Raw genomic sequence first — 41,525 nt, forward strand, 5'->3', positions numbered from 1 at the left:
AGCAGACCAGGGTGTCGGTCGGGCGGATCGCCGAGCTGATGCGGCTGGAGACGCTGACCCCGCCGTCGGCCGAGCCGCTCGCCGCCGGCCGGCTGCGCGGCGAGCTGGTGCTCGACGACGTCCGGTTCGCCTACCCCACCGGCCCGGTGTCCGCCGCGTCGGCGTCGGTCGCGGCCGGGCTCGCCGCCTCCCGCGGTCGCGGCAGTGACCGTGGCTGGGCCGAGGCCCGGATCACCGTCGCGGGGAAGGATCCGCGGACGATGGCGGCCGCGGCGGCGGCGCGGGCGGCGAAGCCGCCGGAGGCGTTGCGCGGGGTCGACCTGCGGGTGCGCGCCGGGGAGACGGTCGCGCTCGTCGGGGAGACCGGCGCCGGCAAGTCGACGGTGATGAAGCTGCTGGCCCGGTTCTACGACCCGGACGCCGGCGCGGTCCGTGTCGACGGCCAGGACCTGCGTGCCTTCGACCTGACGGGGTTCCGCCAGCAGCTCGGCTACGTGCCGCAGGAGGCGTTCCTGTTCACCGGCACCATCCGGGACAACATCGCCTACGGCCGTCCCGGCGCGACGGACGCCGAGGTGGAGGCGGCGGCGCGGGCCGTCGGCGCGCACGACTTCGTCGCCGCCCTGCCCGGCGGCTACCTGCACGAGGTGGCCGAACGCGGCCGGTCGCTGTCCGCCGGACAGCGTCAGCTCATCGCCCTGGCCCGCGCCGAGCTGGTCGACCCGGCCGTCCTCCTGCTCGACGAGGCGACGTCCAACCTCGACCTGGCGACGGAGGCCCGGGTGGCGGCGGCGATGCAGCGAATCTCCCGGGCGCGCACGACGATCCTCATCGCCCACCGCCTGCAGACGGCCCGCGGCGCCGACCGCATCGTCGTCCTCGACCGCGGCCGGATCGCCGAGACCGGCACCCACGACGAGCTCCTCGCCGCCGGCGGCCGCTACGCCGCCATGTGGCGCACCTTCGAGCTGGTCACCACGCCGGCCACCGCCACCTCGACGGCGGCGGCGGCCGACTGAGCGGTGAGCTCTGCCTTTCAACCGCGGTCGGTGGTGCCGCGGTTCAGATATCGGCGCAGACCGCCTGCGCGATGACCGACCAGGCAGGTCCGACCCCGGCCGAACCTCTGAGGTTGCTCGCGCCGAACTCGGAAACCCGCTGGTTGGCCAGCGGCGCGACCTTGGTCAACAAGACCCGACGGTCGCCGCCGACGATCGAGCCAAAGGAACCGAGTACCTGCTTGCCCGGCGAGCAGCCCACGGCGTTGGTGGCGGAGGCGTTGGCGGACCCGGCGGGGACCTCGAGCGGCGCCGCCGTGCGCAGCTCGAGGCCAGGGGGCGCGTCGGCGCACAGGGCGTACGCGGAGAGGTGCCACTGGAGGTTATATCCCAGCGGGCCCGAGCTCGCGTGCGCCGTCACACTGGTGAGGCCTGGGTCCGGCGTGATCTGATCGATGATCACCACTGACCAGCTGATGTCGATCGAGGCACCGCCGCCGACGACCCTCTGCCCGGGCGGACACGTCGCGGTGACGGACTTGTCTTCGAAGTGGCTGTCATTGACATTCTCGACCAGGTGGAGGTTCGGCAGCGGGTCCGCGCAGATCGCGTACGCGGTCACCGACCACTGGGCGGTCTTGCTGCCGTCCCTGGGCGTCGCGCTGGTGGTTGCACCCAAGCCCGAGGGCAGGGGTTTGATCTCCTCGAGGAGGACCTGCCCGGGCGCGCCCTTGGCCTCTGCCCCCGCGCCGAGCACCTGCTTGCCCGGAGGGCAGTTCGCGGTCGCGTGAATGTCCCTGTGTTCACGGTTGGCATCGGCGAGGGTGTCGACCGCGGTGACGTGGACCAGGCCGGGAACGGCCGAGGCGGAGTCGGCGAGTATCCCGGCGAGCATTGCGGGTATGGCCAGCACCACGATCGCCCTGGCCAGAATTCCCTTGCGCGGCCTGCGCGGCCTGCGCGGCTCTGCGGTAGCCGTCGGATTTGGTTCCATGTCGGGTCTCCTCGGTGGACGAATACCTGGATGCGGACCGCCGGCGCGCGGCGTGTCGCCGGTCGGTTTCATCTGCCTCACCGGCGGTCCGTCGACGTCCATGCTGTGGACCGGCCGTCGAATGCCGCTGAGTAGCGACTACTCAGATCCGTCTGACGGCTGCCTGACCAGCCGTGTTCGGTCGCACCGGGTCGGAGGCCGCTACGGTGGACGGGTCGACGCCGCGCCGGTGAAGGGACCGCCATGACCCCCGAGCAGGTCACGCTGGTCGAGGAGTCCTGGACGTTCGTCGCACCCGGGCTGGACGGCGTCGCCGCGGGGTTCTACCGGCGCCTGTTCGCCGCGGACCCGACCCTCGTCGGAATGTTCGGCACCGATCTGGCGGCACAGCGGGCCAGGTTCGTCACGGAGCTCGAGCAGATCATCTTCTCGATCCGGCGGCACGACGTCTTTCTGGGGCGCGCTCGACCGCTCGGTGTGCGGCACAAAGGGTACGGGGTGCGCCCGGTGCACTATCGCATCGCCGGGACGGCGCTGTTGGGCACGCTCGCCGAGGCGCTGGGAGAGCGGTGGAACAGTGAGCTCGAAAAGGCCTGGCGGCTGGCCTACGACGTCACCGCGGAGGCGCTGTTGATGGGCGCCGCCGACGCGGTGCGGACGCAGTGACCGGCGGACCGGCAACGAAGCCTGCCGCGGAACCGGCTATGGAACCGGCCGACGAAATCACCGCCGGCGGCTGACCGTCGTCCGCACCGGGGTTTCCCGCCGTTCGGCCCAGCTCCGCCGCGAGTTCGCGTCGGCCGGCAATTCCGAGTTTGCCGTAGACGTTCCGCAGATGATTGTCGACGGTGCGCGTGGAAACGAACAGGTGGCCGGCGATCTGACGGCTGCTCTGTCCGCGCGAGGCGAGCATGGCGATCTCCCGCTCCCGTGGCGTCAGCGGTTCGACCGCCAGCGTGGCCACCAGACCCGGGGTACGAGCGCCTTCGCACCTGCCAGCGAGCAGGGCCGCGCGGGCGCGGTTCGCGACGGCGGCACGTGGCTCGCCGAGGCGCAGGTAGGCATGAGAGGCGGCGGTAGCGGCCTCGGCGGCGTAAAGGAGCGCGCCGATCGCCTCGAACCGGTCGGCCGCCTCGGTCAGCAGTGCCGGGTCGTGGGTCGCGGCGCCGCGGGCGTGGACGGCGTAGGCGGGGCCGAACGCCCCCTCGCCGCCGTCGGCCAGTTCCCGCAGCCGGCCGTGCACCCGGGCCGCGTCCCCGAGCCGGGCCGCGTCGTGCAGCAGCCAGGCCTCGGAGGTGTGGTGACCAGTGCCGGCCGCCCGGTCCGCCGCGGCCAGCAGCACCCGGCGCGCCTGCGCGAGGTCGCCGCGGGCCACCGCGGCCCACGCGCGGCCGATCTCCTGGTCCACAGCCAGGTGGCCGGCGAACTCCAGGGCATCGAGGTCGTCGACGGCAGCCCGGGCGGCCGGTTCGTCGCCGAGCCAGGCCGCCGCGACCGCCGCTCCGGCCAGCACCAGCCGGCGTGGGCCGACGAACGGATGGTCGCAGCACAGCGCGTCGGCCTCGGCGAACCACCGCCAGGCGGTCGCGGCGCCCCCCGCGAGCAGGGCGCACCGGCCCCGGTTCAGGGCGAACCAGATCCGGCCGATCGGCGATCGGTCCCGGGTGGCCAGCTCGTAGCCGGTGCGGGCCACCTCGGTCGCCTCGGCGAGCCGGCCCGATTCCGCCAACGCGTACACCTGGCAGACCAGGTGCGTTCCCGGATGCGGAATGGCGACGTCGTCGCCGAGCTCGGCGTGGTCGGCGAAGCCGCGCCCGGCGACGGCGACGGCCTGCTCGCACCGACCCGTCATGGCCAGTGCCGGTGCCTCGGCGAGTGCCCGCAGGACCCGGGTGCGCGGCTCGGCGTCGCCCGCGAGCAGCTCCACCACGCGCAACGCCTCGCCGGGTCGACCGGCCGTCACCAGGGCTCGGGCCTCACCGGCGAGCAGCTCGGCGCGTCCGGCGGCGTCGCGCAGGCCGCACCTGGCGGCCCGGTTGACCTCGATCGCCACGGCTGGTCGCAGCAGGCCCGTGAGCAGGTTCTGGGTCCTTGCCGCGACGACGCGCACCACGTCCCGTTCAGCCACCACGCCCGACTGGGCGGCGGCCAGCACCGTTTCCGCCTCGGCCGCGGATCCCAGCTCACTCAGCGCCTCGCCGAGCAACAGATACGCCTGCGCCTGCGCCTCGATCGGTCCGACCCGTTCGCCGTGCTCGAGCAGTGCCGCCCGGGCGAGACGTTCCGCCTGCCGGAAGTCATGACCGAAACGGGCCAGCCTCGCCCCCGCGACGAGCAGCTCCGGATCCGCGGTGCCGTCGGCGTCGAGCCGCCAGGACGCGATCCGGAGCGGATCCTGCCCGCGGCGTGCGCCGTACCGCTCCACCCGTTCCGCGTGGCGGCGCAGCAGGCGCCGCCGGGTCAGCCGAGGCATGCGGTCGCGCAGCACCTCGCCGTACAGCGGATGAGCGAGCACGGCCTCGTGCCGTCGGCCGTCGACCCGCACCACCAGCAGCCCGGTCCGCTCCAGCGCCTCCACGTCCGCCGCCCCGGCCTCCTCCTCGAGATCGCTCACCCCGACCGGTTCCGCCAACGCGAGCAGTTCCAACGCCGTCACCGCGGATCCGGCCACCCCGTCCAGCCGGCTCCCGATCAGCTCCGCCAGCCGCGTCGTGCTCGTCAGCGGCCCGGTCAACCGCCACACCCCACCGTGCTGTACCAGGGTTCCCGACGCCTGCGCGCCGAGCACCAGCTCGCGGGAGAACAGCATGTTCCCGAGCGCCACCGACCAGATGTCGGCGGCGGTGCTCGCATCCACCGGCCCGCCGAGAACCATGTGCAGCAGGGTGTCCATGGCGTCCCGAGAAAAGTCGGTGAGGTCGACGCGCAGCACCTGCTCGCTGCTCCACAGCCCCGCGAGCACGTCGGCCAGCGGTCTGTCCGACCGCACCGTCCCGATCAGGAACACCGCATTGGCTTCGACGAGCTGTGCGAGCAGGATCGCGGACGCGGCATCCAGGAAATGCAGGTCGTCAACCAACAACACCGGCCGCTCGTCATTGCCGCGGGAGCGGAAGGCTTCCACCGCCGAGGCCCAGCCGGCGGGCGGGTCGAGCTGGCGTCGGCCGTCGGCCACCCCTGTCGGAAGCAGATGCGCCAGAGCGCCGAGTGGCACGGCGCTGGCGGTCGCGCTGCCTTTCGCCCGGATCGTCACCCGTCCTGCCGCCTCGGCGGCCGCCGTGCACTCGTCGGCCAACCGGGTCTTGCCCACACCCGCCGGGCCACAGACGAGCATTCCGCGCCAGCCGGCCCCGGTGAGCGCGGCGGTGAAGAGTTCACGTTCGTCATGACGGCCCACGAACGGCCAACGATCGGCGGCCCGATCGGTCCTGTCTTCCGTACCGGGAAATGACCGACCGCCGATGCTTCCGATCACCTGGCTCACGGTAGTGAGCAGCCGTAGGCGGAGCAATGACAAGCCCCCGACAGGTCCGGCCGACGAAACTCATCCAACCCGGCATCCGGACGATCGGATTCGCGTCGAACAACCGCGAAGATTGTCGCCTCGTCGCACCGGGGAAATTCCCGGCGGGCGGTTGGCCGATTGGTTGTTCGGAGGGCTCAGCGGGCCCAGAGGCGGGAGAGGAACTGGCGGGTGCGGGGCTCGGTCGGGTCGTCGAGGACCTGGGCGGGGGTGCCGCGTTCGGCGACGGCGCCGGCGTCCAGGAAGAGGACCTCGTCGGCGATCTCGCGGGCGAAGGCCATCTCGTGGGTGGCGATCACCATCGGGACACCGTCGCGTTTCAGCTCGCCGACGAGGCCGAGGACCTCGCCGACCAGCTCGGGGTCGAGCGCGGAGGTGATCTCGTCGAGCAGCAGCAGCGTGGGGTCGGTGGCCAGCGCGCGGACGATCGCGAGGCGCTGCTGCTGGCCGCCGGAGAGCCGGTCCGGGTAGACGTCGAGCTTGTCGGCCAGCCCGATGCGGGTGAGCAGCTCGCGGGCGCGTTCGCGCGCCTGCGCCCGAGGCCGGCGGTGGACCTGGACCGGGGCGAGGGTGACGTTGTCCAGCACGGTCATGTGCGGGAACAGGTTGTACGCCTGGAAGACGACGCCGATCCGGCGGCGCACTCGGTCGACGTTGGCCCGCGGGTCCGTGATCTCCTCGCCGGTCAGGTGGATGTCGCCGTCGTCGACGGTCTCCAGCAGGTTCAGGCAGCGCAGCAGCGTGGACTTGCCCGAGCCGCTGCCGCCGATCAGCACGACCGCCTGGCCGGGGAACAGGTCGAAGCTGATGTCGCGCAGCACGACCGTCGCGCCGTAGGCCTTGCGCAGCCCGCGTACGGACAGCACCGGTGTGTCAGGGGCCGCGCCGGGGCTCGGCTTCTCGGGCGGCTTCGTGGTCGGTCCGGCCGTCGGCTCAGCCACGGTGGTCGGCTCCTCGGCGGCGGGCGGAGCGGGCCGCCAGGTGGTCGGTGACGCGGGTCAGCGGAATCGTGACCGCGAGGAACAGCAGGCCGGCGAGGACATAGGGCGAGTAGTTGAAATGGGTGGAGGTGGCGATCTGCGCCGCCCGCACCGCGTCCACCACGCCGAGGACGGACACCAGGCCGGAGTCCTTCTGCAGGCTGATCGCGTCGTTGAGCAGCGGCGGCACGACCCGGCGCAGCGCCTGCGGCAGCACGACGAACCGCATCGTCTTCGCGTAGGTCAGCCCGAGCGACCGGCCGGCGGCGACCTGGCTGGGATGCACCGACTCGATGCCCGCCCGGATCACCTCGGCGACATACGCGGAGTAGGTGAGCACCAGCGCTATCCCGCCGAGCACCACCGGGTCGCGGGGCATTCCCTTCAGCCGCAGCGCGGGCAGGCCGAAGCCGACCAGATACAGCACGAGGATCACCGGCAGCCCGCGGAAGAGGTCGGTGTAGGCGGCGACGAGAAACCGTACGGGAAAGAACACCGGACCGGAAAGGGTGCGCAGCAGCGCCAGCAACAGTCCGCACACTCCGGCGGCCGCCGCGCACAGCACGAACAGCTTCAGGTTGACGAGCAGGCCGTGGGCGACCGCCGGCCAGGCGTCGGCCATCTCCGAGGCGGAGAAGAACCGCTGCCGGACCAGCGGCCAGCCCGAGCTGCCGCCGACGGCGACGACGGCCACCGCCGCCACCGCGAGCGTGCTGACCGCGGCGACCAGCACGGACCTGCGCCGCGCCCGCCGCCGGTACCGCTCGCGGGCCAGCTGTCGGTCACTCACGACCCAGCCGCCCGCCGCCGGCGAGGCGGACCTCGACAGGTTGCCGCGCCCGCGTCGCCCGGCCCCGGGCCCCCGGCGTGGGGGCTCCGGGTCCGGGCCGGGGCGTGATTCGACGACGCTCACCGAAAAACAGCTATCCGATCGCCGTTACTCGTCGTCGTTACTTCAGGACCGGCGCGCCGGCCGCGGCCAGGTACTGGTCGGCGAGCTTGGCCAGCTCGCCGCCGGAGGACAGCTTCGCCAGCGCCGCGTTGACGTCCTTGACCAGCGGGTTGCCCTTCTCGAACAGCAGGCCGAACTGCTCGGGCGCACCAGTCGACGGGAACTGGCCGACGATGACCGAGTTCTCGATCTCCGCCGCGGTCAGGTAGAAGCCGGTCGGCAGGTCGACGACGATGCCGTCGATCTGGCCGTTCTCCAATGCGCTCTTCGCGTCGTTGACGGTGTTGAAGACGGCCGCCGGCGACGACGGCTTCACGAGCTGGTTGATGGCGTCGAGGCTCGTCGTACCGACGGGGGCGCCGAGCTTGGCGTCCTTGAGGTCGGCGAGGGACTTCGCTCCGGCGATCTTGCTGGACTTCAGCGAGACGATCGCCTGCGCGACGGTGTAGTAGCCGTCGCTGAAGTCGACGGCCTGCTTGCGCTCGTCGGTGATGGAGATCTGGTTGATGTCGAAGTCGAAGTCCTTCGCGCCGGGCGCGAACGACTTGTCGAACGGCTCGGTGACCCACTTCACCTGATCCTTGGTGAAGCCCAGCTGCCCGGCGACCGCGTAGGCGACCGCGCTCTCGAAGCCCAGGCCGTTCTTCGGGTCGTTGTTCGAGAACCAGGGGTCGTAGGCGGGGGAGTCGGTGCCGATCGTCAGCTGCCCGGGCGTCACGAGGTGCAGCGCGGCGATGCCGGTCGCGCCCGGCGACGGCGAGGCCGCCGCGTCCGAGCTGTCATCGGACGCGCAGGCGGACAGCGTGAGCGCGGCGGCAGCCGTGGCCGCGACGGCGAGCGTGGCGAGCCGGCGAGGGCGCGTCATCCAAGGGCGGTGCATGCAACTGCCTTCCGAGCGGAGAACGGAATCGAGACATCGCGCGAGACGACCGAGAGATCGCGCGAGACGACGCTGTCCCGCCTTGGCGTCACGGATGGGGGAATGGGCGGTCCGCCGGCACGGCGGACGGCCTACTCGGGTGGTCGGGCGCGCTCTAACAGAGACAGGACGCGGTCAGCGCGACATCCACGTGCCACCGCCGCGTCAGCGCCCACCCCGCCACCATGCCGCCAGACTAGCGCCACCTCGGACAGAACATGCCCAGTCGTCGCAACCACGACCGGCAGACTGTTCGGCTGATCGGGCCGCCGAGGCGGCGACGCGAGCCAGGGCATCCCGCCGAGTCGGCCGCGCCGCCTGGACACGCGCCGCCGGAATGTCCCGTTGGCCCTTTCTCGATCAGTCCGGTACTGTCGGGTCAGTCACTGACTGACCCGACAGGGATGAGCGAGCTATGCCGAGTGGTGAGCACGAATCGGCGGTGGCGGCCTTCGCCGCCTTTCCGGACGCGACGGCGGCGTTGCTGGACCGAACGTTCCACATCGGCCTGCCGAGGCACGATGACGCCCACCGGGGCCCCGCGACGTTCCAGAAGCTCGCACCGACCAGCTACCACGCTGACAACACCCTGGTGTTCACCCGCGCCGGCAAGCGGGTGTACGCCCTCGTCATCGAGGTGCAGCGCCGATGGGTGCCGGGCAAATGGCGGGCGTGGAAGTACTACGCGACCTCCCTCGAGCAGGAGCTGGACGTCGGCGTGCTCCTCGCGGTCTTCTGCCCGGAGGCCGGAGACGCCGAGAGATACCGCGGCATGGCCGGTACGGACAGGTTCAGCGTGCGGCTGTGGCCCTGTCTCCTGAGCCTGGACGACCTGCCTTTGGTGGAGGACTCGGCGCAGGCCAGGGCGAATCTCTCGCTGGCCGCGCTGTCGTTGATCTGCCACGGCGGCGACGACCCGGCGACGCTCGTACCCGCGTTCGCCGCGCTGTACGACGGGATGCACCACGCTGACCAGGAGGTCTCCCGCAAGATCTGTGACATGTTGCTGGTCGCGCTGTCGAAGGCAGCGCGGGACCTATGGGAGGAACATATGACCGTGGTCGACTCCGAGTACCGCAGCGAGCTCTTCCGCGAGCTCGAGGCGAGGGGCAAGACCGAGGGCAAGGCCGAGGGCAAGGCCGACTCCGTGCTGAGGGTCCTGAGCCGGCGCGGTGTCCCCGTTCCGGCCGCGGTGGAGGAGCAGATCCGCGCCTGCGCCGATCTCGACCTGCTGGACACCTGGCTGGACCGGGCTCTGACCGCTATCAGCGCCGAAGACGTCGTCGGCGAGCCGAGCCCCGAGGTGGGGCGTGTTGAGCTCTAGCGACGGGCGGTCCGGGCTCGACGACAATTCCCTTCAGGAAACCTACTTCGACGGCTTCGCGCGGGGATGGAGCCGCGGCTGGCTCACGGGCCGGGCCGGGCCGGGCAGAAGACAGAAAGGAGGGGCAGCTTGACCTTCTGTCCGCGGCGGTTCTGGATGCGCTCGCGGTTCGGGAATTTCCGGTGCCGGCGGCTGACCTCGACCGGATTAGTGAATGTGGCGATCTCTATGAGCTTGCCGCGTGGCTGCGTCGGGCATTGAACGCGACCAGCATCGAAGACGTCATGAGCTATTCAACGTGGTCCCGTGGGGAGGGCAGCCGGGGTGCTGGGGTCTTCCTTGACGAGGACGCCTGAGGTACCTGTGGCGCGCATCGCCGTGGCCAGGGCGAGGATCCGGGTGACGGCCTGAGGAATGCCGACGCCGCGGGTGTGGATGTTGGAGATCAGGTTGCGGTCGGCGTCGGTGTGGCTCGCGCGCGGGCGCCAGGCCAGGTAGGCGCTCAGGCTCTCGGCGGTGACCAGGCCGGGGCGTTCGCCGATGAGGAGCACGACCACGGCCGGGTCCAGAAGCTCGCCGATCTCGTTGAGCAGGCCGACGCGGGCGTTGCGGACGGCGAAGACCTGACCCACGCTCCATTCGGCCTCGCGGGCAGCGTCGAGCAGGGCCGGTAGCAGGGCGGGGACCTGGGCGTCCACGGCCGCGACGGACAGGCCGTCGCCGATGACGACCTGCAGGTCGGCGCCGGGCGGGCACCGGCGGGCGACCTGGGCGCGGCCCTCGGGGGACAGCCGCCGGCCGAGGTCGGGCCGGCGCAGGTAGGTCGCCCGGTCGGGCGCGGCCGAGCCGACGGCGAACAGGCCGAACCGGCCGACCAGCGAGGCGAGCGGGCCGGTCTCCAGGTCGAGCGCGGCGTGGACGGCGTCCTGGGCGGCGGCGTGGTCGGCGCGCAGCGCGAGCTGGTCGGCGGTACGCAGCGACGTGCCCGAACGGCCGAGGAACAGCCTGGCCGGGGTCACCGCCCGCACCCGGCTCTCGAAGGCGGCCGGGCCGGGGTTCGGGCGGCCGGTGACCGTGGGCGGGATGGGTGGTTCCGCGGAACCACCGCCGGCGGAGGCGGAGGCGGAAGCCGAGGTCGTCGGGCCGGCTCCGGCCGTGGGCTCGGGCATGGCCGTGGGCTCGGGTACGGCCATGGGTTCGGGTACGGCTATCGGTTCGGGCATCGTGGTCACCGGCCGCTGGTCAGCGCGCGGGTGGGGGCGGGGACGTCGAGGACGGCCTTGTCGAGGCCGGCGAGCAGCGCGGCGGCGACGTCCGGGTCGGGATCGGCGAGGCGGCCACCCCGAACCAGGCCGCGGTCGTGCAGCCAGGCGGTGTACTCCGGCGTCGCGGACAGGCCGAAAAGGTCACGCATGCCGGCCGCGTCGTGGTAGCTCGTCGACTGGTAGGAGAGCATCACGTCGTCCGCGCCCGGAACGCCCATCACGAAGTTGCAGCCGGCGGCGACCAGCAGGACGAGCAGGTCGTCGTTGGTGTTCTGGTCGGCGTCGACGTGGTTGGTGTAGCAGACGTCGATGCCCATCGGCAGGCCGAGCAGCTTTCCGATGAAATGGTCCTCCAGGCCGGCGCGAGTGATCTGGCGGGCGTCGGCGAGGTACTCCGGCCCGATGAACCCGACGACGGAGTTCACCAGGAAAGGCTGGTAGGCGCGGGCGACGCCGTGCGCCCGGGCCTCCACGGTGAGCTGGTCGAGGCCGCCGTGCGCGTCGGCGGAAAGGGCGCTGCCCTGTCCGGTCTCGAAGTACATGACGTTGTCGCCGACGAACTCGCCGGACCGGTCGCGGTGGTGCGCGAGCACCGCCTCCCGGCCCTCGGCGAGCATCTCCAGGCTGATCCCGAACGAGCGGTTCGCCGCCTCCGTCCCGGCGATCGACTGGAACAGCAGGTCGACGGGCGCGCCGGTGGCGAGCGCCGCGAGCTGGGTGGTGATGTGGGCGAGCACGCAGGTCTGCGTGGGCAGCGAGAGCCGGCGGATCAGGCTCTGCAGGCCGTGCAGCACCGCGCCGACACTGGCGACGGACTCGTTCACCGGATTGACGCCGAGGACGGCGTCGCCGCAGCCGTAGAGAATGCCGTCGAGCGCGGAAAGAAGAATGCCCTCGACGTCGTCGGTCGGATGGTTCGGCTGGACGCGCACGCCCAGCACGCCCGCCTCGCCCATGGTGTTGCGGCAGCGGGTGACGGTGCGCAGCGGCTTCGCGCCGACGATGAGGTCCTTGTCGCTCATGAGTTTCGCGACGGCCGCCGCCATCTCCGGGGTGATGGCGCTCGCGAACCCGCCGGCCGACCACGCGTCGGCGAAGCCGGGGGAGAGGACCAGCTCGCGGAACTCCCCGACGGTGCGGCTCGCGAGCCCCGCGTCGGCGAACGCCGCGACATCGTGCTCGCGCAGGATGAGCTCGGTGACGGCGTCGTCGAGCAGCGGGGTGGCGAGAATGTCGCCCAGGCGCACGTCGGCGAGCGCGAGCTTCGCCGCGACCCGCTCGGTGGCGGAGCCAGCGGCGATCCCGGCGAGCTGGTCGCCGGACTTCTCCTCGTTCGCGCTCGCGAGCAGCGCCGCGAGGTCGGGGAAGACGTAGCTGGTGCCCCGTACCGTCGCCCGGAACGTCATCGGCCGCCCACCTTTCTTGCCGCCACGCCCTGCCGTCGCGGCACTGTCTCGCCTCGTCGTTCCGCTTCGTCCTGGGAGCGGGATGTCGGCAGTAGTCCGACGCGGCCCGGCTCGGCTGGCGCCCCCAACGAGATCGTGGCGGGCGCCGGCCGAGCCGGAACCGCGTGTCGGGACCCTGCGCCCGGGATGGACCTGGCTAGACGGCTGCCTCGCCGGCGGGCTGGGCGGGGATGGCGCCGGCCGGTGGCAGGGCGCCCTCGGGCTCCCGCTCGTGGCTTTCCTCCATGACCATCCGCCCGATCGTCGCGTACTTCTCCGGGTTCCGGAACCGGATCCCGAGCGCCACCGCGAGACCGATCACGAACACGCCGAGCGCGATATACGGCGATGCCTTGAACACCGGGCTGTCGGAGGCGGCGCCGGCGGCGAAGTCGAGGTTCTGGAACAGCAGGATGATGACGTAGATCTGCAGGGCGGCGCCGAGGATCGGCGCGACCAGCGTCCGCCACCAGGAGGCCGTCTCCGGGTGCATCTTGCGGACGTGGAAGTAGCCGATGACGGCGATCGACGAGATGGACTGCACGAACAGCAGCGCCATCGTGCCGAGAATCGCCATCAGGCCGTACAGGTACACGTACGGGACGTCCGAGACCGTGTCGGTCGGCTTCTGCAGGAAGTAGAACAGCAGCACGATGACGAGGGTGATCGCGGTCTGGACGACCGAGGAGACGTGCGGCGAGCCGTGCTTCTTGTGGGACGCGCCGAGCGACTTCGTCAGCCCGCTCGACAGGCCCTCCCGGCCGATCGCGTACAGGTAGCGCGAGGCGGCGTTGTGGAACGCCAGCGCGCAGGCGAACGAGCCGGTCACCGTCATGACCTTGTAGAGGTCGACGAAGAACGAACCGAGCAGGTCGCCGGTGGGCGTGTAGAACAGCGAGAACGCGTCCGTGCGGGAGACGTCGACGGCGCCGGTCTTGCCGGAGTACGCGACCGCCATCCAGGAGACGAACGTGTAGAAGACGCCGAGGCCGATGACGGCGATCATCGTCGCCCGGGGGACGATCTTCTTCGGGTCCCTCGACTCCTCGCCGTAGACCGCGGTCGTCTCGAAGCCGACCCAGGACCACAGGGCGAAGAAGATGCCGAGGCCGGCGACGCCGACGATGGCGCCGTCGGAGCTGGCGGGCACCGACTTGAACGCGCCGACCGGGTTGATGGCGTCGGGGAGCAGGCCGTCGGGGCCGCCACCGGTGAAGAGCACGCCGAACGACATGACCAGCAGCAGGATGACCTCGGTGACGAGGAAGACGCCCAGGATCTTGCCGGAGATCGCGATGTTGAAGTAGCCGAGCACCGCGATGACCGCGATGCTGACCAGTGCGTACCAGACCCAGGAGACCGACGGCGCGCTGAACACCGTCTCCATCGTCGTCTTCGCGAACGACGAGAGGATGCCGATCAGCGAGCCCTCGAAGACGATGTAGCACATCGTCGCGAGGAAGCCGGAGGCCATGCCGGCGGCCTGGCCGAGGCCCTGGGAGATGAAGCCGTAGAACGCGCCCGTCGCGGTGATGTGTTTCGTCATCGCGACGTACCCGACGGAGAAGATCGTCAGAATGATGGTGGCGACCAGGAACGCCGCCGGGCCGTGGATGCCGTCGCCGTAACCGACGGCGATCGGCAGGTTGCCGGTCATCGCGGTGATCGGTGCGGCGTTGGCCGTCACCATGAACAGGACCCCGAAGAGACCGACCGTGCCCGGCCTGAGCCGCTGCACGCCGCTGGTGCCGGCGGCGGCTACTGGAGCCGCGGCCTCACTCTGCACGCTCACCTTGTGGCTACCTCCCGCTGTGCGCGGCCGCTGCGGCGGCTGGCGCGTATCGGGGCGATCGTGGCCCCTGAACAGGGGGCGCCACAAGGCGGGGCCAGACCTTTTCACACGCCGAAACAGGCCACAACGTGGCGGAAACGTAAACGGTACGTACCTTTACCAGACCACTGGCCCGGGGCCACGCTACGGTCGACCCGTGGGCAACCGTGACAGCGCCGCGGGCACCGCCGCGGACCCCAGTGATCCCGCCAGCAACCCCCTCGGCGGTCCCGTCAGCGGGGCCGCCGCGACCGCCCCTGGCGCGGCCCGTGACGATCTCGTCGACCGGCTGCTGGCCACCCCGAAGGTGGATGTGCTCGCCGCGAGCGAGCGCTACTGGAACCCGAGCAAGACGAGGTTCTGGACCGACGCCGGCACCCCGCTCGTGATCGGCGAGCGCGCGGGCTACCTGCTGCACGACCTCGACGGCAACACCCTCGTCGACGTCCACCTCAACGGCGGCACCTACAACCTCGGCCATCGCAACCCCGAGGTCGTCGCGACGCTCGTCGCCGCGCTCGCGCACCTCGACATCGGCAACCACCACTTCGCCGCGCTCGGCCGTGCGGCGCTGTCCGAGGCGCTGGTCACCTCCGGGCCGATCCCGGACGGCAAGGTCACGTTCGGCAGCGGCGGCGGCGAGGCGGTCGACATCGCGCTGAAGTCCGCCCGCTACGCGACCGGCCGCCGCAAGATCGTGTCCGCGATCGGCGCGTTCCACGGCCACACCGGCCTCGCCGTCGCCACCGGCGACGACCGCTACGCCGAGCGCTTCCTCGCCGGCCGCCCCGATGAGGTCATCCGGGTCCCGTTCAACGATCTCGACGCGATGGCGGCCGCGCTGGCCGGGGGCGACGTCGCCGCGGTGCTGCTGGAGACGATTCCGGCTACCTCCGGTTTCGTCATGCCCGAGCCCGGCTACCTCGCCGCCGTCGCCAAGCTGTGCGCCGACGCCGGCACGCTCTACGTCGCGGACGAGGTGCAGACGGGCCTCGGCCGCACCGGCGAGCTGTGGGGCATCACCAAGCACGGCGTCACGCCCGACATCCTGGTGACCGGCAAGGGCCTCTCAGGCGGGATCTACCCGGTGGCGGCGACGATCCTCGGCCCGGCCGCCGCCGGCTGGCTGGAGGAGGACGGCTTCGCGCACATCTCCACGTTCGGCGGCTCGGACCTGGGCTGCGTGGTCGCCCTGCGCACCCTGGAGATCACCCAGCGGCCGGCGACGCGGGACCGGGTCGACACGCTGATCAAGACGTTCACCGAGGGCCTCACCGGCATCGCCGCGGACAACCCGGACTGGCTGGTCGAGATCCGCCAGGACGGCCTGGTCATCGGTCTGCGCTTCGACCACCCGCAGGGTGCCCGGTTCGTCTCCCGCCGTCTCTACGAGCACGGCGTCTGGGCGATATTCTCCGCCCTCGACCCGCGGGTGCTGCAGTTCAAGCCGGGCCTGCTGCTGTCCGACGAGCTGGCGGCCGACCTGCTCGAACGCACGGCCACGGCGGTCCGGCTGGCGCACCAGGACGCGCTGTCCGGAGTGGACCTGGCACCCGACCAGGCCACCGTGAGCAGGTGACCGAGTAGATGACGATGACCGATCCGGCGGCCGCCGGGGACACCGCGGCGGACGTCTCCGTCACCGGCGAGCTGGAGGCGCTGGAGGCGCTGCTGCCGGAGGTGCTGGCCGCCTACGACCTCGGCGCGCGCCCGGAGGTGTCGCTGCTGAACCTGTCGGAGAACGCCACCTACCGGGTCGACGACCCGGCGAGCGGGCGGCGGTTCGCGCTTCGGCTGCACCGCCCCGGCTACCACGGGCCGGCCGAGATCCACGGCGAGCTGGCCTGGGTCGCGGCGCTGCGTGCCGACGGCGTCGTGCGGACCCCGCCGGTGATCCCGAACCGGGCCGGCGAGGTGCTCACCACGGTGCGCCCGCCGGGCGTCGGTGACCGGCAGGCGGTGCTGTTCGCCTGGGTCGACGGCCGGCCGCCGGAGCCGGACGACACCGCCGAACTGGTCGCTTCCTTCGCCACCCTGGGCGACATCGCAGGCCGGATGCAGCTGCATGCCCGCGGCTGGGGCCGGCCGCCGGGCTTCGCCCGGTTCGAGTGGAGCCTGCCGACGACCATCGGCCCGGACGGCCGCTGGGGCGACTGGCGCAGCGGCCTGGCCTGGGCGCTCGCCGGCGGTGGCGACGCCCGGCCGTCCCGGGCCGGCGCGCCCGCGGCCGAGCGTGAGCTGATGACCCGAGCCGCCGTGACCGTCGAGGGACTGGTCGACCAGTTCGGCGCCGGCCCGGACAGGTACGGCCTGATCCATGCCGACATGCGGCTGGCGAACCTCATGGTCACCGCCGACGACGCGATCACCGTCATCGACTTCGACGACTGCGGATTCAGCTGGTACCTGTTTGACCTCGCCGCGGCGCTGTCGTTCATCGAGCACCATCCGGCGATGCCCGACCTGGTCGCCGCGTGGCTCGCGGCCTACCGCCGCCACGTCCCGCTGACGGCCGACGACGTGGCCATGGTGTCGACGTTCGTCCTGCTGCGCCGGCTGCAGCTGACCGCGTGGCTGGGCACCCACCCGCACGCCGACGCCGTCGACGACGTCACGGCGTTCGCCCACGCGAGCCTCGACCTCGCCGACCGCTACCTCACCGGAACTCTGCTGCCCAAGGGGATCGCCTAGATGTTCACGCCCGTCGAGGGACGCACGGTCGTCGTCACCGGTGGCACCCGGGGAATCGGGAAGGGCATCGCCCGGGTGTTCGCCGGGGCCGGCGCGAACGTCGTCATCACCGGCCGGGACGCCACCGTCGCCGAGGCGGCGGCGGCCGAGCTCGCCAAGACGGCCAGCGGCACGGTCTCGTTCGTCGCCGCGGACGTGGCGTCGGCCGCCGACACCGCGCGGCTGGCCGCCGAGGTGCTGGAGCGCCACGGCAGCGTCGACGTCGTCTGCGCCAATGCCGGCATCTTCCCGAGCGCCCCGCTGGCGACGATGACCGAGGGCGACATCGACGAGATGCTCGGCACGAACGTCAAGGGAGCGATCCTCACCGTCCAGGCGTTCCTGCCGGCGCTGAAGGCGTCCGGCCACGGCCGGGTGCTCCTCACGTCGTCGATCACCGGCCCGCACACCGGGTATCCCGGCTGGTCGCACTACGGCGCGTCGAAGGCAGCCATGCTCGGCTTCATGCGGACGGCCGCGATCGAGCTCGCCCCGCACAAGATCACCGTCAACGCGATCCTCCCCGGCAACATCGTCACGGAGGGCCTGGCCGACCTCGGCGAGGACTACCTGCGCTCGATGGAGGCAGCCATCCCGATGCGGCGCCTCGGCGAGGTCGACGAGATCGGCCACGCGGCCCTGTTCCTCGCCACCGACGAGGCCGCGTACATCACCGGTCAGTCCCTCGTGGTCGACGGCGGCCAGATCCTTCCCGAGTCGCCCGCCGCCCTGGAAGAGATCTGAGCCCATCCTCGGGCGACGCGGCCCCTGTCGGCCAGACTGGAGCGGTGGCACTCCAGCTCGACCAGTCCGGTTCGCTCGGTCCGACCGCGGCCGACGTACGGCGCCGGCTGCGCCAGCTGGTCGTCGACGGGACCCGCGGCCCCGGGGAGCGCATCGGTGGCGAACGCGACCTCGCCGCCGCGCTCGGCGTCAGCCGCGCGACCCTGCGCCAGGCGCTGACGGCGCTGGAGCGGGAGGGCGTCATCCTGCGGGTCCGCGGCCGGGGCGGCGGCACCTTCGTCGCGCCCCGCAAGGTCGAACGGGACCTGTCCCGCATCGTCGGCGTCCCCGAGCTGTTGCGTACCCAGGGCTTCACCGCCGGCTCGCAGGTGGTGAGCGCGGCCCTGGAGCCCGCCGACGAGGCCGTCGCGGCGGCGCTGGCGCTCACCCCCGGCGACCCGGTCGCGCGGATCGTGCGGATCCGCCTCGCCGACGGCGGGCCGATCTCCCTGGAGAACGCCTGCTTCCCCGCCCGCCGCTTCCCGGGGTTGTTCAACCGGCCGCTGTCCGGCTCCCTCTACGAGCTGTTCGCCGACGAGTACGGCGTCCGCCCGGGCGAGGCGGTCGAACAGATCGAGGTGGTCGTCGCGGGCGACGAGGAGGCCGCGTTGCTGCGCACCACCGTCGGGGCCGCGCTGCTCGCCCTGCAACGCACGACCTACGACCCGGCGGGCGAGCCGTTCGAGCACTCGCACGACCTCTTCCGCGCCGACCGCATCCGCATTGTCGTAAGGTCCGCCGGCGCCACGGTCGCCACCACCCGCTGACCGGTGACGACGCGACTGCCCCGCCCGCCGGATGATCCTCCGTTATTGCTGTGGCGACACGGCGGCCAGGGTTTCGCTGTCGAGTGTGGCTTCGAGATCGGACTCCTGGTGCGGGACGGAATTGGAGCGGATTCGGGTCAGCCGCACCGACGAGATGCGCCATTTGCCGTCCGGGCAGCGAACGTAGCGCTCGTGATAGTGTCCGTAGCCCTGCGACGCGAAACCGCGTCCCGGGTCGTCGACCCAGTCGAACATGGCCCAGATTCCGGTCGCGTTGTTCTCGTCGAGGAACTCGATGTCGGGCATGTGTCCGTGGTGGACCGTGACCTTGCGTGGGTCCGAGGCCGCCAGGTAGGCCACGAGCGTGTCGGCGCCTTTAATCGTCGGCTCGGTGGCCTGCGGCGTCGTCGTGTGCTCGATATAGAGCTCGAGGTCGTCGGTGAAGACATCGCGAAACTCGTCCCAAATCCGTAGGTCCATGAATCGGAAGTACCGCGCCTTCAGCCGCTGGATCTCGTAGAGGTCCGAGAGTTGCTGTGGGTCCACGTGGGCTCCAAGGTGTTCGGGTCGGTGGTGGCTGTCAGAGCGTGGCCATGACCGTGTGCATCGCTTCGAGTTGCTCCAGATAGTGGTCGAGCGAGTGGTGGACGAACCGGAGCGAGATCGTGGTGGCGCCGGCGTCGAGCAGCGCGTGCACGGCGCCGCTCGCCTCGTCCGGCTTTCCCAGGGGGTCGATCGGGCGCGGCGGGCCGAGGATCACGTCGAGGGGTCGCTCGCGTCGCCGCCAGTCATCCGTCTTGGCCGCTGTGGCCAGCCACTCCGCCGCTGTCCGGGGTGAGACGGCGAAGGGATACCAGCCGTCGCCCAGCGCCACGGCGCGGCGCAGCGAGCGCGGCGTGCGTCCGCCGATCCACATCGGGATGTCGGTCTGCACGCCGAAAGGATCGACAATCATCTCGTCGAACTGATAGCAGGGACCGGCATAGGACGGGTGACGCCGGCCGAAGGAGGCCCGCAGCGCTCGGATCGCGTCGTCGGCGCGGGCGCCGCGGCCTTCGAACGGCAGACCCAACAGGCGGAACTCGGGTTCCAGATAGCCGACGCCGAGACCGAGGTTGAGCCGCCCACCGCAGATGCGATCGAGGGTCCCGTACCGCTTCGCGATGTCAAGCGGGTGATGGTAGCCGAGCACCAGCACCGAGGTCGTGAACCGAATGCGCGTGGTGTGGGCGGCCAGGTAGCCGAACGTGGCGAGCGGGTCCCAGTAGCGGGGCCCGGGCATACTCGCCCCCTCCGCGGGAATGGCGACGTGCTCGCTGCAGGTGAGGTAGTCGTAGCCGAGGCTGTCCGCCGCCTCGGCGATCCTGCGCACGTCATCGATCCCGCCGTCCCGCTCCCAGTCGGCATGCGCTCCCGGCACAAGAGACAGAACGGGGGTGAGAAGACCGAACTTCGTCATGGAGACGAAACCTAACGCGGCCCAGCCTTGAAGTAAATGAGTGCGCACTTACCTGCCGGCGTGCGCGCGGACCCGATCGCATCCAGCCAGACCCATCGATCTTGGCCGCGAGGTTTCCCGCGATCGAGCCTTCCCGTCGCCGGACTGACCCCGTCGGGGGCCCCGTCCGGCGTCCGCGAGGTCTCCGCGCCGGACGATCTGCCGTCAAGATCGCCGGGCTTCGCCGGATGCAACCGTGCGCGTGGGGCTACGCCGCGGGGCTGGCGGACTCGGGCGTCGCCGCGGCTGGGGCCTGGGCCAAGCGGGCGTCGGGCGCGGCGCCCGTCGGCGGGACCTGCTGGGGGACGGCGGCGAAGTCCTTGCCGCGGATGAGGACGAGGGCGAGCGCGCCGCCGACGAGCCCGAGGATGCCGGCGGTGACGAACAGGTCGTTCAGCGCGCCGGCGAAGCTGGCGTGGATCGCCTCGGTGAGGGTGCCCCGGACCGCGGCCGGCGCGGCGCCGATCGCCTGGCCCGCGGCACCGCCGTGCACCGCGTCGGCGATCTGGCTCTCGCGCCCGGCCAGCTCCGGGGTGCCGGCGAGGCGGTCGCCCAGGCCGTGCGCGAGCCGGGCCGTGAAGATCGAGCCGTAGGCGGCGGTGCCGACCGCGATGCCGACCTGGCGGAACGTGGTGTTGACGCCCGAGGCCATGCCGGAGCGGAACGGGTGCACGACGCCGACCGCGGTGGAGGCCAGCGGCGGGTTCACCAGCCCGGACCCGGCGCCGGCGACGACGAAGCCGGGGATCAGGTGGGTCCAGCTGGAGTCGGCGGTGAGGCCCGCCATCAGCAGCAGCCCGACGCCGACGAGGGCGAGGCCGGGGCCGATGAGCCAGCGGACCGGCACGAACGTCGAGAGCCGGCCGGCGATGGTGGAGACGACCATCGCGGTGGCGGACAGGATCAGTAGGCGCACGCCGGCCTGCAGCGCGGAGTAGCCCAGGTCGTTCTGCAGGTAGACCGTCAGGTAGAGCAGCATCGCGTACAGCGATCCGTTCATCGCGAACGCGGCGACGGAGCCGCCGAGGAACGTCGGGATCCGCAGCAGCGACAGGTCGAACATCGGGTGCGCCACCCGTGTCTCTGCGACGACGAACGCGACGAGGAGCAGCGCCGCCAGGACGAAGCAGACGATCACCCCGCCGTCGCCCCAGCCGTCCTCGCTGGCCCGGATCAGCCCGTAGACGAGCGCGACCAGCCCGGATGTGAGCGTCGCGAACCCGGCCCAGTCCGGCCGGTGGGACTGCGGGGCGCGTGACTCGGCCACCTTCCGCAGGGTGATCGCGATGGCGGCCACCCCGATCGGCAGGTTCACCCAGAAGATGCCGCGCCAGCTGACCCCGCTGGTGATCAGGCCGCCGAGGATGGGGCCGAGCGCCGTCGAGACGCCGGCGACCGCGCCCCACGCGCCGAACGCGACGCCGCGCTCCCGGCCGTGGAAGTTCATGGCGAGCAGCGCGAGCGAGGTGGCGAACATGATCGCCCCGCCGACGCCCTGCAGCGCGCGGGAGATGATGAGCATCATCGGCGTCTGCGCGGCCGCGCACAACGCGGAGCCGGCGGTGAAGATCCCCAGCCCGATGAGGAACAGCCGCCGGCGGCCGTACCGGTCGGCCAGCGAGCCGGACGTCAGCAGCAGCGCCGCGAGGGTGAGGGCGTAGGCGTCGACCACCCACTGCACGTCGCTGAAGCTGGTGTGCAGCTCCCGCTGGATGTCGGGCAGCGCCACCACGACGATCGTGATGTCGAGCAGCAGCATGAACGTCGCCGCCAGCACCGCGACCAGCGTCCACCATCTACGTTCCATCGACCCTCACCCATCTCCGACCGGGCGCGCCTCGCAACCTGGGCGACCTCGACGGCGGGACGTCCCGCGCCGCCGGTGCCCCACTCTGCCGAAGGTCGTCGAACGGAGGCCCCGCTGCTGGGGCGCGGTGTAGATTTCCATCCGTGATGGCGACGGCACTGCGGGAATCCGACACCTCGCGGGCCCGGAACGTGGTGACCGATCCGGACGACCTGCGGATCATCCGCGCCCTGCAGCTGGCGCCGCGGGCCCACTTCGCGCGGATCGCCGCGGTGCTCGGCCTGCCCGAACGCACGGTCGCCCGGCGCTATGGGACGCTGCGCCGGGACGGCGTCCTGCGGATCTTCGGCGTCGTCAACCCGGCCACGGCCGGCGAGCATCCGTGGAACATCCGGGTGCACTGCCGGCCCGACGGCGCCGAGGCGCTGGCCGCGGCCCTCGCGCGGCGCGACGACATCGTGTGGGTGGTCCTGGCGTCGGCGGGATCCGAGGTGGCGTTCTGCATGCGGTCCCTGTCGGCCGAGCCGCGCGACACCCTGCTGACCCGCCGGCTGCCGCGAGCGACCCACGTCCTGAACGTCGAGGCCTCCGTCGTGCTGCACACCTTCGTCGGCCAGCACTCCGACGACTGGGGCGGGCTCGCCGGTCACCTGAGCGCCGACGAGACCGCCGCGCTGCGCGCCGCCGCGACCCCGCTGGCGACCGTCGAGACGGGCGGGACCCGGCCGCTGGACCCGGTCGACGACGCGATCGCCGATGTGCTGGCCCGCGACGGCCGCGCCAGCTACGCCGAGCTGGCCGCCGCGGCGGGGATCAGCGAGGGCCGCGTGACCCGCCGGCTCGCCGCGCTCCTGCAGAGCGGCATGGTGATCATCGACATGGACCTGGCCATGCCTGCCCTGGGCCACGGCGTGAAGGCCCACCTGTACATGCGGGTCAGCCCGGCGCGGCTGCACAAGACGGGGCAGGCGCTCGCCGAGCTGCCGGAGGTCGCGTTCGCCGCAGCCCTGTCCGGCCCGCACAACCTCGTGGCCGCGGTCGTCTGCCGTGACCTGGCCGACCTTTACGCCTTCACCACCCACCGCGTCGGCCCGCTCGACGGCGTGCAGACCCTGGAGACCTCGCCGGTGTTCCGCACGGTCAAGCAGGCCGGGGCCTGGAACGACGACGGCCGCCTCCTCGATCCCCCGGCGGCCACCGGCCGATCCCGTTCCGCCGGCGCCTAGACATCCCTCGTCGCACCACCCGGGCCGCGCGGTGCGAGACCCGGGCGGGAGGGCGACTTCCTGACGTCGCGGGCGGACGGTTCGCGCTCGGTCAGCGGATCACCCGCGCTGGCCGTGAACGTTTTCAGCCACCACGCAGGCGTCCAGGGCGCACTCTTCTAACCCATGACGAGGGCCCTGGAGCCGATGCCGGCCGCGGTCGCCGAACAGGGGCGCTCGACGCGCGACACGCGCCTATCCGAGACCTGGTAGACGGCGTCCATCCGGTCGAGGCCGGCGGACCGATGGGTGATGACCACGACCGTGCGGTCGGCGGGCAGGGTGAACAGAAGGTCGACGATCTGCCGTTCGGTGGCGGCGTCCAGATGGGCCGTCGGCTCGTCGATCACCAGGATCCGGGCGTCGGTGAGCAGGACGCGGGCGAGCAGGAGACGCTGGCGCTGGCCGCCGGAGATACAGGCCCCATCGGGGCCGACACGGGTGTCCAGTCCACGGGGCAGGGCCGCCAGCCAGTCGGCGAGTCCGACCCGGCCAAGCATGGCCATCAGCTCCGCGTCGCTCGCCTCCGGCCGCGCGAGCCGGAGGTTCTCCCGGATCGTGGCATCGAAGACATGCGCGTCCTGGGTGAGCGCGACGACGGCGCCGCGCAGGCGCTCCTCGGGCACGTCTCGCAGGTCGACCCACCGGCCGACGCCGCCGAGCTCGACGTGGCCCGCCGCGGGCTCGGCCAGGCCGGTGAGCAGAGACGCGACCGTGCTCTTGCCGGCGCCGCTGGCGCCGGTGAGCGCGATCCGCGCACCCGCCGGGACCTCCAGGTCCACGCCGTCCAGCACGCACGCCGCCGGCGTTCCCGGGTAGCCGGCGCGCACCCCGATCAGCCGCACGGCGAGCGGCCCGTGAGGAACCCCGGAGACCGGCCCTCCACCCGCGCCCGTGTCCATGGACGCGCCCCTGTCAACCTCCACGGGCAGAACGTCGGCCAGGCGGGTGGCGGCGTCGCGGGCGTCGCCGGCCGCGGCCAGGGCGTCGCCGAGGCCGGCGACCGGCTCGAAGACGGCTGGGGTGAGCAGCACCAGCACGGCGAACAGCTCCCAGCCCAGCGCGCGGTGGTGGACGGCGGCGGCGCCGACGGCCGCGATCGCGGCGGTGCACAGGCCGGCGACCAGCGCCTGAGCCGGGCCCGCCCACGCGGCCGAGCGGCGGCGGGCCGTGATCAGCCGGACCAGGTCGGCGTCGCGCCGGCGCAGAGCCTCGAGACGCGCCGCCGCGACGCCGAAGGCCACGGCCTCGTCGAGCCGCTCCGCGAGCGCCACCACGGCAGCGTCGCGGCAGGCTCGCTCCCGGCTGGCCGCGTGCCGTCCCGCGCGTGCCGCCGCCGTACCCGCGGCCGCGGCGGCGGCCGTGAGGAGCAGGCCGGCGGCGACCAGCGGACCGGCCGACGGCGTCATGACCGTGAACGCGGTCGTCGCCGCGACCGCGGTGAGTGCGGCGACCGCGAGGGGCGTGAACGCGCGGGGGAGGGCCTCGGCTAGTCCGTCGACGTCCGCGGTGAAGCCGCGCAGCAGATCGCCGCGGCGTCGGCCGGCGAGCGCCGCGGGGGAGAGGCCCGCGAGGCGGCGGAACGCCTCGGCGCGCAGCCCCGCCAGGCCTCGCAACGCCGCGTCGTGGGTGAGCAGCCGCTCGGCGTAGCGCAGCACCGGCCGCCCGAGGCCGAACGCCCGGACGGCGACCGCCGCGACCATCAGCGTCAGCACCGGCGGATGCGCCGACGCCCGGCTGATCAGCCAGGCCGCCGTCCCGGTCAGCCCGAACCCGGCCAGCACGGCCCCGGTCCCGGCCGCGACGCCGAGGCCCAGCCGGGCCCACCCCCGCGGGGAGAGACTCCCGGCCAGCGCGACACGCAGCACGTGCCTGTCTGGGACGAAGCGTGGCGGGCTGGCGAGTCCATAGGCACGTTCATCTGCCACAGTTCGCGCGGCGACGGCGAAGCGTGGCAGATGGTTGGGCCCATGGACTCGCCGATCCGCCACAGAGCCGCGCTGGTGGGGGCGGGGGGAGGACGCAGTGGCGGGACCTGGCGGCGTGTGGCGGCCGACGAGGCGGGACTCGTCGGCGACGACCCGGCCCGCGTCCAGAGTGATCACCCGGTCGGCGGCCTGGACGAGGGCGGACGAGTGGGCGACGACGAGCACCGTCGCGTGGCCGCGTAGAGCTGCGACCGCCGCGGCGACGTGCGCCTCGGTCAGGGAGTCGACGCTCTCGCTCGGCTCGTCGAGCAGTATCAGCGGCGCCCGCCTGGCCAACGTCCGAGCGAGCGCCACCCGCCGCAGCTCGCCGGCCGACAGCGCGCGGCCGTCCTCGCCCAGTGGCTTGTCCGCGTCCGGCGCGCCCGCCGCGGCGACCGCCGCCGTCACCGCGGCGTCCATCCCGGCCGCGGCCGGCGCCGGGCGGCCCGCCCACCGTGGCAGGCCCAGCGCGACCTCGTCGGCCACCGTGGCCGTGCGGCCGTCCGCGAGCAGATCAGGCGCACCCGCGGCGAGCGCGTGCGGACGCTGGGGGAGCCAGGCGACCCGGTCGCGCCACGCGGCCGGCGCCAGGGTCGCGACGTCGACGCCGTCGACGAGCACCTGTCCGGCGGACGGCCGCACGCCGCCGCGCAGGATGTCGACCAGGCTGCTCTTGCCCGCCCCGCTCGGCCCGACGAGCGCGGTGATCTCCCCGGGCCGCAGCGTCAGCGTGACCCCTTGCAGGGTCGGCTCGGGCAGACCCGGCCTGCGCAGCTCGACGTCGGCCAGCCGCACCTCCACCGGGCTGGCCGCGTCCTCTCCTGAGGGCTGGCCGGCGCCGAGGGCGGGCTCGGGCACCGGCGGCGCGGCGTCGACCAGGTCCAGCGCCGCGCACGCCGCGGTCAGACCGGTCATGGTGGCGTGGAACTGGGCGCCGACCTGGCGCAGCGGCGCGTGCACCTCGGGGGCGAGCACGAGGACGAGCAACGCCGCCGAGAAGCAAACGGAGCCGTCGACCAGCCGCAGCCCCACCGAGACGGCGACCAGCGCCACCGACAGCGTCGCCAGCAGCTCCATGACCAGCGACGACGCGAACGCCAGCCGCAGGGAGGCCATCGTCTGGACTCGGTAGGCCTCGCTGACCCGGCGGATCGTCTCGACCTGCGCGCGGGCCCGGCCAAACACCCGCAGCGTGGCCAGACCGCTGACGACGTCGAGGAAGTGGTGTGACAGCCGGGTGAGCACAGCCAGCCGCTGCTCGGTGCGCGCCCGGGTCGCGAGCCCCACCAGCACCATGAAGACCGGGACCAACGGCAGCGTCACGCCGAGTATCACCGCGCTCGTCAGGTCCGTGTGGGCGAGCACCGCCAGGACGACCGGTGGGATCACGATCACGGTGACCAGCGCTGGCAGGAAGCGGGTCAGGTAGGTCTCCAGGCCGTCCAGGCCGGCGCCGGTGACGAGCGCGATCCGCCCGGCGCTCGGCGCGGCCGCCCCGGACTCGGCGCTCGCGACCGCGGCCCCCAGCGCCCGCGCCCGCAGGTCGGCGATCACGCGTGGCGCCGTCCGCTCGCCGTCGCGGGCGACGAGCCAGCCGACACCGGCCCGCGCGGCGACCACGCAGACGAACGCGCCGAGCGTCCCGGCCAGCTCGCCGGGCCCGACGCGGCCCGAACAGCCACGCACGACGACGTCGACGAGGAGCGTGGCCTGGACGACCAGCAGACCGGCCGAGGCCGTGGTGAGCAGGGCGAGCCGGCCGAGGTACCCGCGCAGGCGCGGCACGGCGCGCGCCAGGCGCGGGTCGACCGGCTTCATGACGACGTGGTCGTGGTCGTGGGCTCCTGGTCGGGCGCGGCGGGCTGGGATTCCCGCGCGTGGCCGGTCGGGCCGTCCGCGCCGAACAGACGGCGGCGGAACACCCAGTACGACCAGGCCTGGTAGGCCAGCACCACCGGAGTGGCGACCAGCGCGACCACCGTCATCAGCTTCAGCGTGTACGGCGAGGACGCGGCCTCGTGGATCGTCAGCCCTGGCCCGCCGCCGAGCTTCGGCAGCACCTCCGGCGCGATCGCCACGAACCAGGTGGCGACCAGGCCCGCGAGCGTCGCGGCCGTGGCGGCGAACGCCCACCCGTCCCGCCCGGCCCGGTGGGCCCCGACCGCGGACAGCAGGGCGGCGAAGGCCGCCGCGGCGACGACGTCGACCGCGACATCGCCGCGCAGCGCGACCGTCCAGGTGAGGTAGGCGAACAGCGCGGCGGCGGTCGGCGCGAACAGGGCGCTCGCGGCGGCGCGGGCCCGTTCGCGCACGTCACCCGCCGTCTTCAGCGTCACGAACACGGCGCCGTGCAGCAGGCACAGCAGCAGCACCGTGACGCCGCCGAGCAGGCCGTACGGGTTGAGCAGGTCCAGCAGGTTCGACGTCACCTCGTGGTCGGGCGTCATCTTCACCCCGCGCACGATGTTGGCGAACGCGACCCCAAACAGCAGCGGTGGCAGCAGCCCGCCGAGCACGATGCCGCGGTCGCACCAGGCCCGGCCGGCGTCCGTCGCCGCCTTGCCGCGGTACTCCAGCGCCACCCCGCGCACGATCAGCGCCGCGAGCACCAGGAACAGCGCCAGGTAGAACCCGCTGAACACGCTCGCGTACCACTCGGGGAACGCGGCGAACATCGCGCCGCCCGCGGTGAGCAGCCAGACCTCGTTGCCGTCCCAGACGGGCCCGATGGTGCCGAGCACGGCGCGGCGGTCTCGTTCCGCCGGCGCGGTCGCGGCCGGGGAGTGCCCCCGGTCCGAGTCCGCGTCCGCCGCGCGCGCCGGATCAGGTGCGGGCCGGTTGCGGCCGAGAAACGGCAGCAGCGCGGCAACTCCGAAGTCGAAGCCCTCGAGGACGAAGAAGCCCGTCCACAGCACCGCGACGAGCGCGAACCAGAAGTCGGGAAGCACCGGACGTCTCCTTTGTCAGTCGTCGACGGGGCTCAGTAGGCGAGCGCGGGAAGCCGGTCGAGGTCGTCGTCCGCGTCGCCGCGATCGACGCCGTCCGAGCCGGAGCCGGAGCCGGTGTCGGTGCCGTCGGCCGGCCCGCCTCGTCTCGGCAGCTCGGGGATGTCCGCCCGCCCGTGCCGCAGGAACAGCCGCAGCGCCACGACCGCGAGCGCGCCGTACAGGGCGGTGAACCCGATCACCGTGACCAGCGCCATCGCGGTCGACACCCCGGGCGAGACCCCGTCGGCGGTGCGCAGCAGGCCGAAGACCAGCCAGGGCTGCCGGCCCATCTCGGTGAAGATCCAGCCGGCGGAGTTGGCGAGGTAGGGCAGGGCCGTGCCCCAGACGACCCCCAGGAGCAGCAGCCGCGACCACCGCGAGGGCTCCTCGCCGGCCGGCGGCCTGGCCGGGGGCGACGCGGTCTCGGCGGTCTCGGTGGCCTCGGCCGTCGCGGCCGTCGCGGCCGTGACCGCGGTCGGTGCGGCGGCGGGCCTCCTGGTGCGGCGCAACCAGTAGCCGAAGGCGGCGGCCAGCAGCAGCGAAAGCCCACCGAAGCCCATCATCAGCCGGAAGGTCCAGTAGGTGACGCCCATGACGGGCGTGTAGTCACCAGGGCCGTACTTGTCCTGCTCCTGGGCGGCGACGTCCGTGACGCCGCGCACCTCGCCGTTCGGCGAGTTCGTCGCCAGGAACGACAGCAGGCCAGGGACCTTGATGTCGATCTTGTTCTGGCCGTCGTTCACGTCGCCGTAGGCGAACAGGGAGAACGGCGCGTTCGTCTCGGTGGTCCACAGCGCCTCGGCCGAGGCCATCTTCATCGGCTGCTGCTTGGTCATCACCTGCGCCTGCAGATGGCCGAAGCCCATGGTCGCCAGCGACGCGACGATCGTGACGCCGACCGCGAGCCTCGCGACCTTGCGGTGCAGCTCGACCTGGTGGCCGCGGCGCAGGTGCCAGGCCGACAGCCCCATCAGCACCGCCCCGGCCGTCACCAGCGAGGCGGCCAGCACATGCGGGAAGGTGACCAGCTGCGTGGAGTTCGTCAGCACCTTCCAGATGGAGGTCAGCTCCGCGCGGCCGGTGTCCGGGTTGATCCGGTAGCCGACCGGGTGCTGCATCCACGAGTTCGCGGCCAGGATGAAGTAGGCGCTGATGACCGTGCCGCCGGCGGCCAGCCAGATCGTCGCCAGGTGCACCCGGCGAGGAAGCCGGTCCCAACCGAAGATCCACAGCCCGAGGAACGTGGATTCCAGGAAGAACGCGACCAGCGCCTCCATCGCCAGCGGCGCGCCGAACACGTCGCCGACGAAACGTGAGTAGTCCGACCAGTTCATCCCGAACTGGAACTCCTGCACGATGCCGGTGACGACGCCCATCGCGAAGTTGATGAGCATCAGCTTTCCCCAGAACCTGGTCAGCCGGAGCCAGTCCGGGTTCCGGGTACGCACCCAGACCGTCTGCATCGACGCGACTGTCAGGGAAAGCCCGATCGTCAGCGGCACGAACAAGAAGTGGTAGACGGTCGTGATGCCGAACTGCCAGCGCGCGATCGTCTCGCCGCTCATCCGCCACCTCCGGGGCCCGGCCGCCCCGGTGAGCCGCCGAGCGCCAGACTGCCGGCACCCGCGCGCCGTGCGGCCGGTCCGTTCGGCCCTATCCGACGCCCCGAAGGTCGCGCACGCGCTACCCGGCCGGTACCGGTCCGCGCTGTCTACCAGCGGAAACGCCCGGCGGCGACCGCCGGGCACGCGGCCGTGACGTCGGCCACGCCGGCGGCGGCCGGGCAGACCTCGGCACAGGCGGCGGGGCCGGGGTGGTGTCGAGACCTTGGCGAGCGCCGGGAGGCGGCTATGAGGCGGTGGCGGCCTCGGCGGCGACGAGGTCCCAGGCCTTGGCGAGGGCCTTCTCGAAGGTCTCGCGGGGCTGGGCGCCGCTGACGGCGTACCTGGACTGGACGAGGAAGTAGGGCACGCCGCCGATGCCGAGCCGGCGGGCGTGTGCCTCGTCGGCGCGGACCTCGTCGGCGAACTCGCCGCCCGCGGCTACCGCGCGGACGCGGGCGCGGTCGAGGCCGAGGACGGCGACCGTGTCGGCGAGCATGTCGGGGTCGGCCAGGTTCGCGCCCCGGGTGAAGTAGGCGGCGAACAGCTCCTCGGCGGCGGCGGCCTGCAGGTCCTCCGTCGCGGCGTACCGCAGGACGCGGTGCGCCGCGAAGGTGTTGGTGGGCTTGAGGGCGGCGAAGTCGAAGGTCAGGCCGACGGCCGCGCCCATCGCCGAGACGCGCTCGTTCATCGCCACCGCCTGCTCGACGGAGACGCCGTACTTGGCGGAGAGGAGCTCGTTGATGCTGCCGGGCGGGGTGGTGGGCGCGTCCGGGTCGAGCTCGAAGCTGTGCCAGCGGACCTCGACCTCGTCGGCGTGCTCGAAGGTGGCCAGCGCCGCCTCGAAGGACCGCTTGCCGATGTAGCAGAACGGGCACGCGACGTCCGACCAGATGTCGATCTCCAGCATGGCCTCTCCCTGTCCTCACCCGAAGCCCGAGGCCGGCCAGGCCTCGCGACGCCCGACGTTACTGGCGGCTAGTGGAAGCGGGGCGGCTGGCCGGTGGCCTCCAGCACGGACATCCACAGGTCGCCGGACGGGTCGACCTGGTTGCGGTGACCGATCGCCAGCGGGATCGGGATGTGGATGAACCGGCGCCGCCAGCGGCCGACCACCATCTCGGTGCGGCCCGCCATCGCGGCGTGTACGGCGGCGTGCGCCAGCCGGATGCAGTACACGCTGTCGTACGGGTTCGCGGGCACGCTGCGGATCACGTAGCTCGGATCGATGTATTTCAGGTTGATCTCGACGCCGGCGGACGCGAAGTAGTCGGTGATCCGGTGGTTGAGGAACTGGCCGATGTCGTGCAGCTTCCTGTTGCCCGACGCGTCGGTGCCGGTGAGGTGGCCGCCGTTGTCCGCGGCGGACAGGTCCTGGCCGGCGCCCTCGGCGGCCACGACGACCGCGTGGCCGGTGTCCTCCATCCGCCGGCGCAGGTAGCTCAGCAGCCCACCCTCGCCGTCGAGGGCGAAGGGGACCTCGGGAATGAGCACCACGTCGGCGTCGGACTTCGCCAGTGACGCGTAGCAGGCGATGAACCCGGAATGGCGGCCCATCATTCGGACCAGCCCGATCCCGCCTGGCGCGCTGGTCGCCTCCGCGTGGGCCGCGGCGATCGACTCGGACGCCTTCGCGAACGCGGTCTGGAAACCGAAGCTCTGGTCGATGAACGGTATGTCGTTGTCGATGGTCTTCGGGATGCCGACGACGGCGATCTTCTCACCGCGCTCGGCCGCCACCCGGGCGATCTCGCCGGCACCGCGCAGCGTCCCGTCACCGCCGATGACGAACAGGATGTTGATGTTCATGCGGGAAAGGCAGTCGACGATCTCCTCCGGGTCCTGCTGGCCGCGGGAGGTGCCGAGAATCGTGCCGCCGTCCTCGCCGATGGTCGCGACCTTCTCCGGGGTGAGGTCGAGGACGTCGTGCCCGTACCTGGCGATGAATCCCTGGTAACCGTTGCGGAAACCGAAGATGCGGGTCACGCCGTAATGCGTCGTGAGCTCGGTCACCACGCCGCGGATGACGTTGTTGAGACCCGGGCACAGGCCGCCGCACGTGACGATGCCCACGCGTGTCTTCGCGGGGTCGAAGTAAATCTTCCGGCGCGGCCCGGCGGCTTCGAAGCTGGGTAGTTCCCCGATCGGCACTTTTCGTGCCGACACCATGGCCAATGTGTCGTCGAAGAGGACCTTGTCCGCCTCGTCGATGTAGTGCTCCGTCGTCGGCCGTTCACCAAGCAATGGGAGCAACGGGGAGGTCACCCGGCACGGCCCGAGCGTTCGGACCGCCAGCGCCTCGTGATCGACGGTCAGTGGATCGCCCAGCGTAGCCACCGTGCCCCGGACCTCTCCTCGCCTGCTCCGCCCGGTGCGTCCGGGCCAACTCCTGGCCGATCTGATGACCGTGATCCCGCTAATCGTCATCCTGGCGGTCGTGGACCTGGCTGTTCGGAGATCCTCGGCTGTTCCAGGACTTTCTCCGAGCCTACCGCCTCACCGCACCGCCAACCGGCCCCTGCCGGAGCGCACCGGGAACCCCGCGTGAACGGCCACACAGCGTCACCGTCTGGCGTCGTCCGACTGCGCCGAGAACACGACGGCCGGGGCGCCGACCGTTAGGGAAAGTGATGCGCGAGATCGGCTGGACATGGCGCGGTAACGAATGGCGGTATTCGCGACCTCCGGTTGCCGGAGTGGGTGGCGGTGGGAATGGGGCAATGGGAGCCGTGACGACGGTGAAGGTTCTCCGGGGTCACCTTCACGGGGTGGTGGTGTCCGGCGAGCATGCTTCCCGTGATGGTTTAGATGCATGCTGTGATGGTGTTGGCCGTAGAGCGCGGAGCGGTTCTGGTCCATGGAGGCATTGGTGACCACGTCGGGTGACGATCGTCGGCCCACCCCGGCGGCGCGGGCCAGGCCGGCCGCGGGGGAGCGCCCGGTAGGGGCGTGGCCAGGGCTACGAGCGATGCCGGCGACGTCCGGGCGCGACGTCGGCCTGCTCCTGCTCCGCGTCACCATCGGCGTGATCATGTTCGGTCACGGCACCCAGAAGCTGTTCGGGTGGTTCGGGGGTGGCGGCCTGGACGCCACCGCGGCGTCGTTCGGCAGGCTCGGCTACCCGGCGGCCCGGGTGTGCGCGGTCGTCGCCGGGCTGACCGAGGCCCTGGGTGGGGCGGGCCTCGCGCTGGGGTTCCTCACCCCGCTCGCCGGCGCCGCCATCCTCGGCACCATGATCAATGCGATGGCGGCCGTCTGGCACGGCAGCCTGTACGGATCGGACGGCATCGAGTACGAGGTCCTTCTCGCCATGACCGGCGCGTCCCTCGCGCTGACCGGCCCCGGCCGCTACTCGATCGACGACTACCTCGGCGGGCTGCGCGAGCCCCGCTGGCCCGTCGGCGCCGCCGCGATCGTTCTCGGTCTCGTCCTCGCCGCCGTCGTCCTGATCATCCGCGGCTGACGGCGCCCGGTTCGTCTCGAAACCGGGCGAAACGCCCCAGGGCCGTCCTGGAACGTTTCCGACGACCGGGCGATGGCATTGTCGCCGCGTCGTGTCCGAGGTCCGACAACAAACCGCCGTACCGCCGGCCGAATCGCTCCGTAGCATCGACCCGGAAACAACGATGTCTTCGACGGAGAAGGCGGCCGAATCATTCCCGTCCGCCGTCCGGCCAGCGGGAGGAAGAATGAGCGCGACCGCCTCGTCCATTGTCAGTCTGTCCAAGGACAGTGTCATCGTCGCGACGCCTACCGGTCAGGTGGCGCTGTTTCCCGGCTGGCGTGGCCCGGCGGCGGTGTGGGTGAAGGGCCGCGGCAACGCCTACGAGTGGGGCGTCTTCGCGGTCTCGGCGACCGACGTCGCGTTCGCGTCCCCGCGCGGCGAGCTGTTCCGCGCGCCCCGGCAGGGCACCGCCGTCAGCTGGCCGTGGTGGTCCGGCCGGATGATCGCCCACCTGCGGCTCCCGGGCGGCCAGAAGCACGCCGTCGCCTTCAGTCGCCCGTTCCCCGAGATGGCCGGGCCGGACCCGGCCGCCACCCGCCTCGCCATCGAGGTGCTGGGCGCCAATGGCGTCCTTCCGGCCGGCGGCCCGCACGCGCTGGAGGGCACCCGCATGTACTCCGAGATCGGCGAGGCCATCCGCGGCCTCGTGGACCTCGTGGCGGGATCCCGTCGTTCGAAGGCCGTCCGCGCGCTTCTCGCGTCCGCCTGACGCCGCCGACGGCCGCCGGGGTGGGCAGGTGCTCGGCGCCCTGCCCACCCCGGCCTCAGCGCAGGCCCGAGCGGACGAAGGCGTCGATGACCTGGCGCTGCAGCACCACGTAGAGGGCGAAGATCGGCAGGCAGGCGAGGCCCGAGGCGGCCATGATGGCGCCCCAGTCGTTGCCCTCCTGGGTCAGGTAGCCGCGGATCCCGAGCTGGATCACCGAGTTCGCCCGCTGCAGCACCAGCGCCGGCCAGAAGTACTCGTTCCAGGCGCTGATGAACAGCAGGATCCCCAGCGACGCGAGCACCGGGCGCATGTTGGGGACGACGACCGTCCACAAGGTCGTCCAGGATCCCCGCCCGTCGATGCGGGAGGCGTCGAGCAGCTCGCGCGGGAAAGCCTGCATGTGCTGGCGCAGCATCAGCACAGCCAGGGCCGAGCACAGGCTCGGCACGATGACGCCCGCCAGGGTGTTCAACAGGCCCAGCTTGTTGAGCACCAGGTAGTTGGAGATCATCGTCACCTGGAACGGGACCAGCCAGGTGGCGACGAACAGCAGGAAGAGAACGTTCCTGCCACGGAAGTCCCAGGCCGCGAACGCGTAGGCGGCCAGCAGGCAGACGAGTAGCTGGCCGACGGTCGACCCGACCGCGATGACCAGCGTGTTGGCCAGCAGCACCGGGACGTCGAGCGTGTCCAGTACGTAGGTGTAGTTGCGCGCCGACAACGGCCACGGCAGCGGGTTCTGGCTGAGGATGTCGCCGGGCCGACGGACCGACCCGGCGTACATCCAGTAGATCGGGACGATGCTGACCAGGCTCAGCGCGACCATCACCGCGTGCCGGCCGGCCGTCGCCGCCCAGGCCCACCGTGGCCTGGGCGGCGCGCCGGCGGGCGGCCCACCCCACGTCGCGGTGCCGGTGTCGCCAGCCTCGGCCGAGATGAGGCTCATCGTCGCGCGCTCCTCGCAGTCGTCGATCATCGGTCGGTCGTCGTCGGTCGTCGTCGTCGGTCGGTCGTCAGTTGTCGTGGAAGCTGAAACGGTCGGCGAGCGCCACCAGCCCGGCGGCGATGAGGCCGAAGACGACGAAGAACACGATCCCGGCGGCCGACGCGAGGCCGGAGTCGAAGTTGCGGAAGCCCAGCTCCCAGAGCAGGTAGTAGACGTTCGTCGAGCTTTCCGCCGGGCCGCCCTGGGTGAGGGAGTCCAGCAGCGGGAACGTCCACTGCCCGGAGAGCAGCACGGTCATCAGCACCAGGAACAACAGCGTCGAACGCAGCAGCGGCAGCGTGACCCAGCGCAGGATCTGCCAGCCGGTCGCCCCGTCGATCGCGGCGGCCTCGGCGTAGTCGGCGCTGATCCCGGTCAGGCCCGCCGAGACGACGAGCACGGCGAAGCCGCACATCGACCACGCGGTGATCGCGAGGATGGCCGGCAGCGCGGTCGACTCCTCGCGCAGCCAGTTGTGCGGCGCCATGCCGAACCAGCCGAGCGCCTGGTTGGACAGGCCGGTCGGGTCGAGCAGCCAGCGCCACACCGCCGCCGCCGCGACGGGCGCGACCAGCATCGGCGTGAACACGAGTGCCCGGTAAGCGTCGCGCGAGCGCCCGCCGAGCCGGCGCGTGACCAGTGCGACGGCGGTCGGCAGCACCACCGAGAACGGCAGCAGGCAGACGATGTAGATCACGGTGTTGACGGCGGCGTGCCGCAGGCCCGCCTGCGTGAACACCTGGCGGTACTTGTCGAGGCCGACGTAGGTCATCGGCGACGTCGGCAGCAGGTTCCAGTCGTAGAAGGACAGCTGCACGGCCTCGACGAGTGGCTTGTACGTCCAGAGCACCAGGCAGGCGAGCGCGGGCAGCAGGTACAGGTAGGGCGGGGTGGCCGCGAGCAGGCGCCGGGCCAGCGCCGGCCGGGCCGCCTGGACGGCGGCCCGGCCCTCGCCGGCGAGCGTCGCGGGGGCGGCGAGCTCGACGAACATCGGCGCCTATACCTCGGTGAGCTTCTCGAGGTCACGCGCCGCGGTGTCCGCCTCGGCGTTGAACTCGTCGGCGAAGCGGGCCAGCGTCTCCGGCGTCAGCTCGTAGATCTTGTCGCCGACCGTCACCGGGATGACCGTGGCGACGGCCTGGCCGGGGTAGACGTCGACCCGGGTGAACAGGCCGCCGGTCACGCCGGCGTAGCCGCCGGCCGGGCCGAGCGCGCGCGCCGAGTAGGAGACGGCGCCCGCGACCAGGACGGGCACGCCGCCGAGCACCCCGGCCGTGGCATGGTGCGCATGCCCGCACAGGACGATCCGCACGTCGGTGCCCGCGATGACCTTGGCGAGCCGCTCCGGCTCGGCCAGCACCATCGAGTTCAGCATCGCGATCGGCGACGGCACCGGCGGGTGGTGCAGCGCGAGGATCGTGCCGGCCGGCGCCGGGGTGGCGAGTTCGGCGGCGAGCCAGTCCAGCTGGGCGTCGGTGAGCTCGCCGAGGGCCTCGCCCGGCTCGGTCGAGTCGAGCGCGATGATGCGCAGGTCGCCGGCCCAGTGGACGTGGTCGTACGGCTCGGTCGTCGGCTCGGCGTCGAGCAGGCCCTCGCGGAACGGCCCGCGGTTGTCGTGGTTGCCCATCAGGTAGAGCACGGGCAGGCCGAGCCTGCCCGCGCGCTTCTCGACGTAGGCGCGCAGCCGCCGGTAGGAGGCCAGGTCGCCGGCGTCGGCCAGGTCGCCGGTCAGCAGCAGCGCCGCGACGTCGAGGCCGGACTCCTCGATCTGGTCGAAGGCGGCGGCGACGTTGGGCAGGGTGTCGAACATCCCGTGGTAGAGCTCGCCCTCCGGGACGATGTGGGTGTCCGAGAACTGGATGACGGTGTGGGTCGGGGACGGGGCGTCGGTGATGAGGCGCATGGTGGGCTCCGCGTTTCTGTTGCTAGGAGACATAGGCCGCCGGGTGCGCGAAGGAAGAGCATTTTCGCGCCCCCTTTGGCCCTCTAGGAAAGGTCGTCGGCGACGAGCAGGGCCTCGGTTAGCGCGTCGAGCCGCTCGGCCGTCGCGCCATGGGCGAGCAGGTAGCCGCGGGCACCGCCGTGGGCCGCCCGGACACGCTCCAGCGCCGCGCGGATCAGCTCGGGCGGGGCCGCCATCAGGCCCGCCGGCAGCCGGCGTGCGTCCCCGCCGCCGCTGGTGACCGCGGTGAGCCGGCGCAGCGCGGCGATCGCCTCGTCGTGCAGCAGCTCGGCGGTGAGCGCGTAGTCGCGGACGATCACCTCGTCGGGGACGCCGAGCAGGTCCAGCACCAGCATGATCGTCAGACCGGTCCGGTCCTTGCCGGCGCTGCAGTGCACGATCGCCGGCAGCGCGCCCGGCTCGGCCAGTGCCAGCACGACCGCGGTGAGCCGGTCGCCCTTGTTGTCGAGGATGAAGTCGTAGATAGCGGCGAGGTCCATCTCCAGGCCGGCCGCCTGCGCGGCCCGCACCCCCTCGGCCGCCGCCGCGCCCGTGCCCGGCGCGTTCTCGCCCGCCTCGCCCGTCGCCGCATCCGTGGCGGTGTCGGTCGTCGCCACGGACGGCAGCGGCGAGCCGCTGGAGTACAGCGGCATCCGGATCGTGGTGATCGGCAGCCGGCCGAGGGCGTTCGGCTCGTGCGCGACCTCCGTGTCCTCGCGCAGGTCGACGACCGTGCGTACCGGGATCTGGGCGAGCACCGCGCGGGCCTCGTCGCCGAGGCCGTGCATCGCGGCCGAGCGCAGCAGCGTGCGGCGCCGGACCCGGCGCCCGCCCGCGGCCGGGTAGCCGCCCACGTCGCGCAGGTTCAGCGCCCCGGGCAATCCGAGCACCCGGTCGGCGTCCGCCGGGTTGCCGAGATCGGGGGTCACGTCAAGTTCGAGATTCATGGTCCTCAGCGTTCCAGAGGCTCGCGCTGGCGAGCGGTCGCTGTTTCGTAGAAGTCAGCCGCCGGCGCCGGCCACCCGAGGGGCGGGTGGCCGGCCGGTGGTGGGTGGCTGGGCAGGTGGAGGCAGGTCAGGTCTTCGGCAGCAGGTCGGTCGCCTGCTTCTGCGCGGCGGTCATCGCCGTCCGCGGGTCCTTGCCCTGGTAGATCGCGCTCTCGGCGGCGGACATCATCAGGTCGGTGATCTGCTGGTATCCGTTGCCCGGGAACGACACCCATGGCTGCAGCCTGGTCAGCTGGTCGAGGTTCGGCCTGATCAGCGGGTGCTGGTCGGCCCACGGCTTCAGGAAGGCCGCGTCGTCGACCAGGCTCGTCCGCAGCGGCAGATAGCCGATCTTCGAGGAGATCTCGGTGTAGGCGTGGTCGCTGGTCAGGTACTTGATCAGCTCCCAGCCGGCGCGCTGCTTGGCCGGGTCGTTCGAGAAGATCGACAGGCCGGAGCCGGAGTTCGTCGGGACGGCCGGCTTCGCGCCGAAGCCTGGCTCGGCGGCGGCGGAGAGCTCCCAGCCACCGGACTGCGCGCCGGCTATGAAGGCACCCTGCAGGGCGGACGTCTCCAGCATCATGCCGAGATTGCCCTTGGTGAAGGCGTCCATGGCCTGGGCCTGGGAGAAGTTCGGGGAGGCGCCGGACTTGTACAGGTCCGCGGCCATCGACACCGCGCCGACGGCGGGCTCGTCCGCGAAGGTCAGCGACTTGCGGTCGGTCGAGACGACCTGGCCGCCGTTGGAGCGGACCAGGCTCTGGAAGCACCAGTCACCCGACCCCTTGGTGGTGCAGTCGAGATAGACGCCGTCCTTGCCGGCCTTCTGCTTGATGGCCAGCGCCGCCGCCTTGACCTCGTCCCAGGTCTTCGGCGGGTTCGCCGGGTCGAGACCGGCCGCCTTGAACAGCGTCGAGTTGATCCACAACACCGGCGTGGAGAACACGTACGGCAGTGCGTAGGTGTGGCCGCCCAGGTCGCCGAGCGTCGTGGCGGCCGGGGCGAACGGGTGCGTCCCGGCGAAGTTGGCCGTCACGGCGTCCTTGCCGACGAGGGCGTCGAGCGGCTTGGCCGACAGCGCCGTCGCGGCGAAGTCGAGCGCGTTGAAGGTGATCTGGGCGACGTCCGGCGGGCTGCCGGCCAGCGCCTGGGTCTTGATGGAGCCGACGAAGTCGCCCGCGGTCGTGCTCTGCGGTGGCTGCGCCTTGACCGTGATGTTCGGGTGCTCCTTCGCGAAGTCCGCGAGAAGCCCCTCGATGACGGGCTTCCAGGTGCCGGTGTTCGCGAGGTTGTAGCTCTCGAAGGTGATCGTCACCTTCTGGTCGGGCTTCAGCTCGGGGATCGTCGCCGCGGCGGCCGACGAGGCGCCGGCGGGCGCCGGGGAGCTCGATCCGCCGGTGGCGCATGCCGCCACCAGCGTCGAGAGCAGCGCGAGGCCGACGGCCGCGCGCCCGAGGCGTGGACGTGCCACGTCAGGGCTCCTAACTTGAGCGTTGCGCGCGTGCCCGGTGGACCGCGGGCACGCCTGGGAGCCGCGCGGCCCAGGGGCGGGCCGCCGGTGTGTGTGGGATGCGGGACGGGAGCCGGCGGGCGTCAGGCTCCGGAGACGGTGTCGGGTGTCGGGTGTCTGAGTCGGCGTCAGGCGCCGCTGGTGGTCAGCTCGACCGGTCGGGCCGGGCGCGGCACCTTCGCGTCCGGCTGCCAGGCGAGCCGGCGGCCGGAGTCCCGGCTGAACAGGTGGAGGTGCTCGGGGGCGACGGTCAGGGTGACCCGGTCGCCGATCGTGAGGCCGAGCGGTCGCGGCCCGCGTACCGCGACCGCGGCGCTCGCCGTGCCGCCGCCGGTGCCGATGGCGAGCCAGCCGACCTCCTCGCTGCCGAGGTTCTCGACGCCGGTCACCGCTCCGGCCAGCCGCCCGCGGCCCGCGGGTGCCGGAGCGCCGGCCGGCAGTACCCGCAGATGCTCCGGCCGGATGCCGAGGGTGACCTCGGTCGGGTCGGCCCCGCCCGGCCACAGTGAGATGTCGATGCCATCCGCGGTGAGGACGACCTGGCCGTCGCGACCGGCCACCGTCGCCGGCAGCAGGTTCATCGGCGGCGCGCCGAGGAAGCCGGCGACGAACACCGACGCCGGCTGGTCGTAGACCTCGGTTGGCGTGCCGACCTGCTCGAGGCTGCCGCCGTCGAGCAGCGCGATCCTCGTCGCCATCGTCATCGCCTCGACCTGGTCGTGCGTGACGTAGATGAACGTCGAGCCGAGCCTGCGGTGCAGGGCGGTGAGCTCGGTGCGGGTGGCCGTGCGCAGCTTGGCGTCCAGGTTCGACAGCGGCTCGTCCATCAGGAACGCGCGCGGGTCGCGGACCAGCGCCCGGCCGAGCGCCACCCGCTGGCGCTGCCCGCCGGAGAGCTCGCGCGGGCGGCGGCCGAGCAGCCCGTCGAGCTCCAGCTGGGCGGCCACCTCGCGTACCCGGGCCGCGATCTCGGCCTTCGAGCGGCGGGCGGCGCGCAGCGGGAAACCGATGTTGCGCTCCACGCTCAGGTGCGGGTACAGGGCGTAGCTCTGGAACACCATCGCCACGTCACGTTCGCGCGGCGGCAGGTAGGTGATGTCGCGGTCCTCGACGAGGATCCGCCCGGTGCTCGGCTGGATCAGGCCGGCGATCATGCGCAGCAGGGTCGTCTTGCCGCAGCCGCTCGGGCCGAGCAGGACGAGGAAGTCACCGTCGGCGACGTCGAGGGAGACGTCGTCCACCGCGCGGGTGGCGCCGAACACCTTGCCCAGGCCCTCGATTCGGATCCTTGCCACAACCGTGCTCCCGTGTGACGTGGCACCCCTGCCGGATCCGTGCGAACGGCGCTGGGACGCGGCCCGTGCCCGTCGGCGGAACTGGCGGAGATCCCTGGCTATGTACGAACGTTCCATAGATCGGAAATTTATGGATCGCTGTTACAAGCTCAGGGTCCGAGATCCAGGTGAACGGTCCAGGTACTCGCAACGAAGCCGCGCGGACGGCTAGGGCAACGCTGTCCACGCCAACGGGGCGCGGGAATCCGCAGATGGCGCGTCTGTGAGCGCCGTCTCACGGCGCGGGCGCCGCCCGGTCCGCTCGGTCCGCCCGGTCCGGGCTGACGATCATGCTGTCGAGCAGGTCCCGTTGCTGCTCGAGCTGGCGCGCGAGCGACGTGCCCGCCGCGTCCTCGCCGCGCAGCATGACCGCCTGCTGCAGCGCGGTGATCAGCAGCAGCGACGGCACTCGGCTGCCGATCGTGTCGCTGCCCAGCGGCCAGTGCGGCGAGCCCACGACGAGGAGCGCGTCGGCGAGTGCAGGCAGCGGGCCGCCGGCGTAGCTGGTGATGGCGACGACCGACGCGCCGCGGCCGCGCGCGATCTCGGCCACCCGGATCGTCAGGTCGTTCACGCCGCTGCCGGTGACCAGCAGGCAGAGGTCACCGGCGGACAGCCCGTTCGCCGCCAGCTGCTGTACGAGCGCGTCCGCCGGTGCCTCGACCGGCCGGCCGGCCGCGAGGAACCGCAGCGCCGCGTCCTGGGCGACCGGCGACGATCCGCCGTTGCCGACGAGGAGCAGCCGGCGCGCGCCGACGAGCAGGTCGACCGCGGTGGCGAGCTGGGCCCGGTCGAGGCCGGCCAACGCGTCCGCGAGCACGGAGGCGGCCGCCTGGAAGACCGCGTCGACGATCAGCTCCGGCGGGTCGCCGGCGCGCGGCTCGCGCAGGCCGCGGCGCCCGCCGCCTGGCGCGCCAG

The 41,525-nt window shown here is 72.4% G+C and carries 33 protein-coding genes (1 of these 33 only partly in view); 10 read left to right on the forward strand and 23 right to left on the reverse strand.

From position 1 onward, the window contains the following. Positions 1 to 1,019: the end of an ABC transporter ATP-binding protein gene (locus FRCN3DRAFT_RS0211490; RefSeq protein ID WP_007515490.1), read on the forward strand. The gene continues 3,076 nt to the left of window position 1, outside the view; only the last 1,019 of its 4,095 coding nucleotides appear in the window; its start codon lies off the left edge, out of view; its stop codon occupies positions 1,017 to 1,019. A 43-nt stretch (positions 1,020 to 1,062) separates the two neighbouring features. On the opposite strand, the gene FRCN3DRAFT_RS49385 is transcribed toward FRCN3DRAFT_RS0211490, so the two are convergent. Next, positions 1,063 to 1,992 (reverse strand): hypothetical protein, encoded by a 930-nt coding sequence (locus FRCN3DRAFT_RS49385; protein WP_007515489.1) that lies wholly within the window; start codon positions 1,990 to 1,992, stop codon positions 1,063 to 1,065. Positions 1,993 to 2,235: 243 nt separating this feature from the next. On the opposite strand from FRCN3DRAFT_RS49385, the gene FRCN3DRAFT_RS0211505 reads away from it, so the two are divergent. Further along, entirely contained in the window at positions 2,236 to 2,658 is a 423-nt protein-coding gene (locus FRCN3DRAFT_RS0211505) for a globin domain-containing protein (RefSeq protein ID WP_007515488.1), read from the forward strand. On the opposite strand, the gene FRCN3DRAFT_RS44005 is transcribed toward FRCN3DRAFT_RS0211505, so the two are convergent. From FRCN3DRAFT_RS44005 to FRCN3DRAFT_RS0211525, 4 genes are all read right to left on the reverse strand, one after another. Continuing rightward, complete coding sequence (locus FRCN3DRAFT_RS44005; protein ID WP_007515487.1) at positions 2,606 to 5,389, reverse strand: LuxR C-terminal-related transcriptional regulator; 2,784 nt, start codon at positions 5,387 to 5,389, stop codon at positions 2,606 to 2,608. The genes FRCN3DRAFT_RS0211505 and FRCN3DRAFT_RS44005 overlap by 53 nt on opposite strands. Positions 5,390 to 5,652: 263 nt before the next feature. After that, positions 5,653 to 6,456, reverse strand: coding sequence for an amino acid ABC transporter ATP-binding protein (locus FRCN3DRAFT_RS0211515; protein WP_007515486.1), 804 nt, complete (start codon positions 6,454 to 6,456; stop codon positions 5,653 to 5,655). Continuing rightward, the gene (locus tag FRCN3DRAFT_RS0211520) at positions 6,449 to 7,285 is read right to left on the reverse strand and encodes an amino acid ABC transporter permease (protein ID WP_007515485.1); all 837 of its coding nucleotides are present in this window, start codon (positions 7,283 to 7,285) and stop codon (positions 6,449 to 6,451) included. Before FRCN3DRAFT_RS0211520 ends, FRCN3DRAFT_RS0211515 begins: the two co-directional genes overlap by 8 nt. A gap of 160 nt (positions 7,286 to 7,445) precedes the next feature. Continuing rightward, positions 7,446 to 8,312 (reverse strand): ABC transporter substrate-binding protein, encoded by an 867-nt coding sequence (locus FRCN3DRAFT_RS0211525; RefSeq protein ID WP_027140480.1) that lies wholly within the window; start codon positions 8,310 to 8,312, stop codon positions 7,446 to 7,448. Positions 8,313 to 8,781: 469 nt separating this feature from the next. Between FRCN3DRAFT_RS0211525 and FRCN3DRAFT_RS0211530 the strand changes: the two genes are divergently transcribed. Further along, positions 8,782 to 9,690, forward strand: coding sequence for a hypothetical protein (locus FRCN3DRAFT_RS0211530; protein WP_007515481.1), 909 nt, complete (start codon positions 8,782 to 8,784; stop codon positions 9,688 to 9,690). 293 nt (positions 9,691 to 9,983) lie between these two features. Here FRCN3DRAFT_RS0211530 and eutC read toward each other — a convergent pair whose 3' ends face one another. The 3 genes from eutC to FRCN3DRAFT_RS0211545 all read right to left on the reverse strand — a co-directional run bounded on the left by eutC (position 9,984) and on the right by FRCN3DRAFT_RS0211545 (position 14,192). After that, the gene (eutC, locus tag FRCN3DRAFT_RS44010) at positions 9,984 to 10,859 is read right to left on the reverse strand and encodes an ethanolamine ammonia-lyase subunit EutC (protein WP_083401769.1); all 876 of its coding nucleotides are present in this window, start codon (positions 10,857 to 10,859) and stop codon (positions 9,984 to 9,986) included. Between the two features lie 59 nt (positions 10,860 to 10,918). Further along, positions 10,919 to 12,361, reverse strand: a complete 1,443-nt coding sequence (gene eutB, locus FRCN3DRAFT_RS0211540) for an ethanolamine ammonia-lyase subunit EutB (RefSeq protein ID WP_007515479.1) — start codon at positions 12,359 to 12,361, stop codon at positions 10,919 to 10,921. Positions 12,362 to 12,557: 196 nt separating this feature from the next. Further along, entirely contained in the window at positions 12,558 to 14,192 is a 1,635-nt protein-coding gene (locus tag FRCN3DRAFT_RS0211545) for an APC family permease (protein WP_007515478.1), read from the reverse strand. Between the two features lie 196 nt (positions 14,193 to 14,388). On the opposite strand from FRCN3DRAFT_RS0211545, the gene FRCN3DRAFT_RS0211550 reads away from it, so the two are divergent. Genes FRCN3DRAFT_RS0211550 through FRCN3DRAFT_RS0211565 form a run of 4 tightly spaced genes read left to right on the forward strand, consistent with a single transcriptional unit; the run spans position 14,389 to position 18,511 of the window. After that, positions 14,389 to 15,810 (forward strand): class-III pyridoxal-phosphate-dependent aminotransferase, encoded by a 1,422-nt coding sequence (locus FRCN3DRAFT_RS0211550; protein ID WP_007515477.1) that lies wholly within the window; start codon positions 14,389 to 14,391, stop codon positions 15,808 to 15,810. Between the two features lie 14 nt (positions 15,811 to 15,824). Then, positions 15,825 to 16,922 (forward strand): phosphotransferase enzyme family protein, encoded by a 1,098-nt coding sequence (locus FRCN3DRAFT_RS0211555; RefSeq protein WP_007515476.1) that lies wholly within the window; start codon positions 15,825 to 15,827, stop codon positions 16,920 to 16,922. Then, entirely contained in the window at positions 16,923 to 17,705 is a 783-nt protein-coding gene (fabG, locus tag FRCN3DRAFT_RS0211560) for a 3-oxoacyl-ACP reductase FabG (protein ID WP_007515475.1), read from the forward strand. Positions 17,706 to 17,749: 44 nt separating this feature from the next. Next, the gene (locus FRCN3DRAFT_RS0211565; RefSeq protein ID WP_007515474.1) at positions 17,750 to 18,511 is read left to right on the forward strand and encodes a GntR family transcriptional regulator; all 762 of its coding nucleotides are present in this window, start codon (positions 17,750 to 17,752) and stop codon (positions 18,509 to 18,511) included. A gap of 42 nt (positions 18,512 to 18,553) precedes the next feature. Here the strand turns inward: FRCN3DRAFT_RS0211565 and FRCN3DRAFT_RS44015 are convergent, their stop codons facing one another. From FRCN3DRAFT_RS44015 to FRCN3DRAFT_RS44020, 3 genes are all read right to left on the reverse strand, one after another. Continuing rightward, positions 18,554 to 19,057, reverse strand: coding sequence for a nuclear transport factor 2 family protein (locus tag FRCN3DRAFT_RS44015; protein WP_007515473.1), 504 nt, complete (start codon positions 19,055 to 19,057; stop codon positions 18,554 to 18,556). A 34-nt stretch (positions 19,058 to 19,091) separates the two neighbouring features. After that, positions 19,092 to 19,970: an LLM class F420-dependent oxidoreductase gene (locus FRCN3DRAFT_RS0211575; RefSeq protein ID WP_007515472.1), complete on the reverse strand. Its 879-nt coding sequence runs from the start codon at positions 19,968 to 19,970 to the stop codon at positions 19,092 to 19,094. A gap of 247 nt (positions 19,971 to 20,217) precedes the next feature. After that, positions 20,218 to 21,816 (reverse strand): MFS transporter, encoded by a 1,599-nt coding sequence (locus FRCN3DRAFT_RS44020; RefSeq protein WP_007515471.1) that lies wholly within the window; start codon positions 21,814 to 21,816, stop codon positions 20,218 to 20,220. Positions 21,817 to 21,962: 146 nt separating this feature from the next. Between FRCN3DRAFT_RS44020 and FRCN3DRAFT_RS0211585 the strand changes: the two genes are divergently transcribed. After that, a complete protein-coding gene (locus FRCN3DRAFT_RS0211585) occupies positions 21,963 to 23,042 on the forward strand; it encodes an Lrp/AsnC family transcriptional regulator (protein ID WP_007515470.1) in 1,080 nt (359 codons plus the stop codon). A gap of 158 nt (positions 23,043 to 23,200) precedes the next feature. On the opposite strand, the gene cydD is transcribed toward FRCN3DRAFT_RS0211585, so the two are convergent. The 5 genes from cydD to FRCN3DRAFT_RS0211610 form a co-directional block, all read right to left on the reverse strand. Further along, complete coding sequence (gene cydD / locus FRCN3DRAFT_RS44025) at positions 23,201 to 26,866, reverse strand: thiol reductant ABC exporter subunit CydD (protein ID WP_007515469.1); 3,666 nt, start codon at positions 26,864 to 26,866, stop codon at positions 23,201 to 23,203. Then, positions 26,863 to 27,996, reverse strand: a complete 1,134-nt coding sequence (gene cydB, locus FRCN3DRAFT_RS0211595) for a cytochrome d ubiquinol oxidase subunit II (RefSeq protein ID WP_007515468.1) — start codon at positions 27,994 to 27,996, stop codon at positions 26,863 to 26,865. Before cydB ends, cydD begins: the two co-directional genes overlap by 4 nt. A gap of 32 nt (positions 27,997 to 28,028) precedes the next feature. Further along, positions 28,029 to 29,600, reverse strand: a complete 1,572-nt coding sequence (locus tag FRCN3DRAFT_RS0211600; protein WP_007515467.1) for a cytochrome ubiquinol oxidase subunit I — start codon at positions 29,598 to 29,600, stop codon at positions 28,029 to 28,031. Between the two features lie 283 nt (positions 29,601 to 29,883). After that, positions 29,884 to 30,546, reverse strand: a complete 663-nt coding sequence (locus FRCN3DRAFT_RS0211605) for a DsbA family oxidoreductase (protein ID WP_007515464.1) — start codon at positions 30,544 to 30,546, stop codon at positions 29,884 to 29,886. Positions 30,547 to 30,614: 68 nt separating this feature from the next. Then, entirely contained in the window at positions 30,615 to 31,964 is a 1,350-nt protein-coding gene (locus FRCN3DRAFT_RS0211610; RefSeq protein ID WP_027140482.1) for an ATP-dependent 6-phosphofructokinase, read from the reverse strand. A gap of 541 nt (positions 31,965 to 32,505) precedes the next feature. Here FRCN3DRAFT_RS0211610 and FRCN3DRAFT_RS0211615 point away from each other — a divergent pair. Both FRCN3DRAFT_RS0211615 and FRCN3DRAFT_RS0211620 read left to right on the forward strand, forming a co-directional pair. Continuing rightward, complete coding sequence (locus FRCN3DRAFT_RS0211615) at positions 32,506 to 33,099, forward strand: DoxX family protein (protein ID WP_232794009.1); 594 nt, start codon at positions 32,506 to 32,508, stop codon at positions 33,097 to 33,099. A gap of 226 nt (positions 33,100 to 33,325) precedes the next feature. Further along, complete coding sequence (locus tag FRCN3DRAFT_RS0211620; protein WP_007515461.1) at positions 33,326 to 33,850, forward strand: hypothetical protein; 525 nt, start codon at positions 33,326 to 33,328, stop codon at positions 33,848 to 33,850. A gap of 55 nt (positions 33,851 to 33,905) precedes the next feature. Here FRCN3DRAFT_RS0211620 and FRCN3DRAFT_RS0211625 read toward each other — a convergent pair whose 3' ends face one another. The 7 genes from FRCN3DRAFT_RS0211625 to FRCN3DRAFT_RS50630 all read right to left on the reverse strand — a co-directional run. Further along, on the reverse strand, positions 33,906 to 34,796 hold the full coding sequence (locus FRCN3DRAFT_RS0211625; protein WP_007515460.1) for a carbohydrate ABC transporter permease: 891 nt from the start codon (positions 34,794 to 34,796) through the stop codon (positions 33,906 to 33,908). 67 nt (positions 34,797 to 34,863) lie between these two features. Beyond that, positions 34,864 to 35,826, reverse strand: a complete 963-nt coding sequence (locus FRCN3DRAFT_RS0211630) for a carbohydrate ABC transporter permease (RefSeq protein WP_007515459.1) — start codon at positions 35,824 to 35,826, stop codon at positions 34,864 to 34,866. A 6-nt stretch (positions 35,827 to 35,832) separates the two neighbouring features. Continuing rightward, the gene (locus tag FRCN3DRAFT_RS0211635; protein WP_007515458.1) at positions 35,833 to 36,738 is read right to left on the reverse strand and encodes a metallophosphoesterase; all 906 of its coding nucleotides are present in this window, start codon (positions 36,736 to 36,738) and stop codon (positions 35,833 to 35,835) included. A gap of 83 nt (positions 36,739 to 36,821) precedes the next feature. Then, positions 36,822 to 37,724: a tyrosine-protein phosphatase gene (locus FRCN3DRAFT_RS0211640; RefSeq protein WP_007515457.1), complete on the reverse strand. Its 903-nt coding sequence runs from the start codon at positions 37,722 to 37,724 to the stop codon at positions 36,822 to 36,824. Between the two features lie 127 nt (positions 37,725 to 37,851). Next, complete coding sequence (locus FRCN3DRAFT_RS0211645) at positions 37,852 to 39,234, reverse strand: ABC transporter substrate-binding protein (protein ID WP_007515456.1); 1,383 nt, start codon at positions 39,232 to 39,234, stop codon at positions 37,852 to 37,854. Between the two features lie 167 nt (positions 39,235 to 39,401). After that, positions 39,402 to 40,568, reverse strand: coding sequence for an ABC transporter ATP-binding protein (locus tag FRCN3DRAFT_RS0211650; protein WP_007515455.1), 1,167 nt, complete (start codon positions 40,566 to 40,568; stop codon positions 39,402 to 39,404). Positions 40,569 to 40,842: 274 nt separating this feature from the next. Continuing rightward, positions 40,843 to 41,525: MurR/RpiR family transcriptional regulator (locus FRCN3DRAFT_RS50630; protein ID WP_007515454.1), on the reverse strand; the 683-nt coding region annotated here is incomplete at its 5' end.

The organism is Pseudofrankia saprophytica, assembly GCF_000235425.2.
Lineage (GTDB): Bacteria > Actinomycetota > Actinomycetes > Frankiales > Frankiaceae > Pseudofrankia > Pseudofrankia saprophytica.

Coding starts and splice junctions, on each gene's coding strand:
- eutC (WP_083401769.1), bottom strand. CDS start 10,859: ATGCCCGAGCCCACGGCCGGAGCCGGCCCGACGACCTCGGCTTCCGCC.
- FRCN3DRAFT_RS0211630 (WP_007515459.1), bottom strand. CDS start 35,826: ATGTTCGTCGAGCTCGCCGCCCCCGCGACGCTCGCCGGCGAGGGCCGG.
- FRCN3DRAFT_RS0211600 (WP_007515467.1), bottom strand. CDS start 29,600: ATGAGCGGCGAGACGATCGCGCGCTGGCAGTTCGGCATCACGACCGTC.
- FRCN3DRAFT_RS0211505 (WP_007515488.1), top strand. CDS start 2,236: ATGACCCCCGAGCAGGTCACGCTGGTCGAGGAGTCCTGGACGTTCGTC.
- FRCN3DRAFT_RS0211575 (WP_007515472.1), bottom strand. CDS start 19,970: ATGACGAAGTTCGGTCTTCTCACCCCCGTTCTGTCTCTTGTGCCGGGA.
- eutB (WP_007515479.1), bottom strand. CDS start 12,361: ATGACGTTCCGGGCGACGGTACGGGGCACCAGCTACGTCTTCCCCGAC.
- FRCN3DRAFT_RS0211585 (WP_007515470.1), top strand. CDS start 21,963: ATGGCGACGGCACTGCGGGAATCCGACACCTCGCGGGCCCGGAACGTG.
- FRCN3DRAFT_RS0211625 (WP_007515460.1), bottom strand. CDS start 34,796: ATGAGCCTCATCTCGGCCGAGGCTGGCGACACCGGCACCGCGACGTGG.
- cydD (WP_007515469.1), bottom strand. CDS start 26,866: ATGAAGCCGGTCGACCCGCGCCTGGCGCGCGCCGTGCCGCGCCTGCGC.
- fabG (WP_007515475.1), top strand. CDS start 16,923: ATGTTCACGCCCGTCGAGGGACGCACGGTCGTCGTCACCGGTGGCACC.
- FRCN3DRAFT_RS0211530 (WP_007515481.1), top strand. CDS start 8,782: ATGCCGAGTGGTGAGCACGAATCGGCGGTGGCGGCCTTCGCCGCCTTT.
- FRCN3DRAFT_RS0211605 (WP_007515464.1), bottom strand. CDS start 30,546: ATGCTGGAGATCGACATCTGGTCGGACGTCGCGTGCCCGTTCTGCTAC.
- FRCN3DRAFT_RS0211620 (WP_007515461.1), top strand. CDS start 33,326: ATGAGCGCGACCGCCTCGTCCATTGTCAGTCTGTCCAAGGACAGTGTC.
- FRCN3DRAFT_RS0211640 (WP_007515457.1), bottom strand. CDS start 37,724: ATGAATCTCGAACTTGACGTGACCCCCGATCTCGGCAACCCGGCGGAC.
- FRCN3DRAFT_RS49385 (WP_007515489.1), bottom strand. CDS start 1,992: ATGGAACCAAATCCGACGGCTACCGCAGAGCCGCGCAGGCCGCGCAGG.
- FRCN3DRAFT_RS44020 (WP_007515471.1), bottom strand. CDS start 21,816: ATGGAACGTAGATGGTGGACGCTGGTCGCGGTGCTGGCGGCGACGTTC.
- FRCN3DRAFT_RS0211555 (WP_007515476.1), top strand. CDS start 15,825: ATGACCGATCCGGCGGCCGCCGGGGACACCGCGGCGGACGTCTCCGTC.
- FRCN3DRAFT_RS0211525 (WP_027140480.1), bottom strand. CDS start 8,312: ATGACGCGCCCTCGCCGGCTCGCCACGCTCGCCGTCGCGGCCACGGCT.
- FRCN3DRAFT_RS0211635 (WP_007515458.1), bottom strand. CDS start 36,738: ATGCGCCTCATCACCGACGCCCCGTCCCCGACCCACACCGTCATCCAG.